The sequence below is a fragment of the Gallintestinimicrobium sp. genome, assembly GCF_046968865.1.
Taxonomy (GTDB): domain Bacteria; phylum Bacillota; class Clostridia; order Lachnospirales; family Lachnospiraceae; genus Gallintestinimicrobium; species Gallintestinimicrobium propionicum.
Genome location: NZ_JBKVPW010000012.1, coordinates 57,672 through 115,342, shown reverse-complemented (window position 1 = coordinate 115,342; position 57,671 = coordinate 57,672). Strand labels below are relative to the sequence as shown.

General features: G+C 47.9%; 46 protein-coding genes and 1 tRNA gene (2 of these 47 cut by a window edge). 37 read left to right on the top strand and 10 right to left on the bottom strand.

The features are described 5' to 3' along the window. From ACLTOQ_RS11540 to ACLTOQ_RS11485, 12 genes are all read left to right on the top strand, one after another. Positions 1-1,698, top strand: the 3' portion of a protein-coding gene (locus tag ACLTOQ_RS11540) for a glycoside hydrolase family 13 protein (protein WP_021914016.1). It extends 66 nt beyond the left edge of the window; 1,698 of the gene's 1,764 nt are visible here — the last part of the coding sequence; its start codon lies beyond the left edge, outside the window; it ends in the stop codon at positions 1,696-1,698. Between the two features lie 119 nt (positions 1,699-1,817). After that, entirely contained in the window at positions 1,818-2,177 is a 360-nt protein-coding gene (locus ACLTOQ_RS11535) for a hypothetical protein (RefSeq protein WP_147342717.1), read from the top strand. A gap of 32 nt (positions 2,178-2,209) precedes the next feature. Then, positions 2,210-3,508 (top strand): alpha-amylase family glycosyl hydrolase, encoded by a 1,299-nt coding sequence (locus tag ACLTOQ_RS11530; protein WP_021914014.1) that lies wholly within the window; start codon positions 2,210-2,212, stop codon positions 3,506-3,508. A gap of 113 nt (positions 3,509-3,621) precedes the next feature. After that, a complete protein-coding gene (locus ACLTOQ_RS11525; RefSeq protein WP_412319477.1) occupies positions 3,622-6,231 on the top strand; it encodes a glycoside hydrolase family 3 C-terminal domain-containing protein in 2,610 nt (869 codons plus the stop codon). A gap of 272 nt (positions 6,232-6,503) precedes the next feature. Next, complete coding sequence (locus ACLTOQ_RS11520) at positions 6,504-6,941, top strand: MarR family winged helix-turn-helix transcriptional regulator (protein ID WP_412319475.1); 438 nt, start codon at positions 6,504-6,506, stop codon at positions 6,939-6,941. Between the two features lies 1 nt (position 6,942). Then, the gene (locus ACLTOQ_RS11515) at positions 6,943-7,719 is read left to right on the top strand and encodes a sulfite exporter TauE/SafE family protein (protein WP_118496362.1); all 777 of its coding nucleotides are present in this window, start codon (positions 6,943-6,945) and stop codon (positions 7,717-7,719) included. 147 nt (positions 7,720-7,866) lie between these two features. After that, positions 7,867-8,478, top strand: coding sequence for a hypothetical protein (locus ACLTOQ_RS11510; RefSeq protein ID WP_337425944.1), 612 nt, complete (start codon positions 7,867-7,869; stop codon positions 8,476-8,478). Positions 8,479-8,522: 44 nt separating this feature from the next. Beyond that, positions 8,523-9,065: a phosphodiesterase gene (yfcE, locus tag ACLTOQ_RS11505; RefSeq protein WP_337425945.1), complete on the top strand. Its 543-nt coding sequence runs from the start codon at positions 8,523-8,525 to the stop codon at positions 9,063-9,065. Between the two features lie 314 nt (positions 9,066-9,379). Continuing rightward, positions 9,380-10,468 carry a hypothetical protein gene (locus tag ACLTOQ_RS11500; RefSeq protein WP_021914007.1) on the top strand — a complete coding sequence of 363 codons (1,089 nt, stop codon included), beginning with the start codon at positions 9,380-9,382 and terminating at the stop codon, positions 10,466-10,468. Positions 10,469-10,642: 174 nt separating this feature from the next. Continuing rightward, complete coding sequence (locus ACLTOQ_RS11495; protein WP_308728314.1) at positions 10,643-11,137, top strand: GNAT family N-acetyltransferase; 495 nt, start codon at positions 10,643-10,645, stop codon at positions 11,135-11,137. Between the two features lie 106 nt (positions 11,138-11,243). Further along, positions 11,244-11,909, top strand: a complete 666-nt coding sequence (locus ACLTOQ_RS11490) for a GTP pyrophosphokinase family protein (protein ID WP_021914145.1) — start codon at positions 11,244-11,246, stop codon at positions 11,907-11,909. Between the two features lie 17 nt (positions 11,910-11,926). Further along, complete coding sequence (locus ACLTOQ_RS11485; protein WP_412319474.1) at positions 11,927-13,066, top strand: aldo/keto reductase; 1,140 nt, start codon at positions 11,927-11,929, stop codon at positions 13,064-13,066. Positions 13,067-13,233: 167 nt separating this feature from the next. On the opposite strand, the gene ACLTOQ_RS11480 is transcribed toward ACLTOQ_RS11485, so the two are convergent. Beyond that, on the bottom strand, positions 13,234-13,587 hold the full coding sequence (locus tag ACLTOQ_RS11480; protein WP_412319472.1) for a hypothetical protein: 354 nt from the start codon (positions 13,585-13,587) through the stop codon (positions 13,234-13,236). A 147-nt stretch (positions 13,588-13,734) separates the two neighbouring features. Here ACLTOQ_RS11480 and ACLTOQ_RS11475 point away from each other — a divergent pair, with 147 nt between their 5' ends. From ACLTOQ_RS11475 to ACLTOQ_RS11460, 4 genes are all read left to right on the top strand, one after another. Then, the gene (locus ACLTOQ_RS11475) at positions 13,735-15,576 is read left to right on the top strand and encodes a beta-L-arabinofuranosidase domain-containing protein (RefSeq protein WP_337425949.1); all 1,842 of its coding nucleotides are present in this window, start codon (positions 13,735-13,737) and stop codon (positions 15,574-15,576) included. A gap of 101 nt (positions 15,577-15,677) precedes the next feature. Beyond that, complete coding sequence (locus ACLTOQ_RS11470) at positions 15,678-15,890, top strand: nucleotidyltransferase domain-containing protein (RefSeq protein WP_337425951.1); 213 nt, start codon at positions 15,678-15,680, stop codon at positions 15,888-15,890. Positions 15,891-16,015: 125 nt separating this feature from the next. Then, positions 16,016-16,453 carry a DUF4869 domain-containing protein gene (locus tag ACLTOQ_RS11465; RefSeq protein WP_117962033.1) on the top strand — a complete coding sequence of 146 codons (438 nt, stop codon included), beginning with the start codon at positions 16,016-16,018 and terminating at the stop codon, positions 16,451-16,453. Positions 16,454-16,467: 14 nt separating this feature from the next. After that, positions 16,468-17,442 (top strand): translation initiation factor 2, encoded by a 975-nt coding sequence (locus tag ACLTOQ_RS11460; protein WP_337562208.1) that lies wholly within the window; start codon positions 16,468-16,470, stop codon positions 17,440-17,442. Positions 17,443-17,599: 157 nt separating this feature from the next. On the opposite strand, the gene ACLTOQ_RS11455 is transcribed toward ACLTOQ_RS11460, so the two are convergent. Beyond that, on the bottom strand, positions 17,600-19,384 hold the full coding sequence (locus ACLTOQ_RS11455) for an ABC transporter ATP-binding protein (RefSeq protein WP_337672951.1): 1,785 nt from the start codon (positions 19,382-19,384) through the stop codon (positions 17,600-17,602). Between the two features lie 6 nt (positions 19,385-19,390). Next, entirely contained in the window at positions 19,391-21,166 is a 1,776-nt protein-coding gene (locus tag ACLTOQ_RS11450; RefSeq protein WP_021915289.1) for an ABC transporter ATP-binding protein, read from the bottom strand. Positions 21,167-21,396: 230 nt separating this feature from the next. Between ACLTOQ_RS11450 and ACLTOQ_RS11445 the strand changes: the two genes are divergently transcribed. The 5 genes from ACLTOQ_RS11445 to ACLTOQ_RS11425 all read left to right on the top strand — a co-directional run bounded on the left by ACLTOQ_RS11445 (position 21,397) and on the right by ACLTOQ_RS11425 (position 28,677). Then, a complete protein-coding gene (locus ACLTOQ_RS11445) occupies positions 21,397-22,251 on the top strand; it encodes an AraC family transcriptional regulator (RefSeq protein WP_337597811.1) in 855 nt (284 codons plus the stop codon). A gap of 115 nt (positions 22,252-22,366) precedes the next feature. Next, a complete protein-coding gene (locus tag ACLTOQ_RS11440) occupies positions 22,367-23,062 on the top strand; it encodes a trimeric intracellular cation channel family protein (protein ID WP_021915287.1) in 696 nt (231 codons plus the stop codon). A gap of 103 nt (positions 23,063-23,165) precedes the next feature. Then, complete coding sequence (locus ACLTOQ_RS11435; RefSeq protein ID WP_262587392.1) at positions 23,166-26,957, top strand: phosphoribosylformylglycinamidine synthase; 3,792 nt, start codon at positions 23,166-23,168, stop codon at positions 26,955-26,957. 151 nt (positions 26,958-27,108) lie between these two features. Continuing rightward, a complete protein-coding gene (locus ACLTOQ_RS11430) occupies positions 27,109-27,987 on the top strand; it encodes a transposase (protein ID WP_412319470.1) in 879 nt (292 codons plus the stop codon). 36 nt (positions 27,988-28,023) lie between these two features. Further along, positions 28,024-28,677: an epoxyqueuosine reductase QueH gene (locus ACLTOQ_RS11425; RefSeq protein WP_412319469.1), complete on the top strand. Its 654-nt coding sequence runs from the start codon at positions 28,024-28,026 to the stop codon at positions 28,675-28,677. Between the two features lie 75 nt (positions 28,678-28,752). Here ACLTOQ_RS11425 and ACLTOQ_RS11420 read toward each other — a convergent pair whose 3' ends face one another. Next, on the bottom strand, positions 28,753-29,766 hold the full coding sequence (locus tag ACLTOQ_RS11420; RefSeq protein ID WP_337562216.1) for a hypothetical protein: 1,014 nt from the start codon (positions 29,764-29,766) through the stop codon (positions 28,753-28,755). 38 nt (positions 29,767-29,804) lie between these two features. Here ACLTOQ_RS11420 and mscL point away from each other — a divergent pair, with 38 nt between their 5' ends. After that, entirely contained in the window at positions 29,805-30,242 is a 438-nt protein-coding gene (mscL, locus tag ACLTOQ_RS11415; protein WP_337562218.1) for a large conductance mechanosensitive channel protein MscL, read from the top strand. A gap of 31 nt (positions 30,243-30,273) precedes the next feature. Here mscL and ACLTOQ_RS11410 read toward each other — a convergent pair whose 3' ends face one another. After that, entirely contained in the window at positions 30,274-31,113 is an 840-nt protein-coding gene (locus tag ACLTOQ_RS11410) for a polysaccharide deacetylase family protein (protein ID WP_337755268.1), read from the bottom strand. Between the two features lie 162 nt (positions 31,114-31,275). On the opposite strand from ACLTOQ_RS11410, the gene ACLTOQ_RS11405 reads away from it, so the two are divergent. Continuing rightward, complete coding sequence (locus ACLTOQ_RS11405) at positions 31,276-32,904, top strand: HAD hydrolase-like protein (protein WP_412319468.1); 1,629 nt, start codon at positions 31,276-31,278, stop codon at positions 32,902-32,904. 269 nt (positions 32,905-33,173) lie between these two features. On the opposite strand, the gene asnA is transcribed toward ACLTOQ_RS11405, so the two are convergent. The 3 genes from asnA to ACLTOQ_RS11390 all read right to left on the bottom strand — a co-directional run bounded on the left by asnA (position 33,174) and on the right by ACLTOQ_RS11390 (position 38,712). Continuing rightward, complete coding sequence (gene asnA / locus ACLTOQ_RS11400) at positions 33,174-34,184, bottom strand: aspartate--ammonia ligase (RefSeq protein WP_021915280.1); 1,011 nt, start codon at positions 34,182-34,184, stop codon at positions 33,174-33,176. 204 nt (positions 34,185-34,388) lie between these two features. Then, positions 34,389-36,890 (bottom strand): YfhO family protein, encoded by a 2,502-nt coding sequence (locus ACLTOQ_RS11395; RefSeq protein WP_412319467.1) that lies wholly within the window; start codon positions 36,888-36,890, stop codon positions 34,389-34,391. 22 nt (positions 36,891-36,912) lie between these two features. Next, on the bottom strand, positions 36,913-38,712 hold the full coding sequence (locus ACLTOQ_RS11390) for an LTA synthase family protein (protein WP_412319466.1): 1,800 nt from the start codon (positions 38,710-38,712) through the stop codon (positions 36,913-36,915). A 187-nt stretch (positions 38,713-38,899) separates the two neighbouring features. Here ACLTOQ_RS11390 and ACLTOQ_RS11385 point away from each other — a divergent pair, with 187 nt between their 5' ends. From ACLTOQ_RS11385 to ACLTOQ_RS11360, 6 genes are all read left to right on the top strand, one after another. Then, positions 38,900-39,949 (top strand): hypothetical protein, encoded by a 1,050-nt coding sequence (locus ACLTOQ_RS11385; protein ID WP_412319465.1) that lies wholly within the window; start codon positions 38,900-38,902, stop codon positions 39,947-39,949. 299 nt (positions 39,950-40,248) lie between these two features. Beyond that, a tRNA-Leu gene (locus tag ACLTOQ_RS11380) sits at positions 40,249-40,328 on the top strand. Between the two features lie 342 nt (positions 40,329-40,670). Beyond that, positions 40,671-41,537: a PRD domain-containing protein gene (locus ACLTOQ_RS11375; protein ID WP_337597817.1), complete on the top strand. Its 867-nt coding sequence runs from the start codon at positions 40,671-40,673 to the stop codon at positions 41,535-41,537. Positions 41,538-41,754: 217 nt separating this feature from the next. Further along, complete coding sequence (locus tag ACLTOQ_RS11370) at positions 41,755-42,573, top strand: ChbG/HpnK family deacetylase (RefSeq protein WP_277098474.1); 819 nt, start codon at positions 41,755-41,757, stop codon at positions 42,571-42,573. Between the two features lie 55 nt (positions 42,574-42,628). After that, on the top strand, positions 42,629-44,140 hold the full coding sequence (locus ACLTOQ_RS11365) for a PTS transporter subunit EIIC (RefSeq protein ID WP_412319464.1): 1,512 nt from the start codon (positions 42,629-42,631) through the stop codon (positions 44,138-44,140). Further along, positions 44,140-45,465 (top strand): 6-phospho-alpha-glucosidase, encoded by a 1,326-nt coding sequence (locus tag ACLTOQ_RS11360; protein ID WP_412287756.1) that lies wholly within the window; start codon positions 44,140-44,142, stop codon positions 45,463-45,465. The genes ACLTOQ_RS11365 and ACLTOQ_RS11360 overlap by 1 nt, the downstream gene beginning before the upstream one ends. A 223-nt stretch (positions 45,466-45,688) precedes the next feature. Here ACLTOQ_RS11360 and ACLTOQ_RS11355 read toward each other — a convergent pair whose 3' ends face one another. After that, positions 45,689-45,919, bottom strand: coding sequence for a PBECR4 domain-containing protein (locus ACLTOQ_RS11355; protein WP_412287758.1), 231 nt, complete (start codon positions 45,917-45,919; stop codon positions 45,689-45,691). 747 nt (positions 45,920-46,666) lie between these two features. Here ACLTOQ_RS11355 and ACLTOQ_RS11350 point away from each other — a divergent pair. Then, complete coding sequence (locus ACLTOQ_RS11350; protein WP_412319463.1) at positions 46,667-48,193, top strand: flotillin family protein; 1,527 nt, start codon at positions 46,667-46,669, stop codon at positions 48,191-48,193. Between the two features lie 278 nt (positions 48,194-48,471). Further along, positions 48,472-49,083, top strand: a complete 612-nt coding sequence (locus ACLTOQ_RS11345) for a GNAT family acetyltransferase (protein WP_412319462.1) — start codon at positions 48,472-48,474, stop codon at positions 49,081-49,083. Between the two features lie 104 nt (positions 49,084-49,187). Here ACLTOQ_RS11345 and ACLTOQ_RS11340 read toward each other — a convergent pair whose 3' ends face one another. After that, complete coding sequence (locus ACLTOQ_RS11340) at positions 49,188-50,582, bottom strand: MATE family efflux transporter (protein ID WP_412319461.1); 1,395 nt, start codon at positions 50,580-50,582, stop codon at positions 49,188-49,190. Between the two features lie 135 nt (positions 50,583-50,717). Here ACLTOQ_RS11340 and ACLTOQ_RS11335 point away from each other — a divergent pair, with 135 nt between their 5' ends. From ACLTOQ_RS11335 to ACLTOQ_RS11310, 6 genes are all read left to right on the top strand, one after another. After that, positions 50,718-52,853 carry a hybrid sensor histidine kinase/response regulator gene (locus ACLTOQ_RS11335; protein ID WP_412319460.1) on the top strand — a complete coding sequence of 712 codons (2,136 nt, stop codon included), beginning with the start codon at positions 50,718-50,720 and terminating at the stop codon, positions 52,851-52,853. 118 nt (positions 52,854-52,971) lie between these two features. Continuing rightward, complete coding sequence (locus tag ACLTOQ_RS11330; protein WP_412319459.1) at positions 52,972-54,006, top strand: helix-hairpin-helix domain-containing protein; 1,035 nt, start codon at positions 52,972-52,974, stop codon at positions 54,004-54,006. A 66-nt stretch (positions 54,007-54,072) separates the two neighbouring features. Beyond that, positions 54,073-54,762: a response regulator transcription factor gene (locus ACLTOQ_RS11325; protein ID WP_412319458.1), complete on the top strand. Its 690-nt coding sequence runs from the start codon at positions 54,073-54,075 to the stop codon at positions 54,760-54,762. Positions 54,763-54,924: 162 nt separating this feature from the next. Beyond that, the gene (locus ACLTOQ_RS11320) at positions 54,925-56,403 is read left to right on the top strand and encodes a sensor histidine kinase (RefSeq protein WP_412319457.1); all 1,479 of its coding nucleotides are present in this window, start codon (positions 54,925-54,927) and stop codon (positions 56,401-56,403) included. 23 nt (positions 56,404-56,426) lie between these two features. Continuing rightward, a complete protein-coding gene (locus tag ACLTOQ_RS11315) occupies positions 56,427-57,383 on the top strand; it encodes a GerMN domain-containing protein (protein WP_412319456.1) in 957 nt (318 codons plus the stop codon). A gap of 80 nt (positions 57,384-57,463) precedes the next feature. Next, on the top strand, positions 57,464-57,671 hold the 5' portion of the coding sequence (locus tag ACLTOQ_RS11310) for a ComEC/Rec2 family competence protein (protein WP_412319455.1). Its footprint extends 2,318 nt past the window's final position; the window shows 208 of its 2,526 coding nt (coding positions 1-208); the start codon lies at positions 57,464-57,466; its stop codon lies off the right edge, out of view.

The window sequence follows — 57,671 nt, the reverse complement described above, 5'->3', positions numbered from 1 at the left end:
CTGATTGTGAATCTAAAAACAGGATATGATGTGAAACGTGTCTTTATCTATTATGGCGATCCCTTTGAAGCGGGAATCCTGGGCGGAAAAGAGCAGTGGGCAGGAAAAAAAGAAGAGATTTGTTTCAAGAAGCATCTGAGGCATCATCTGTGGTGGACTACCACATTGACACCCAGGTTCAAGCGGTGCAAGTATTATTTTGAGCTTCATACGGAGGAGGAGACATGGTATTATTTCGAGAACGGATTCCTTAGCGAAGAGCAGATTGGAATGGAGGGCAGGATGCTGCAATGCTTCGTCATGCCCTGGATGAACCCTGCCGATGTGAACAGTACGCCTGACTGGGTAAACGATACGGTATGGTACCAGATCTTCCCGGACCGGTTCTGCAACGGGACACCTGAGAAAAACGGCGCGGATATCGAAAAATGGCGCACGGGGCCTGTCTCCAACGCAGAGAGGTTCGGCGGAAACCTGGAAGGGATCCGAAAGAAGCTTCCCTATTTACATGACCTGGGGATATCGGGTATTTACCTGAACCCTATTATGGAAGCGGAGTCCACCCACAAATACGATACAAGGGATTACACGAAGATCGACCCGCAGTTTGGCACCAATGAGGAGTTTGCCCGGCTGGTAAAGGAAGCCCATGCCCATGGAATCCGCATCATGGTGGATGCCGTCTTCAACCACTGCGGCAGGAGCTTTGGCCCATGGGCGGACGTGGTGGAGAAAAAGAGCGGATCCCCCTATGCCGACTGGTTCATGATACAGGACTGGGATGCCTTTGAGAGGCATGGGGATACCAGGGACGGGAGATTCTATTCCTTTGCCTTTACGGACAGGATGCCGAAGCTGAATACCAACAATCCGGAAGTAATCCGATATTTCTGCCAGGTCTGTAAGAGATGGATCAGGGAATTCGACATCGACGGCATCCGGTTCGACGTGGGAAATGAGGTGTCCCACCGTTTCCTGAAGGAGCTCAGGAGACAATTGAAGAGCGTGAAGCCGGATCTCTATCTGCTGGGCGAAATCTGGCATGATGCCAGTCAGTGGCTGGGGGGAGATGAATACGATTCGGTGATGAACTATCCGCTGACCAGCGGGATCCAGGATTTTTTCCTGGATCAGGCAGCAGAGAAGGATGAATTTGAGTATATGGTGAACCGCTGCTATACCATGTACATGCAGCAGAATAATAATGTGATTTTCAACTTGTTGGATTCCCACGATACGGAAAGGCTTATGAACCGATGCCAGGATTTGGATATCTTTTACCAACAACTTGCAATTTTGTTCACCATGCCGGGCAGTCCTTGTATTTATTATGGGACGGAAATTGCCTTAGAGGGCGCCCATGATCCGGACTGCCGCAGATGCATGCCCTGGGACGAGATTGATTCTGCCGAAAATCAGAAAAAAATCGAATTAATGAAATCGCTAATCCGTATGCGTATACAGGAAGATGCCTGCAGAAGCCTGTACTTTGACTTTCCGCATAAGTATTCCCAGAAGCGATGTGTGGAATACAGAAAGCTGAATCTGGATGGAAAATGGATAGAAGTGTTGCTGAACTGTGGCAGCGAGCCGATTGAGATACAGGGCCAGGGGGAAATCCTTTTTGCCAGAAGATGCGAAGGGAACAGTCTGGATGTGCGGGGGACGTTGATCCGGCGGCTGCCATCTACGGTGTGATGAAGACAGTGCTTTTCATCCCCATCATCATCGGCTTGCCGGTGGCGATGGGGATGTTGTGTTCCAGTCCTCTCCAGACCGGGGCGACGTAGGACTGTCGTTTGGTGGATGTTGCCACGTTGGCTGGGATGGTGTTGAGCCGGACACTAGTGCGCTCTGTCCCCCATCAGATACCGCAGATAGCAGATGGCCGCGTTCGTCCAGAGCATATTGGCTACAATGCAGCCATAACCGCCTTGCTCACTATTGACTGGAAAGAGCCGCCGCAGGTCTCAGAGACGGACTACAGGCAGGAGATATTTGACTTCCTGAAAGAGGTGCAGATTTCCTTTACACAGAAGGAACAGATTTACAGGCTGGTAGAAAAGTATGGGAAAAATCCATTGATCATACAGGAACTGTCAGCGCTGGATTTAGGCCGGGAAGTTTATGAAGTTGTCAGCGTATTACTTTGGGCGTATGGAGCAAATGGGATGTAAGTATGGCAGATTAAGAAAGGAAGGGAAATACTGTGGCGTATTGTACGAAAACAGACTTAAGGAATCAGGTTATTTATTCCATATATGTGAGAAATTACAGTGAGGAAGGTACTTTCCTGGAAGTAGAAAAGGATTTGGACAGGATAAAGGGATTGGGGGTAGATATCATCTGGTTTCTGCCAATCTACCCCATAGGGCAGGAAAAGCGGAAAGGCATCCTTGGCTCACCCTATGCCATTGCCGATTACAGGAAAGTGAATCCGGAACTGGGTACAATGGATGACTTTAAGCATCTGGTGGAGGGAATCCGTACAAGGGGAATGAGGGTGATGCTGGATATTGTGTACAATCACACATCACCGGATTCGTGGCTCGCCAAAAACCATCCCGAATACTTTTACAAGACACCGGAAGGGGAGATGGGAAACCGGGTGGGGGACTGGGGAGATATTGTCGACCTGGATTATGGGAATAAGGAATTATGGGACTACCAGATTGATACGCTGAAAATGTGGGCCGGCATCGTAGACGGCTTCCGCTGTGATGTTGCGCCGCTTGTTTCCCTTGCGTTCTGGCTGAAAGCCCGGGAAGAAGTGGCAAGGGTCAATCCGGAATGTATCTGGCTCAGCGAATCTGTAGAACCGGAATTTATTGTGGACATGCGGGCAAAGGGAATGACGAACCTGTCCGATTCGGAGATATTTCAAGCCTTCGATATGTGTTATGATTATGATATTTTTAAATATTTCAGGCAGTACCTGAATGGGGAAGGTACGCTGGGAAGGTATGTGGAAGCAGTCAATATGCAGGAATACATTTACCCTGCCAATTATGTAAAGATGAGATACCTGGAAAATCATGATCAGGACAGGGCCAAAGAAATCATCCCGAAGGAATCGGCGCTCCGTAACTGGACGGCATTTCTTTATTTTCAGAAAGGGGCTACGCTTCTTTACGCCGGGCAGGAGAACCAAAATGAAACCAGGCCGGATCTGTTCAACAAGGACGTTATAAATTTGGATGGAAGCCGTGACATTTCAGATATGTTGAGGCAGCTCTATCAGATAAAAAAGCTTCCGGTTGTTGCGAAGAGCAGTTACCGTTTATCGGCTGATGAAGGTTTGGGCGCAGCCATCGGCGAGCATAAGGAGATACAGGGAAAGGGCAGGCTTTTGGGAATATTCAGCTTTGAAGGGAAATGCGGACAGGTAGAGGCAGGGATACAGGACGGAACTTACACAAATATGGTGAATGGAAAGGAGATTCGGATAGAAGACGGAAAAATTGATTTGAAAATGTGCCCGGTCATCATAAAAGAAAACGGAGAATGAGCCTATGAAAAGAGCATGTGGAACAAAAGGCCTTTGAAAATGTTCTTAGGATAAGAACGCCTTCAAAGGCTCTTTTTGTTGTATAACGGACTGCAGTCTGGAGGAAGATGCAGATGAAAAGCAAAGAAGCGATAGAGAGACATATCAAAGAGCTATTGTCAGAGATGACAGTGGAAGAAAAGCTGGATGAGCTGGATCCGAATATTATGGGGATCGATTGGGAAAAAATCGAAGAACCGATGCGCAGGGAATGCCTGGAAAAACTGGAAAAACGGCGGGCAGATGCAAGAGTTTATAATGCACTGCAGAAATATGCAAAAGAACAAACACGTCTGGGAATTCCGTTTTTGTTCCATGAGGAGGCCCTGCATGGGCTGCATCGCCGTGACGCAACGATCTTTCCACAGCAGCTGACTCTTGCCGGTGCTTTTGAACCGGCACTGTGTGAGGATATGGGGCGGATGGTTGCGGCAGAGACCCGCGCGAAAAATATACATGAGGTGCTGGCTCCGGTGCTGGATCTTGCCCGCGACCCAAGATGGGGGCGGACGGAGGAAACCTACGGAGAAGATACCTATCTTTCCTCGAAGCTTGGTGCCGCGGTTGTGCGGGGATTGCAGGGAGAGGATCTTGCAACCGACCATACAGTAGCGTCAGAACTGAAGCATTATACCGGCTACGGAAATCCGATCGGCGGATTAAACTGCGCACCGACTACAATGGGACGGCATGATGTATTTTCCTATTGCATGCCGGTCTTTGAGGAAGCATTTGTAAAGGCGGGTGCAACGGATACGATGTGCTCGTACAATTCGATCGATGGTTTTCCGGTTGTATCGGATCATGAAATTCTGACAGACGTGCTGCGGGGAACCTATAAAATGCCAGGCTTTGTACGCTCTGATATGACGGCGATCATCATGCAGCATACGGCGCATCACAGTGCAGCAACGCCGAAGGAGGCACTGCAAAAGGCGGTCAAAGCCGGCGTTGACGTGCAGTTTGCGGATTATTCTCACGAAGAATATCGGAGACTGATGAAAGAAATGCTTGCAGATGGCAGCATTACGATGGAGGAGCTGGATACCTCGACTGCCCGGGTGCTGCGTGTGAAGGACATGCTCGGACTGTTTGAAAATCCTTATGTGGATGAGACGCTGGAATCTAAGGTGGTACACTGCAAGGAGCATCAGGACAAGGCATTGGAAATCGCACAGAAAACAGTTGTCCTGTTAAAAAATGAAAATAATATGCTGCCGCTGTCCAGGAGCATTCGGAAAATAGCGGTGCTTGGACCCAACGCAAATCTTCCGGTTATGGGCGATTATTGTATGGAGCCGGATTACCATGCAGTAACACTGCTGGAGGGGATCCGGGAGGTGCTGGGCGTTCCGGCGGAGAATGTAGAGACAGCTGCCAATGCCTCACATCCGGAAATTGTCTACGACAAAGGCTGCAATATTCTGGGTGCAGAGATCAAGCCGCTGGAGCGATGGTGGTTCAATGCAAAGCCGCGTCCGGCGGTGGGTATCACGGAGATCGATTACGGTTTTACAGCGGAGTATTTCAACGGTGCAGATTTTTCGGGAGAACCGGTTCTGACGAGACTCGATCCGCAGATCAACTTCAACTGGATCTACCATGCTCCGGATGATAAAGTAGATTCCAGACAGTTCTGCGTCCGCTGGACGGCAACGATGTGCAGCCCGAAGAGCTTTGAAGGAAGGATCGGGTTATCCAGTCCGGACAGTATGCGGCTGTATATTGACGGAGAACTTGTTATTGATGGCTGGGGAGAAGATAGGGAAGCAAGCCAGATGGTTCCGTTTTCCTTTGAGAGCGGCAGAAAATATGATGTGCGTGTGGAATTTAGAAATGATGCGAGAGGCGTGCGGGTGATTTTCGGCTACGACCACGGAGAAGAAACCATCGACCGTGCGATCCGGTTTGCAAAAGAAAGCGATCTGGCGATCGTGGCACTTGGGGATTCGACAGAAACCTCCGGAGAAAATTTTGACCGGACGACGCTTAACCTGCCCGGAAAGCAGCTGGATTTTCTGAAAGCAGTGTATGAAACGGGTACCCCTGTGGTGCTGGTCATGAATACGGGACGTCCGGTTTCCTGTACCTGGGAGCAGGAGCATATCCCTGCGATTCTACAGGCAGGCTTTAATGGGGAAAAGGGCGGACTGGCAACGGCACAGGTTCTGTTCGGGGATGTGAATCCATCCGGACATCTGACAATGAGCTATCCGCGCAGTGCAGGCCAGATCCCGTGCCACTATTCCCGTAAACCTGCAGGCGGGCGAAAATACGTTGAGATGGACTGGAACCCGCTGTATCCCTTCGGCTATGGGCTGTCCTACACGACATTTTCCTTTGAGAATCTGAGGCTGTCCGCTTCCGAAATTCATGGGGACGAATCGCTGGAGGTACTGTTAGACGTAACGAACACAGGCAGCCGTGCCGGAGCAACGGTGGCGCAGATTTATGTCGATGATCATTATACATCCGTGGTGCGCCCGATTATGGAGCTGAAAGGATTTCAGCGCGTGGAGCTGGAAGCAGGAGAGACAAAGACGCTGCACTTTACGCTCGGATTTGATGAGCTGCGCCTGTTGGACGCTTCCTATCACTGGGTGGTGGAACCGGGCGACTTCACAGTGCTTGCCGGGGCGAATGCCGGGGATCTGCCGCTGAGGGCGGATTTCAGAGTAGTGTGAGGACAGGACAAGTGCCGCGTGTGACAGTTTGGCAGAGGAAAGTTAAGGCGTACCGCATGGCAAACGGAGGAAAGCAGAGTGCGTGTCTTGTCAGTGCATTGCTTCAGGTGAAAACTTCATAAGAAAAACGGGAACTGCCGGGAAACGATTTCCGGCAGTTCTTTTTTCCGCCTTTCTTCCAAAACCCTCTTGACGCTTCTGGAAAAAGAAGTATAATTACTTCAAAAGTGAATAATTCAAAAATGAAATAATTAAGGGAGGAGAGTCGACGGATGAATCTGAAAATCGAGTTTGCCAGAAAAATGTCCCTTGCCTATACGGCGGTATGCAGACCGCTGTGCCAGGAAATGAAGCTGCCGCAGACCGCCTTTGATATCCTGATGTTTTTGTACAATAATCCGGAGTATAAAACGGCACGCGATATTGTGGAAATCCGTAACATCAAGGCGAACCTGGTTTCGGTAAATGTGGAAAAGCTGGTGCAGGACGGCTATATTGAGCGGCAGGCGGTGGAAAAGGACCGCCGCAAAACGGAGCTGATCTGTACGCAAAAGGCGCTGCCGATTCAGAAACGGGGCAAAGAGCTGCAGCAGGAGTTTGCAGAGCGGCTGATGATGGGCTTGAGTGACGAAGACCAGAAAAAGCTGGCGATATATTTTTCACAGATGGAAAAAAATCTGGATCAGATTATAAAAGGAGACGAAAGATAAGATGCAGTTACTGATCACAATATTGGTTACATTTTTTGCGGGAATGGGCGCAGGTCTTGGTACCGGCTTTGCAGGGATGAGCGCAGCGGCGGTCATCAGCCCGGTTCTGATTACGTTTCTTGGGATGGATCCGTATATGGCGGTCGGCATCGCGCTGGCGTCGGACGTGCTTGCGAGCGCGGTTTCCGCTTATACCTATGGAAAAAATAAAAATTTGGATATCCGAAACGGACTGATTATGATGGTAAGCGTGCTGGCATTTACCGTGGTTGGCAGCTATGTTTCCAGCCTGGTTCCTTCCCGGACGATGGGCAGCTTTTCTGTGTTTATGACGCTTTTGCTCGGCATTAAATTCATTGTACGCCCGGTTATGACAACCAAGGAGGCAATGCAGGGCGTTTCTGCGAAAAAACGTGCGGTACAGTCGATTGTCTGCGGGCTGCTGATCGGCTTTATCTGCGGTTTTGTCGGCGCTGGCGGCGGCATGATGATGCTGTTGATTCTGACCTCTGTGCTGGGTTATGAATTAAAAACTGCAGTCGGAACGAGCGTATTTATCATGGCGTTTACGGCATTTACCGGATCGGTTTCGCATTTCGCCATCGGCGGTGCGCCTGACTGGACGGTGCTGATCCTGTGTATGGTATTTACGCTGCTGTGGGCACGGATTGCGGCTGTTTTTGCCAACAAAGCAACGCCGAAGACTTTAAACCGTGCGACCGGTGTGATTTTAGTCGTTTTGGGGATTGTGGTCCTCGGGTTTCAATTTTTTGCATAATAAAGAACGGTGGGGCACGATTGCAGCAGGTACGGCGTGATTAAGATCGCGATTCAGATTGCGTGAGAGATTCTGTTTGTGATACAATCAAAAGGGAAACGTAATTTCAATTGTGATTTCAACGATGACCCGGAAACGAGGAGACCTATGGAAACCAGAACAACTACCCCTATAACGACGGTAATGGTGCTGCTGGAAGAAAAACTGCGGCAGCAGGTGAGGCAGGACAAGCCGCTGCTTATGGCGATCGACGGACGCTGTGCTTCCGGAAAAAGCACACTGGCAAAAGATCTGCAAAAGCAGCTGGACTGCAACGTGATCCACATGGATGATTTTTATCTTCAGCCCCATCAGCGCACGACCAAGCGCCTGCGGGAGCCTGGTGGAAATGTGGACTATGAGCGGTTTGAAACAGAGGTGCTGCAGCCAATGCTCACAGGAGAGGCATTCTCCTATCGCCCCTATGACGCGCACGCAGTCTGTTTTTTGCCCGAGGTAATAGTTTCTCCGAAAAAAGTGACGATCATCGAGGGTTCCTATGCCTGTCATCCGAGACTGCGCAGAAGCTATGACCTGCGCATTTTTCTGACGGTTGACCGACAGGAACAGCTGGAACGGATTCGGAAAAGAAACGGAGAAGAGCGGGAGGAAATGTTTGAACGGATCTGGATTCCGTTGGAAGAGCGCTATTTCTGGAAAGCCGGCGTGGAAAAGACCTGCGATATCAGTCTGGATACGACCGGGCTGTTCGAGGGCTGAGCGCGGCTCGCATTTGGATTTTTACGAAATGAGGAATCTGAAAGATGAAATGGATGGTTGCATCAGATATACACGGCTCTGCAAAGTATTGCAGGGAGCTGCTTGGCGCATATGAACGGGAAAAGGCGGATCGGCTGCTTTTGCTGGGAGATCTTTTGTATCATGGTCCGCGCAACGATCTGCCGGAGGAATATGCCCCGAAGGTGGTGATCACCATGCTCAATGCGAAAAAGAAGAACATTTTGTGCGTCCGCGGAAACTGCGATGCGGAAGTGGATCAGATGGTATTGGAATTCCCGATTCTGGCGGATTACTGTATGCTCGATCTTGGAACGAAACTGGTGTATGCCACACATGGGCATCTGACATCGGCAGAGCAATTGCCACCGCTTCGAGAGGGCGATCTGTTTTTGCAAGGGCACACTCATGTGCCGATGAATGAGGTAAAAAACGGGATTCGCTGCATGAATCCGGGATCGGTGTCGTTGCCAAAGCAGGACAGCTGGCGCGGATATATGATTCTGGAAACAAATCAGGCGGTCTGGAAAGAATTGGATGGAACGATTCGGGAAATGGTTGAAATTTAGTTTTTTTGCAACCTTAAGAATTTCATCATCCGGATTTTATTTTTCCTTTATAAATTTTAGGACATTTTTAGGAACTGGACATAACGAGGACACATTTATTCGGTATTCTATTTTACGGATAGATGAATGACTCACTATCTCCCCCCTCATATAAACACAAAACGGCAGCCCTCCTATCCTGGCTGCCGTTTTGTGTTGTCGTTTTTCAAAAGAATCCGCCTAATTGCCTTGACGGTATATGGGAATCCCGTTAATATATTCAAAGAAAGAAATGTCCGTGACTGTTTCAAATACATGTAGAAGAGGAAGAACCGATGAAAAATTGGGAAGACGTAAAAATTGCACCGGAATTTAATGAACAGGGCGTAGCCTGTTATCGGCTGACCGGAGCTGATTTTTTGAATGAATACTATATTATTTCGGAGGCGGAGACGAGAAAGCTGCTCAACACGCCGGAAATCGTAGGCTATGAGGTCTATAACTGCCTGATTTCTTCTACCTCTCAGATGCTGTATTATCTGAAGGAGCAGAAAAAAGTGACGACGGCAAATATCCTCTCCATTCTTAGGGGTGCGTTGAACTATCCGCTGGAAGAAAGCTGCTACCGGGAGCATATCCGTGTGCATGACATCAGCTTTTTATCCAGTGAGCGCGTGTTTGAAAACGAAGAAATCGCCGGGTTGGAAATCAAATACAGCAAGCTGACGATGGTGCCGGACAGTACGCTGATGATCGGTGATATCATCGCAAGCGGCGAGACACTGATCCACTGCCTGCGCTATGTGACAGATTTTTACCGCGAGCACGGCGCAAAGCTGCGCAACATCATCATTTTTACGATTGGCGGTACAAAGGGAATCGATATTTTAGAAGACCTGACCCGCGATATCCGCGAGTTCTGGCCGGAATTTGAAGGTTTTATTACGGTATATTATGAAGGAATTTTTGCAACCTACCAGGACAAGGGCGTTTCCGGCATCAATCTGCCGGATGTGGACTTTTACTGGAAGGGCGGCATCGTTGCACCGGAGTTTCGACGGGAGACGCTGTCCATGTGCAGCCCGCTGTTTGAAAAGTGCATCATTTATGACGGTGGCGCAAGACGCTATGAGATCCACGAGCACGTGGAAGAGGTGCTGGAATTCTGGGAGGGTATCCGGGAACGCGCAGACCAGATCAATTTTCCGAAGCTTCTGGAAGAAAAGCTCGGCTATGAGCTGCCGATCGACTATGAGGACTGGATTGCGGCAAACCACTACGGCTTAATCCGCCCGGAGGACGCCAGATGGCTGTATCGTCAGGAGCAGGGCTATGTCGAAAGCATGAAAAATGTGACGGTAAAGGAGCTGGCGGAGCAGAGAATCGCAGAGTTCACCGGTGCGTTGAGAAAATACATTCTGTAAGGAAACCGTGGGCGCTTATTTTTCACACAGCTATTCATGACAATAGAATGCTCGCAGAGCGTGCATTCTATTGTTTGTGCCGCAGGCGTCACAAAGTAGCTATGATCGCAGAGCCGAACTGGACTTCGCCTCGCGATTCCTTCGGCGCAAAGCGCCTGCGGAATGGAGATTTTTATGGAAACAAATCAGAAAATCAGGACAGCGACGTCATCTGATCTGGACTGTGTTGCGGCGGTGGAGGCGGAATGCTTCCCGGCGGCGGAGGCGGCTTCGAAGGAAGAATTTGCAGAGCGGATCGCAGCATATGGCAATCATTTCTGGCTGCTGTTTAAAAACGGAAAGCTGGTGTCCTTTATGGACGGTATGGTGACGGATACGCCGGATCTGGCGGATGAAATGTATGAAAATGCAGCACTGCACGACGAAAACGGTGCGTGGCAGATGATTTTTGGCGTCAATACGATTCCCGAATGCCGCAAAAAAGGCTACGCGGGACAGTTGATTCGCTGCGCTATTGAGCAGGCAAAAAAAGAAGGGCGCAAAGGGCTTGTCCTGACCTGTAAGGACAAACTGCTCCATTATTATGAGAACTTTGGCTTTGTCAACGAGGGCGTTTCGAAATCGGTACACGGAAATGTCGTTTGGTATCAGATGCGCCTGACGTTATAAAAAATTAACAAATTCTTTCCCAAAACTCATGATTTTTTGACAAAATTGTTGTATACTGGTGATTGTGGAACGCAGAAAAACAGATCACTCAGAAATGAGGAGTTTTATGAACGACGAAGAATACTACAATTTTGTGAGGCCTTATGCGGATGCGATGCAGATGCTCCTGACCCGGCTGGATGTGCTTAACCACAACCTTTACGGTAAGTCAGACAGCCGCCCGATTCATTACATCCAGAACCGGATCAAGAAGAAAAAGAGCCTGGAAGAAAAGTTGATCCGGCGCGGAAAAGAACCGACCGTAGACAACGCTAAGGACTATCTGCAGGATATCGCCGGTGTCCGTATTATTTGTTACTTTGTGGACGATATTTATAACCTTGCCAAAAGCTTAAAGCGGCAGGCTGACCTGATCGTGATCCGCGAACAGGACTACATCAAAGCGCCGAAACCAAATGGATATCGCAGCTATCATCTGATTGTCGGCGTTCCGGTCTATTGCATGGATGGGATGGAATATTTTCCGGTAGAAGTACAGCTGCGGACATTATCGATGGATTTCTGGGCAAGTATGGAACACCGCATTTCTTATAAAAAAGAACGGGCGGATAAGGAGGAGCTGACAACAGAGCTGTTAGGCTACGCAAACCAGCTGCAGGAGATCGAAAAGAGCTTCGAGAGTCATAATGAGATCGGTAAATTAAAAGAACCGGAGAAGATGGAAAAAGATATGGCAAAGCCGGAGAATACGGACAGTCCAATCATTTCATAACGAAAAGGAGAACAGACATGGAAAAGAGAAAATTTGAAAAGCTTGGAATCGAAACATCACTGCTTGGCTTTGGCTGTATGCGTTTTCCGGCCACACCGGACGGTAAAATTGATGAGCCGAGAGCAGAGAAGCTTTTGGATCGTGCCATCGCGGCAGGCGTTAATTACATCGACACCGCGTATCCGTACCATAATGGTGACAGTGAACCGTTTGTTGGTAAAGTGCTGCAGAAATATGACCGCAATTCCTTTTATCTGGCAACAAAGCTGCCTGTCTGGGCAATTGAGAGTGTAGACGATGCAAAACGCATTTTTGCAGAACAGCTGGAGCGCCTGCGCACAGATCATATCGATTTTTATCTGATGCACGCAATGAGCAAAGAGAGATGGGATAAAGTGAAAGAACTCGGAATTGTGGAGTTCTGCGAGCAGTTAAAGGCAGAGGGCAAAATCCGTTATCTGGGCTTTTCCTTCCACGATACCTACGAGGCATTTGAAGAAGTGCTGCGCGGCCGTGACTGGGATTTCTGCCAGATTCAGTATAACTACATGGACACCGAGGAGCAGGCAGGGGATAAAGGCTACGCTTTGGCAGAAGAGCTTGGAATTCCTCTGGTGATCATGGAGCCTGTAAAGGGCGGCAGCCTTGCAAACTTCTCTGATGATATCAATGCAAAGTTCAAAGCGATGGATAAAGATGCCAGCATCGCATCCTGGGCATTTCGCTGGGTTGGCAGCCATTCCAATGCAAAGGTGATCCTGAGCGGTATGTCGAGTGAAGAGCAGGTTGAGGATAACCTGAAGACCTTCTCGAACTTTAAGCCGCTGGATGAAGCAGAAGAAAAGATGATTTCTGAAATCGTATCAGATCTGCAGGGCAGAGTACAGAATGGCTGTACCGGCTGTCGGTATTGTATGCCGTGCCCGGCTGGCGTAAATATTCCGCAGAACTTCGCACTGTGGAACAAATACCACATTTACGGAACCTACGACCATGTAAAAAATGCATGGGAAAAGGATTTGAAGGACGAAGAAAAGGCGAAATGCTGCGTGAAGTGCGGCAAGTGTGAAAAAGTCTGTCCTCAGCATCTCTCCATCCGCAGGGATCTGGAGCTTGCACAGAAGGATCTGGACAGCGCGGCAGCGGCACAGGAGTAAGCGGGCTGCAGTAGCTGCGGCACAGAAATGGGCGGACAGAGTTACGAATAAAGAGCGGTATCGTTTTTTATAGACAAAATGGAAAGCAGGCGAATTGCACAGCTATAGAAATGTAGCGATGCAGTCCGTCTGTTTTTGTTTTTCGGAACACTATTGTTGTGCATGTTTCAATTTTGCAATGTATAAGGCTGATTTTGAACTTTGGAAATGAAGAGGAATCCTATATAATAAAAGCATAAATCCTGCAGCTGCATTTTAATTGCGGAAGCGATGTTCTTTCCGGTACTGGGACGATCCGCACCCTGCAGCAGATTTTTACGTTGAATATACCACTCGCCTTCCTGGACACTGACTGAAACGTCGTCTTCGATAAAATGCAGACTGCCCCGGAGCATAAAAATCAGAACGAAAAAGTCCACGATCCGGGAGATGTGATATTCGTTCGGTTCAAATTTTTTATAGTCGCAGTCAGTCAGATAAGGCATGGGAGCAGGATTTAGAAAAATGTAATCCGTATTCATCAAGGAAATCCTCCGAAGCGAAAGATTGCGCAGGCAGCCTGCCAATTCAAAAATGCAAAAACGGCGCATGCTAGTTAGGGGTAGAATTCTACTGACAGTATAGCATAACGGAGGAAAAAGAAAAGAATACAAAGGGAGGAAAAGAAAATGAGAGGTGCAAAATATCGTGCGCTTACTGCGCAGCAGATCAAACCGGAGGGCTGGCTTTTGCGGCAGCTGGAAATTCAGGCGGAGGGGCTGAGCGGACATCTGGATCTGGTATGGCCGGATATACGGGAGAGTAAATGGATCGGCGGAGACAAGGAAGGCTGGGAGCGCGTACCGTACTGGCTGGACGGTTTTATCCCGCTGGCATATCTGCTGGACGATGAAGATCTGAAAAAGCGTGCAAAAAGATATATCGATGCGATTCTGGCAGCCCAGAAGGAAGACGGTTGGATCTGCCCCTGTGAGCCGGAAGAGCGCGATCGCTACGACCTCTGGGCGGCATTTTTGATCTGTAAGGTTCTGGTGCTGTATCAGGATTGCAGCGGGGATGAAAGGATTGAGGAAGCGGTATACCGCGCGTTAAAGCAGCTTCTTCCTCATATTGCAAGAAATACGCTGTTTAACTGGTCGGCAGCACGCTGGTATGAATGTCTGATCCCGATACTGTGGATGTATGAGCGCAGACCGGAGCCCTGGCTTTTGCAGCTGATGGAGCTGCTGGATGCAGATGGTATCGATTACGAAAAGCTTTATACCTATTTTGATTTCCAAAAGCCTGCTTCGAAGAAATACTGGACGCAGACAAATCATGTGGTAAATACCGCCATGGCATTTAAGTGCCGTGCACTGATGTCTTGTCTGACAGAGGAAGATCCGGATGAGTTCGCTCTTTCCATGTATCAAAAGGTGATGAAATACAACAGTATGGCGACCGGACATTTTACCGGTGACGAGTGCCTGTCCGGTGATGCGCCGATCCAGGGCAGCGAGTGCTGCAGCGTTGCAGAGATGATGTATTCCTGTGAAACCCTGCTTTCCATTGGAGGAAATCCCTTCTGGGGGGATTTACTGGAGCGAGAGGCATTCAATTCCATGCCTGCAACGACGACGCCGGATATGTGGGCGCATCAGTACCTTCAGATGACAAACCAGATCTCGGCAGCGCGAATCCCGGATGCAGAGAATCCGTATAATTCCAATAATAACGAAGCGAACATGTTCGGGCTGGAGCCTCACTTTGGCTGCTGTACCGCAAACTTCAATCAGGCATGGTCGAAATTTGCAATTTCCGCAGTGATGAAAAATGAACGCGGTCCGGTTGTACAGAGCCTTGTGCCCTGCTGTGCACAGGTGGAAACACCCAACGGAACTGTTCAGGTACATATTGTTTCTAAGTACCCGTTCCGTGACAATGCAGTGATTGAACTGAGCTCGGACAAGCCTGCCGAAACCTGTCTGCAGATCCGTATTCCCGGCTTTGCAAAGAAAGCGACAGTCAACGGAAAAGAAGCCTGCCCCGGCACATATTTCGAGCAGAACATTTTGGTTGACGGCGTAACATGCGTTACGGTGGAGCTGACCTTTGAAGCTATTTTACAGGACCGCCCTTACGATGCAAAGGTGCTGGTTCGGGGACCGCTCCTGTTCTCCCTGCCGGTAAAGGCAAAGGTGAACCGTATCGAATATGTGCGGGACGGCGTAGAGCGCAGGTTCCCGTACTGTGATTATGAGATGCTCCCGGATTCTGAGTGGAATTATGGCTTTTACAGTGAAGAGTTTGAAGTGAGGTTCGAGCCTGTCACAGACACTCCGTTTTCTATTGAGAACCCACCTATCAGGATCAAAGCGAAGATGGTTCCGGTTCCGTGGGAAGAAAAAGGCGGCATCTGTGCTATTTCCCCGATAGAAAGAAAAGCGCTTGGGGAGGCAAAAGACGTGCTGCTGCAGCCCTACGGATGCACGAACCTGCGTATGACGGAAATGCCGTATATCAAACAATAGAATGCACGCTCTGCGAGCATTCTATTGTCATGAATAAAAAGAAACAGAACAGACCGCCCCTTCTGCAGTAATGGGAAAATTGCTGCGGGAGGGGCGAGTTCATGTCGAGTGATCTTATGAAAGAAGATTTGATCAAAGGGCTGCTGGATATTTTTTCTGGAGATATTGAGGCAATTATGCTTTATGATTCAGTTGCCAGAAATGAAAGTACATCGGAGAGTGATATTGATATTGCGGTTATTATAAAACGAGAAATGGATGATGAAAAAAACGGGAACGTTTTATCGATCTGCTTCGGATTAATAGAAACATGAGATGTATTGAAATCCTCCAGTATTTTGAGGTATCATATTTAAATAAAAAGCAATATTTTAAAATTTTACATCAAAGGCTCTACGGGATATCAAAAATCTAGTATGGTAAAAAGAGAGGACAAGAAATGCTGAACATTTTTTATGGAGATATGAAAGAAGCTGTTTACAATACGGCAGGTTATTTTAAATATGATTATGAAGATGAATGGATTGTAGATCCTTTTGTAAAGAAAATGATTCTAGACGTGGACAAATCGACCGTAATGGACAGCGGGGTAATAGACAGTCCCGTTTCTGGAAAGATACCGCCGGTTGGATTATCGGGTGGGGTAAAGACTTTGATTCTTGTTAAATTCGAAAAAGATAAGGTGTTCAATGCGTCTACCTGCGGCGACAACTGCGCAAAGTGGCTGTTAGAAATAGCAAAAGAGGAGGATCGAACGATTAATCTGCGTCATTTGATGAATTTTGGAAAGAAACCATTTAAGATTCGCATTTTAAATACAGATCAGATCGTTCATTCGATGGAAGAGCTGGTACCGATAGCAGGAGAATTTGTATAACGGAGAGTTAGGGTATGAAGGGAAAGCATAGGATTGTCGTTTCAACGAAGCGACAGAAATATGAATTTGAATTACGGCGTAATTTGACGATACTTCGTGGAGACAGTGCGACTGGGAAAACGACATTGATTGAGATGATACAGGATCATGAAAATGATCCGTTAGGAAGCCCGGTAGAGTTGATCAGTGATAAAAAGTGTTATGTGCTGGAGGGCGCTTTATGGAAAGAACAATTGGCTGGAATCACTGACAGTATTGTTTTTATCGATGAAGGAAATACCTTTGTAAAAGCAGAAGAATTTGCAGGTGTCATTCAAAATACGGATAATTATTATGTTATTGTGTCGAGAGAGTCTCTTCCGGCGTTGCCCTATAGTGTGGAAGAAATTTATGGAATCCGGACTTCTGGAAAATATGGAACACTGAAGCAGATCTATCACGAGTTTTACAGAATATATAACTTAGATGAAACGAAAGGTGAGATAGAGCCGGAGGCTGTTGTTACAGAAGACAGTAATTCGGGATATCAGTTTTTTGACGCAGTGTGCAGAGAAAACGGTTTGACGTGTGAAACCCTGAATGGGAAATCCAATATTTTCCGTTATTTGAAAGTGCATAAGAATGAAAAGATTCTTGTCATTGCAGATGGTGCTGCGTTTGGTTCTGAAATGGATCGGGTTATGCGATTGATGGAGAGCAGAAAAAATATCGTATTATACTTGCCGGAATCATTCGAATGGTTGATTTTATCAGCAGGAGTATTAAAAAATGCTGCGATGGAGAAGATTTTGAAGAATCCATCTGAATATGTGGAAAGCAGGAACTATTTTAGCTGGGAGCGTTTTTTTACAGCGCTTTTGATAGAAGAAACAAAAGGAACTTATTTGGCTTATTTCAAACGAAACCTGAACCCGGTATATTTAAATGAGAGCATAAAAACAGCAATTTTATCCCAAATGAAAAAGATAAAGATAGAAAGAAAAAAATAATGTTTCCTCAAAAAACATCCCCCAGCGTTACCGCGATTATCATATAAACCGCGACGCGCTGGGGGATATTTTTCCAATAACAGGTATTCAAGCATTTAGCCGTCTTGCGCAGGCACAGACACCTGCAATGTCGAGTTTAGCGACCAGCACTCTTCACTCACATCAGCGATGCATACTGGGACATATAGAGCTTGTAATATTCCCCTTTTTGGGCCATCAGCTCATCATGTGTGCCTTTTTCCAGAATCGTTCCCTTATCCACATACATGATGCAGGAAGCATTTTTAATCGTGGAAAGACGATGTGCGATGATGAAAGAAGTACGTCCCTTCAGCAGTTCATTTAAGCCCTTCTGCAGGATGATCTCTGTTTCGGTATCGATACTGGAGGTTGCCTCATCCAGGATCAGGATCTTCGGGTCAGCCAGGAGTGCGCGGGCAAAGGAGATCAGCTGGCGTTGTCCGGCGGACAGACGGCTTCCACGTTCATTTACCTGTGTCTGATAACCGTTTTCCATTTCCATGATGAAGTCATGGGCGCAGACCGTTTTTGCAGCCCGGATGACCTCTTCATCTGTAGCGCTGAAGTTGCCGTAGCGGATGTTGTCCATGATTGTGCCGGAGAAAATGAAACTGTCCTGCATCATGACACCCATCTGTTTGCGGAGAGAACGGATGGTAACGCCTGCGATATCGACGCCATCGATTAAAATCCGCCCGGAATCTACGTTATAGAAGCGGCTCAACAGATTCACCAGGGTTGTTTTGCCGGCACCGGTGGGGCCTACCACTGCAAACGACTGCCCCTGGTTTGCGTGGAAGGAAACATCCTTTAAGATCGGAACGCCAGGCTCATAGCTGAAGGTAACGTGGTCGAAGGCAACATCTCCGTGGATCGGAGGCATTTCAACTGCATCCTCCCGGTCTTTGACCACAACCGGCTCGTCGATAGTTTCAAAAATACGCTCCAGATAGGAGATCGCGGTCAGCAGAGAGTTGTAAAAGCCAGCCAGCGTGTTGATCGGTGCCCAGAAACGTCCGATATAAGCAGTAAAAGCGACCAGCACACCGACGGTAATACCGGTTTCGCCGTTGATCATCCAGCTGACACCGAGCACATAGATCGCTGCAGTTGTAATTATTGAAATGATATCGATGCTGGGACCCATCGTAAAGTTGAACATAACGGCGCGCATCCAGGATTTCCGGTAGCTGCCGCTTAAGTTGTTGAAAATACCGCTGTTCACGTCTTCCCGGACGAAGGATTGGGTAACACGGATCCCGTTGATACTTTCAGCAATGTACGCGTTTAAGTTGGACTGCTTATTGCTTTGAACCTGCCATGCGGTACGCTGTTTTTTCTTGATGACAACGATAACGATCGCGAGGATCGGAAGACCGCAGAGACATACAAGCGTCAGCCGGACATTTAAGATCAGCATGAAAACGATGATAAACACCAGGTTGCACAGGTCGGTGATGGTATTTAAGATACCGTTGGAAAGCAGGTCGCTGATGCTGTTGACATAGTTTACAACACGCACCTGAATTTTACCGTGGGGGCGGTCATCATAGTAGGAGAACGGAAGCTCCTGCAGATGCTCAAAGATGTCATAGCGCATGTCGTGAATGATCTGCTGTCCGATCTGGTTGGTGTATTTGATCTTGTAGCGAAGGCTGAAGGCACTGTAAAATGCGGCAAGCAGTGTCAAAAAGCTGTAAAATGCGATTCCCTTCATGTCCTTGTTCGGGATGCAGACGTCCATGACCTTCTGAAAAAATTGCGGAATCAGCATGGTAAAAGCGGAAGCGGAGAGCATCATGAAGCCGACACTGACAAACCGTTTCCGGTAAGGAATCAGATAAGCGAGCAGACGTTTTAACTGATTGAGGTCAAATTTATCTTCCAGGACTTCGTCCACATCATATTTATTTCGTGCCATGAGTTCTCACTTCCTTTCGTTGGCTGTAACCTGACGGTATTCTTCCTGTTCTTCTCTGGAAGGAAGCTCACCGTATTGATGATGGAACGCGCTTGCATAGTAGCCGTCATTTGCAAGCAGCTCCTGATGCGTTCCGTGTTCGATAATCCGGCCGTTATCCATAACCAGGATCTGATCAGCGTCTTTAATGGAAGAAATACGGTAGGCGATGACGAAGATCGTGCACTGGCCGTTTAACTTGCCGAGCTGCTGCTGGATATAGCTTTCTGTTTCCATATCAACTGCGGAAGTAGTATCGTCCAGAATCAGGATGGACGGTTTCTTTAACAGGGCGCGCGCAAGGGAAATACGCTGCTTCTGACCGCCGGAGAGTCCGACACCGCGCTCGCCGACGATGGTATCATAGCCTTCGGGCATAGCCTTGATGAAATGGTTGGCATCTGCCATGACAGCAGCTTCGTGAATTTCCTCAAATGTACAGTTCGGACGACCGTATGCAATATTCCCTTCAATTGTATCAGAAAAAAGAAAGATATCCTGCATTGCCATGCCGATGTTGTCACGCAGATCGTAAAGGTTCCAGTCCTTGACGTTTACGCCATCTACCAGAACCTCGCCGGAGGTCGCGTCGACAAAACGGCACAGCAGGTTCATGATGGTGGATTTGCCGGCACCGGTGGAACCGAGAATGCCGACTGTCTGTCCTTTTTTCACAGAAAAGCTGATATCCTTTACGATATCCTCATCATCTGCCGTATAGGAAACATCTTTAAATTCAACATTTCCTTCCATATGTTTGCGGGAAACCGGCACAGGAGGCATTTTTACAAGAGGCTCTTCCACATAGGTTGTGTAAATTTTTTCTACGGAGGTGATAAAACGGTGGGTATCATTGACCCACCAGCCTGCCATACGCAGCGGAGCGTTTAACATCCACAGATAGCCGTTGACGGTTACGAGGTTACCGATTGTCATTTCTCCGGTAATTACCATCCAGCCGCCGTAGAGCATCAGGACAACGTTTAAGACATATGCCAGAACTTCGAAGATCGGAAGGTATTTCATCCAGACCTTTGAGGAGTTCAACTGTGCGTCCATGTAGGCATCGTTTTCCTTATTAAATTTTTCAATTTCAAAGTCTTCCTTGGCAAAGGCTTTTACGACACGGTTGCCGCTGACATTTTCCTGAACGAAGGCATTCAGGGAAGAAAAGCAGTCGCGGATGCGCTGGAATGTCGGTCGAACCTCTTTGGACTGTTTTGCTGTGGTGATGGCTGTAAAGGGCAGAACGATCAGCATGCAGAGCGCCAGCTTCACATTTACCGTAAAGATCATGAAGAGCGCAAAGCAGAACAGCAGGATATTTTCGTAAACCTGATAGATAATGTAAGCAACGAAGTGGCGGATTGCTTCCATGTCGCCGGTCTGACGGCTCATCAGGTCGCCTGTTTTTTTCTTGCTGTAAAAGGCGAAGTCCTCTGTCAGAAGGCGGCGGTAAACAACGTCCCGCATGTCGTAGAGCACGCCCTGCGAGCATACCTCGAAAATAACCTGATAAAAGAAACGCAGGGCACCGCGGACCAGCGTAACTAAAAGCAGGATGAGAACAAGCTTCCAAAGCAGGTCATACTGACCGCCCTGAATGACATCATCTACGATCATGCCGGAAACGTAAGGGTTTACGATGGCGAGAACGGAAATGAAAGTCGTCAGGATCAGGCCGCCCAGAAGCTTGAAGCGGTACTTTCTGAGAAATCCCCAGAACCATTTCATTGGTGTCATATTTCCTTTTTTCCTCCCTTAAAAAAGTATCCATGGGCTTTGATAGATCATGGATAAAAAAAGTGTATCGCAAAATATTTTATTTGGAATGTACAATCTTGCAGGTTTCATGTAAAATGTTGTTAAATGGTAACTGCGAGGAAACTGAACAGTTACGTTAAATGTTTTTGTGGGATGTTGCAGGAAAATAAAAGATAAATTTCAGGCATCCGGGAAGGAAGCTGGTGGATATGGAACGGGAAAACACGGTATTTCAGGAGGAGTTAAATCCGACCTTCTTGTTTATGTGGAAGGGAACACGTGTGGAGGATGAGCCGAACTATCACTGCCATGAGCATCTGGAGCTGTGTTATATCCAATCCGGGACAGGAAAGCACAGAATCGGCGATACTATATATGAAGTAAAAGAGGGTGACCTGCTGGTCATCAATGAAGGAGTCTATCATCAAAGCCTGGCGGGAGAGCATAAAACGCCGGTTGCGGAATTTTACGTGGGGCTGACAGATTTAAATCTGGCGGGGCTTGGGCGCAACCACTTTCCACTACCGGGGAATTGCCCGGTATTTCGTACGGAGGGAGAGCTGCAGCGTAAGCTTTCCAAGCTCTGTATGGCAATGGAGGCAGAGCAGGAGCTTTGCCGGATCGGGCGCTATTATATGATGAAGACGTATGCCATGCAAATGCTTCTTTTGCTGCTGCGGGAAGAAGAAGAGACCGGTAAGCCGCAGAAGGCAGGTGGATGCTCCTTTGAATCCGCGAACCGGAAATATCTCGTGGAGAAGATCACGGATTACTTTGAGGATCATTATGCAGAGAAAATCTCTCTTGACCGGATCGCCGGCAATATGTATCTGAGCACCTTTTATGTGTCCAGGATTTTCAAGGCGGAAACCGGAAACACACCGATTCATTATCTGATTGATATTCGTCTGACCAAGGCCTATAACCTGCTGACACAGAATCTGGAAATGAGCATTCAGGAAATCGCGGCGCAGGTCGGCTATGAGGATGCCTATCATTTCAGCAAGCTGTTCAAGAAAAAATATGGGGTGGCTCCGTCTGCAGTGCGGCGCAGGATACTATAAAGCAGCAGAATACGCCCATTCGGCTGAATACGGCCTGCCATAATTCATGACAATAGAATCTCGCAGAGCGTGCATTCTATTGTATTAACAAAAAAGGAACTGGGGACAGGAGAACATGGAAAATCCGATTATTTTTACGGCGGAGATCATCGGGACGATCGCTTTTGCATCGTCCGGGGCAATGCTGGGTATCCGCAAAAATCTGGATCTGTTCGGGGTACTGGTGCTGGGACTGTGTGTTGCAGTCGGAGGCGGCATTGTCCGGGATATTATCCTGGGGCGGACGCCGCCGGGAGCATTCCGGGATCCGGTTTATGCGCTGGTGGCGCTGGGAACCTCCGCTCTTTTATTTTTACTTGTCTATGGAAAGCAGGAGATCATGACGAGCCGTTATCTGACGATTTATGAGCAGGTTATGAATTACTGTGATGCGGTTGGACTTGGGATTTTTACTGTTCTCGGCGTATATACCGCACACGGCGAGGGCTATGACGGGATCTTCTTTTTAGTATTTTTGGGCATGATGACAGGTATCGGAGGCGGTCTGATCCGGGATATTTTAGCGGATACGATGCCGTTTATCCTGTATAAGCATATCTATGCAATGGCGGCTTTTGCGGGCGCACTGGTGTGTGTGCTTTTGATCCATATCCATCTGTATCTGGCGCTGGCAGCAGGAACTGCGGTGGTGATTGTGATCCGGGTGCTCGCGACACATTACTGTTGGGATCTGCCGCGGCCGCTGCATGAAAAAGATGCACACACGAAAACAAAAAATCTGTCCGAAAATAGTAATGCCGACGATACTTGAGCAGAATCGACACTTTTGCTACCATGAAAAGAAATTTTGTGATAGAATTGGTAAGACTGAGCTGGAAACGTAAAATGCCGCCTGTGCGGCAAAAGGAGGACAAATGGAAAACGTAAGACGGATCTATGTGGAAAAGAAGACCGGTTACGCGGTTAAGGCACAGGAACTGAAGGAGGATCTGATCGGTTATCTGAATATGTCAGGGATCGAAGATGTCCGGATGTTCATTCGTTATGATGTGGAAAATATCAGTGATGAGGTTTTTGAACAGGCATGCCGTACTGTTTTTTCCGAGCCGCCTGTGGATATTCTGTATCGCGAGACGATCGAAATCCCTGCAAACGGACGCGTATTCAGCGTTGAATATCTGCCGGGACAGTTTGACCAGCGTGCAGATTCTGCCGTACAGTGCGTTCAGTTTTTAAAAGCGGAGGAGCAGCCGATTATCCGTACCGCAGTTACTTATTTGATTACAGGAGATCTGACAGACGAAGAATTTGACAAGATCAAGGCTTACTGCATTAACCCGGTGGATTCCAGAGAGACCGGTATGGAAAAGCCAAAGACGCTCGTAACCGAGTTTGCAGAGCCTGCAGATGTCAGGATTTTAGACGGCTTTACTACGCTGGATGCAGACGGATTAAAGCAGCTGTACGATTCTCTTGGTCTTGCGATGACCCTGCAGGATTTCAAGCATATCCAGAAGTATTTTGCAGGCGAGGAAAAGAGAGATCCTTCCATGACGGAGATTCGTGTGCTGGATACCTACTGGTCTGACCACTGCCGTCATACGACGTTTTCCACTGAACTGAAAAATGTCGCATTCGGAGATGGTTTTTACCGGGAACCGATGGAAAAAACCTACCAGAGCTATCTGGATGCGCGTGCAGAGATCTTTAAAGACCGTCCGGATAAGTTTGTCTGCCTGATGGATCTTGCACTGATGGCAATGCGTAAGCTCAAAAAAGAAGGCAAGCTGGAGGATATGGAGCAGTCCGATGAAATCAACGCCTGTTCCGTTATTGTTCCCGTTGAAATGGACTACGGCGATGGTCCTGTCACCGAGGAATGGCTCGTATTTTTCAAAAATGAAACCCACAACCACCCGACCGAAATCGAACCCTTCGGCGGTGCGGCAACCTGTCTGGGCGGCGCAATCCGCGACCCGCTTTCCGGCAGAGGTTATGTATATCAGGCAATGCGCGTGACCGGTGCAGCGGATCCCACCGTTCCGGTTGCGGACACCTTAAAGGGAAAGCTTTCCCAGAAAAAGCTGGTGCGCGGCGCAGCATCCGGTTACTCTTCCTACGGCAACCAGATCGGCCTTGCGACCGGTTATGTAAAAGAAATTTATCATCCCGATTATGTTGCAAAGCGTATGGAGATCGGCGCGGTTATGGGCGCGGCTCCGAGACGCAACGTCATCCGTGAAAACTCCGATCCGGACGATATCATTATCCTGCTGGGCGGACGTACCGGACGCGATGGCTGCGGCGGCGCAACCGGTTCCTCCAAGGTGCATACGGAAAAGAGTATCGAAACCTGCGGTGCTGAGGTGCAGAAGGGTAACGCTCCGACCGAAAGAAAGATTCAGAGACTGTTCCGCAGAGAAGAAGTTTCCCGTCTGATTAAAAAGTGTAACGACTTCGGCGCAGGCGGCGTTTCTGTTGCCATCGGCGAGCTGGCAGATGGTCTGACCGTTGATTTGGATAAGGTTCCCAAGAAATATGCCGGTCTGGATGGTACAGAGCTTGCAATCTCCGAATCTCAGGAGAGAATGGCGGTCGTTGTTTCTCCGAAAGACGTTGATACCTTCTTAGGCTATGCGGCAGAAGAGAACCTGGAGGCAGTTCCGGTTGCGGTTGTAACCAAAGAACCCCGTCTGGTTTTAAACTGGCGCGGCAAGAGCATTGTAAACCTGTCCAGAGCATTTCTGGATACCAACGGAGCACACCAGGAAACCGATGTTTTTGTAGATGTTCCGTCGAAAGAAGATAACTATTTTGAGCAGTATGCAGTTCCTGCTGTAAAGGAAGCCGTAAAAGCCGGCGATCTGAAAAAGGCATGGAAAGCGCTGCTGTCGGATTTAAATGTCTGCTCCCAGAAGGGTCTTGTGGAAATGTTCGACTCCTCCATCGGCGCAGGCAGCGTGCTGATGCCTTACGGCGGTAAGTATCAGCTGACCGAGACCCAGGCGATGGTTGCCAAGCTTCCGGTCCTGAAAGGAAAGACCGATACGGTAACAATGATGGCATACGGCTTTGATCCGTATCTGTCCTCCTGGAGCCCTTACCACGGCGCAATTTACGCGGTTGTGGAATCCATGGCAAGAATCGTAGCGGCAGGCGGCGATTTCTCCGGAATCCGCTTTACCTTCCAGGAATATTTCCGCCGCATGACCCAGGATCCCGAACGTTGGAGCCAGCCTTTTGCGGCGCTGCTGGGTGCTTATGACGCGCAGATGGGATTCGGACTTCCGTCCATCGGCGGTAAGGATTCCATGTCCGGAACCTTTAACGATATCGACGTACCTCCGACGCTGGTTTCTTTCGCTGTGGATGTTGCAAAGGAAAAAGATGTTATCAGCCCGGAATTAAAACAGGCTGGAAACCGTCTGGTTCGTTTCTCCATTCAGAAGGATGCTTACGATCTGCCGGATTATGAGCAGGTAATGGCACTGTATGCAAAGATTACCGAGCTGATGGGCAAGGGCGTGATCGTTTCCGCATATGCACTGGACAGCTATGGTGTGGCAGCAGCCCTGTCCCGCATGGCATTCGGTAACGGACTTGGCGTTGCAATTGAGGAAACGGTTTCTGCAGAGGAGCTGTTTACAAACGGCCTTGGCGATCTGGTGGCAGAAGTTCCGGCAGACCGTCTGGCGGATATGGATGTTGCTTATACGCTGCTCGGCACGGTAACGGCAGAGCCGGTATTTACCTATGGAAACATGACCCTTTCCGAAAAAGAGGCGCTGGATGCGTGGAAGAAGCCTCTGGAAAAGGTATTCCCTACAAAGGCAGTCAAGGACACGGACGCAGTAGAAACCGGCCTGTATGAGACGAATCACATTTATGTATGCAAGAATAAAGTAGCGAAGCCTACCGTATTCATCCCGGTATTCCCCGGCACGAACTGTGAATACGACAGCACAAAAGCATTTGAACGCGCAGGTGCACAGGTTGTAACCCATGTATTCAGAAACCTGAGCGCAGAGGACATCCGTTCTTCCGTCGATGCGTTTGCAAAAGAGATCAGCCAGGCTCAGATCATCATGTTCCCCGGCGGATTCTCCGCAGGCGACGAGCCGGATGGCTCCGCAAAGTTCTTCGCAACTGCATTCCAGAACGAGAAGATCAAAGAAGAGGTTATGAAGCTTCTGAAGGAAAGAGATGGCTTATGTCTTGGTATCTGTAATGGATTCCAGGCGTTAATTAAGCTCGGTCTGGTTCCTTATGGCGAAATCGTCGGACAGAAGGACGATTCTCCGACCCTGACCTTTAATACGATCAACCGTCACATTTCCAAGATGGTATACACCAAGGTGGTTTCCAACAAGTCTCCCTGGCTGCAGGGCGCTGAGCTTGGAAAAGTATATGTCAATCCGGCATCCCACGGTGAGGGACGTTTCGTAGCTCCGAAGGAGTGGATTGACAAGCTGTTTGCAAACGGACAGGTAGCAACCCAGTATTCTGATCCGGAAGGAAGAATTTCCATGGATGAAGAATGGAATATCAATGGCTCCTACAGCGCGATCGAAGGCATCACCTCTCCGGATGGACGTATCCTGGGCAAGATGGCGCACTCCGAGCGCCGCGACAGAAGCGTTGCACAGAATATCTACGGCGAACAGGATCTGAAGATCTTCGAGTCCGGTGTGGCATACTTTAAGTAAAAGGCTGTAAACAACAATAGAATGCACGCTCTGCGAGCATTCTATTGTCATGAATAATTTCGAAGACCTCACAGAAGGGAGAAATCTCTTCTGTGGGGTCTTCGTGGTTATGGGGTAGTACCTTTTAAGGTAGTACGAAGATAGGATTATTATGGAACAATGCGATTTGGATACGGAAGAATCCTCCGTTTTGGAGCATAAAGAATATGCGGAAAGCATCGGAGCGTCGAGAGATACGGTCAAAATTCGAAAAAAGTCTACCGTATATGGCGTGGAATTTGTTATACTGGGAATGGAAGGACAGGAGCATATTCATTATGCGATGCCCATGCGGGTAATGGGGTATGATTATGCAGCTTATCAGAAGCAATATGTGGACAATGCGGCAAAGTATAAAACAGCAAAGAGCTTGACAGAAGAGGAATATCTGTCAAAAATGAAAAAGGATGATCGGCTGGTTCCTGTTATAACAGTTGTTGTTTATTATGGGGAAAAGCCGTGGGACGGTGCGGTGTCTCTGCATGGGATGCTGCATATTTCAGAGGAAATGAAGCCATTTGTCAATGATTACCGGATGCACCTCGTGGAAGCGAGAAAAAATGATCTGAAGCTGCATAATATCAACAACCGGGATCTGTTTAATCTGCTCGGTATTCTGTTGGATCGGAATGGAAAGCTTCAGGAAACAAGAGATCGGGCGATAAACTACGCCAGAGAGCATCGAGTGGAAAAGACAGTGATTATGACTGCTGCGGGCGCGGCAAACTGTAAAATAGATTATAATAAAATTGCCAGGAAAGGAGGTGCTGATATGTGCACCGTGTTTGAAGAGACGAGGCGTGAGGGGATAGCAGAAGGAGAAGCAAAAGGAATTATTGAGACTGGATATGAATTTGGGATTTCAGAAGAAGAGATTCTTGCAAGATTACAGAAAAAGCTGAACATTTCTCTGGCAGAAGCGCAGGAGTATGTAAAAAAGTTCGGCAGGAAAAGTAAATCAGAAGATTCCGATGCAGAAGAAAATGGTTAAAATATAAAATTTTTCTGCATGTGAATAAGAGGAGAAATGAACAAAATTAACTATCAAAAAGAACTGGAATACCTAATCGATAAGCTTCCGGATCATCACCGGCGGCTGTTTTTGCACAGCTGCTGTGCGCCGTGCTCTAGCTACTGTCTGGAATATTTGCGGCAGTATTTCGACGTGACGGTATTTTATTACAATCCAAACATCAGCTTTTTGGAGGAATACCGGCATCGGGTGGAGGAATTAAAACGTCTGGTGAGCACGCTGAATGAAGAGGCGAAAGGGTCTGAAATGCTGAACCAGATCGCACTTTTGGAGGGCACTTACGAGTCGGAAAAATTTTTCGAGGCGACGAAAGGGCTGGAGGACTGTCCGGAGGGCGGAGAGCGCTGCTTTATCTGCTACGAGCTGCGGCTGCGGGAAGCGGCGAGGCTGGCGGCAGAGGGCGGCTATGATTTTTTTACAACAACGCTGACGATCAGCCCACTGAAAAATGCGCAGAAGCTTAACGAAATCGGCAGCCAACTGGCGGAGGAATATCATGTGGCGTGCCTGCCGTCGGATTTTAAGAAAAAGGGCGGCTATTTAAGGTCCATCGAGTTAAGTCGCCAGTACGACCTGTACCGTCAGGATTATTGCGGCTGCGTTTTTTCAAAGCGGGAACGCGATAAAAGGATTGTACAGGAAAGCTGAAACAGATATACTAAAAAGCAAAGTACGAAACATGGGCTTTCGAAACGCAAGACGATCAGAAACGGTCGATGAGTCCTAAAACAGGGCGCGGATGTCTGTCAGTGCGTTGTCGATGACATCGAACTGCCAGACGCTGTGTCCGGGAATCCTGTGCTCCGTCAGATAATAATGTCCGTCAAAGGAAGAGATATAATAAGGCGTTCCGCCTCCGGCAAAGTTGTCATAAATATCCTCCCAGCTGCCGGAAGAAAGATCGTTTAAATCCTGCACGCGCAGGATCGTCGCATAATCCTGATTGCCGGTAAGGTCGGTGGAAACGGTGATGTAAAACCAGTCCTGAATGTGTGTCAGCTGGATCATGCCGGAGATTTCGGCAGGAACCGGGAACCGTTCCAGGATCTTCAGGTCTTTTTTGCGGGTGCGCAGAATCGACTGATTGCCGGAAACAAAGTACAGGTCGTCGCCGTCGATTGTAAAGGAGCGGACATAAATCTGATCCAGCTCTGGCACAGAGAGGATTTTTTCGAGAGCAACAGAGGGACTGTCCGGGTCGGGACGGTAAAAGACGTACAATTGTCCGGTCATGGAGCTGAGTACATAAAAACGTTTTTCCGTTTCATCATAGACGACGTAATGCGGGCGAGTGCCGATTTCGTTGAAAAGCTGGGTAAGATAAAACTGTCCGTCCTGTTTTTCAAAGATGAGGACGCGGTTGTTTTCGGTGTCATCTGCAAGATAAACGGTGCCGTCTCCTGCAATAGTGTGCCCGCGGTTGATCTGATCGGTCATTACATACCAGTCGGTAAGTAGAGCATCCGGTGTTTTCGAGGTCAGAATCTGATTGTGATAGCAGTCCACCAGAAAATAATCGTCACCGATTTTGGTAATCTGCGTGGGGACACTTAAGGATGGCTGCACATTTTTGACAGGTTCTGAGGAAACGGCTTCAACAGCTTCCGACCAGGAGAGCACCTGAGTGGAAGCGTTTTTTATGGTTTTCAGGATCAGGGCTGCCGCTGCAAAAATCAGGACAGCGAGCAGGATCAAAAAGATTGTAAGTTTTAAATGGGATAAATTTCTTCGTTTCATGTCCCAAAGTATAACATAACAAAAGAAAGGATACCACTATGAAAAAACTGTTGCAGGAATTTAAGGAATTTGCGCTGAGAGGAAATGTCATGGATCTGGCAGTCGGCGTTATCATTGGTGCTGCGTTTCAGGCGATCATCAATTCGCTGGTAAACGATGTGATTTCACCGCTGATCGGCCTGTTTGCCAATACAGATCTGACGTATTTGTCTGTGATGGTCGGGGATGTGGAAATCCGCTATGGTGCATTTTTGACCGCAGTGATCAATTTCATCATAATGGCAGTGATTATTTTCCTGATGGTAAAAGGGATGAATGCGCTGGCTGGTCTTGGCAAAAAGAAGGAGCCGGAAAAACCTGCTGTGAAAATGTGCCCTTATTGCAGAAGCAAGGTTGCGGCAGAGGCAACCCGCTGTCCGTACTGTACGTCTATGCTGGAAGTGAAAAAAGAAGATAAAAAAGAAGAAAAGAAATAATAGAATGCACGCTCTGCGTGCATTCTATTGTTTACGGTTCCGTCTTCGGAATCTGTACGCCGTCTGCATCCATATAATAGGAGTGCTTCCAGATCAGCTCGGAGATGGGAACTGGCTGATAGCCCTGATCCTCCAGATTGTCGATCAGGTCAGGAAGCGCCTGTGCGGTATAAACAGTTCCGGCATGGAACAGGAGGATAGAGCCGTTTTGGAGTTGGCGACTGTTTAAAATCCGATGGAGGATGTCCTGTGCCCCGTAGTCTTTCCAGTCCATGGAATTGATGTTCCACTGCACCGGATAACCGCCGGCTTCCTGGATGAGCCGGATAGCAGAGTTGTCATAGTTTCCGTCTTCAAAACGAAACAACGTCGTTTCAGAATCGGTAAGGCGATCAATTCGCTGCGTGAGATTTTCCAGTGTGAGCGTCTGTTCCCGGATGGAAAGAGATGCCTGCGTTGTCCACAGACCGCCGATATCGTGTCCGGCGTTGTGAATCGTACAGAGCAGCTCCGGATAGTTTTTTGCCCAGGTGTCGGAAACGAAAAAGGTGGCGTGCACATTTTTTTCTTTCAGAATTTCCAAAAGCTGCTGCATGTCTTGTGCACTGTAGGTGCAGTTGAAGGTCAGCGCGACTTTTTTCTGGTCGGTTTCGACACGGCAAATAGGCATAAATGTGCCGTTTACAGAGGCAGACGCCAGTGTTGTTACAGACGGAGGGGCGAGAAAAATGCACGCGCGGGCAAAGGCGAGGACGCCGAGCAAAAACAGGGCAGTTTGGAATGCAGACGAGCGGGAGAGGCTGTGCAGAGAGGGAAAAACGGCATAGTGGCGCAGTTTATTTTGAATCAGATGAACGAAATCTCGGATCATGAAGGCTCCTGCCGGATTTTTGTTACAACTTATGAACGCAGGAAACGGAAAATCTCTATTTCACAAAAATTTCATAACCTTTTCGTGTGCTTTCTGGTACACTATAAAGACAGGCTGCAGGCGTTTGGCTGCAGAACAGAAGAGAAATGAAAGGAGACTGTTATGTTTTCCTGTATTTTATTTGACCTGGACGGAACAATCAGCGATCCGAAACAGGGAATTTGCGGCTGTGTGCAGTATGCGCTTAGAAGCTTTGGGATTGAAGAACCGGAGCTGGATCGGCTGGAGCCGTTTATCGGACCGCCGCTTGCAGAGAGCTTTATGAAATATTATAACTTTACGGCGGAGCAGGCGCAGGAGGCAGTTGAGAAGTACCGGGAGCGGTTTTCTGTAACCGGCAAATACGAAAATGTGCTGTATCCCGGAATGGGAGCGCTTTTGCATGATCTGAAGGCATCCGGGGCGACGCTGGCGATTGCATCGAGCAAACCGACCGTTTATGTGGAGGATATTCTGGTGCATTTCGGAATCCGGGAATATTTTGACATCGTGGTCGGAAGCGAGCTGGACGGAAGAAGAGTGCACAAAGAAGAAGTGGTTGCAGAGGTGCTGTCCCAGCTTGCAGCGCGGGGCGAAAGCGATCCGGATAAGATGGTGATGATCGGCGACCGCAGCTTCGATGTGGAGGGTGCGAAAGCGATCGGTGCACACTGTATCGCGGTGTCATATGGGTATGCACAGCCGGGAGAGCTGGAAAATGCCGGTGCGGAGATCATTGTCCGGGATGTGGAAGGACTGCGAAGCGTACTGCTGGGCGGCACACAGGCAGGAAGCGGCACACAGGCAGGAAGTGGCACGCAGGCAGGAAGAGACACGCAGACAGGAAACAGAGCGCAGGCAGGAAGAGACACGCAGGCAGGAAACAGCACGGCGACTGGCTCGAATACCCTTTCAGAGCGCTATCGCGGCAGCGCTGCCAAAACGAAGACCAAATCCGGGCAGTTCTGGAGTGCAGTTGGAACCAGCGCACTGGCGATGTTTGCTTATTATGTAATCAGTCTCCTAATCAGCAGCGTAATTTTGACGGCGGTATCGATTGTGTATGCCATCGGGCTGCAGGAGCTGGAGGGCTCTTCCTACAATTTCTGGCTGAATGTGGCTAGCGCACTCTCGACGTTCGGTGCATTTATAATCTGTTACGGAATCTGGCACAAAAAGATCCGGTTCCATTCGACAAAAGAAATCGATAAACTGTCCATCGTTCCGATGGTGATTTTGGCGGCGGCAATTGCAATCGGCATGAACGGTGTTCTGACATTGACAGAATTGTATCGGTTCTCTCCGACCTTTCAGAGGGTTTCGGAAATGCAGTTCGATACGCCGGTGTGGCTGGGAATCATTTCCTACGGCATTCTTGCGCCGCTGGGCGAAGAGATCGTTTTCCGCGGCGTGGTCTATGGACAGCTGCGCAAGGTGTTGAAAGTGCCGTATGCGGTGGTGCTTTCCGGACTGGCGTTCGGTCTGTTCCATGGAAATCTTGTTCAGGCGGTCTATGCGACCGTAATCGGCTGCCTGCTGGCGCTGGTGTATGAATGGTATGGAACGATTGCAGCGCCGATGCTGTTCCACAGCGTTGCGAACCTGTTTGTGTATGTGATGTTAGAGCTGTTGCCCTTTGGCGGCGTATTTTTAAGCGTTCCGTCCTGTGTGCTGTTTTTGGTGCTGTCAGCAGGAAGCCTGTTTTTATTGTGGATGCTGCAGGGAAAGGCGGCATTGCGGCAAAAAGGATGAGCAGAGAAGAAGTTAAGATTAGCTGGTGACAGCGCCTGCATTGCGATGAGAAAAAGATCCTTTGTGAGATGCGCTGCCAAAAAAGAGCGAGGAAGTTGTACGATACAGCTTCCTCGCTCTTTTATGACAATGGAAGGTTCACGGAGCGTGCATTCTATAACAGGACAACGCGCAGACGCTTATCCTTATTCATGACAATAGAATGCTCGCAAAGCGTACATTCTATTGTTCATGACAATAGAATGCTCGCAAAGCGTGCATTCTATTGTTTACAGCAGCTGGATTCCGTGGGCTTCCGCTTCTTTGCGGATTTCCTCTGGCCAGATGGAGCACTGTACTTCTCCGATGTGCGCCTTGCGCAGGAAGAACATACAGATACGGGACTGACCGATACCGCCGCCGATGGTGTAAGGCAGCTCTTCGTTGAGGACTGCTTTCTGGAACGGAAGTTCTGCGCGCTCGGGACAGCCGGCTTTTTCCAGCTGGGACAGCAGAGCCTCTTTGTCCACGCGGATACCCATAGAGGACAGCTCCAGGGCGATGTCCAGAACAGGATAGTAAACGAGGATGTCGGCGTTTAATGCCCAGTCATCGTAGTCGGGTGCACGGCCGTCGTGGGGCTCGCCGTTTTCGAGCTTATCGCCGATCTGCATGATGCAGACAGCGCCCTTTGCTTTGGTGATGAAATATTCACGCTCCTTGGGCGTGTTGTCCGGGAACATGTCTGCAAGCTCCTGGGTGGTGATGAAGAAAATCTCACGGGGCAGAATCTCTTCGATGTAATCATACTGGATCGCCATGTACATTTCCGTTTTGCGCAGCGCCTTGTAAACGTCGCGGACGGTTGCTTTTAAGGTTTCCAGGTTGCGGTCCTTTTTGTCGATGACCTTTTCCCAGTCCCACTGATCGACGAAAATGGAATGGATGTTGTCAGTCGTTTCGTCGCGGCGGATGGCGTTCATATCCGTGTAAAGACCTTCGCCGAGAGAAAATCCGTATTCCTTGAGCGCGTAGCGTTTCCATTTTGCAAGGGACTGTACAACCTCTGCGCGGTAATCGTTCTGCTCGAGAATGCCGAAGGAAACCGGGCGCTCATAACCGTTTAAGTTATCGTTCATGCCGGAAGCGGGATCGACGAATAACGGAGCAGAGACACGCAGAAGGTTTAAATGACGGACCAGAAGACTCTGGAAAAAGTCTTTCACCGTCTTAATACCGATCTGGGTATCGTGCAGGTTCAGGGCGGAGGAATAATTCTCCGGGATGATTAAGTGTTCCATATTACCTCTTTTCTGCCGCAGGGCGGCATATTTCAATAATCTTAGGAAGCTGTAAAAAAGTGCAGCGGACGTTGGCTTCTGACAGAAACTCAGGGAATCAGGAATCAAACGTCTTATCGTGCAGGTACGGACAGCTGTAGCTGTTCGTACCTCCGGTTCCAACGCTGCACCAGTTAAAAATTATAGCATAAAATCAGCCGGGTGTCAGGATTTTTTTCCCAAACGCTTCTGAGCAACTCCGATTCCAATAAACATAAGCAGGCAGATCAGGCTGACGATCAGACCGGTGGTCAGACCTGCAGGGCGGTAGGAAAGCTCGATCGTGTGGCTGCCCTCCGTCAGCGGAACGGATAGAAATACACCATCATACACGTCGTAGTCTGCGGCTTCTCCGTCCACCTTCATTGTCCAGCCGGGTTCGTCCGCGATGGATAAAATCAGCCGACCGGCTTTGGTGACGTCGACATGTCCGGTCACATGGCTGGAATCATAAGAATCTACCGTAAAGGGCTGCTCAGAGAGCGTCTGCAGTGTGCGGGACAAAACTGCTTCATCCAGGCGCACAACAACGGCATTCAGCACGCTATCTTCGTCGTTGGTCAGTGTTACATGGTCGCCGGTTTCGTGACGACCGAGATCGAGGATATAGTCATATTTGACTTTTTTATACGTTTTGTTGACGCTGGCGGAAGAGATCGAAACGGTATCGATCTTGGAGCTTTTACAGTAAGCGTAGTAATGCCCCTCCGTGTATACATCAAAGAAAACCTGATTGCCGGATTCCTCTGATTCGATGGAAACAAAGAGCGGATCAGAGGTCGAAACAGAAGCCGCCATCCGATTTTGTACCTCGAACGGGTCGGAGGTCTCTTCAGAAAACTCAGAGGAAGAAAGATTCTGTCCATCCTGCAGGATAAATCCGGCGGGCAGCGTCTTGTTGTTTTTGTACAGGTAAACGCCGTCCTGCTCGTCGATCAGCGTGTAGAGGCTGGAATCCTCTGCATCGGAGCGGGAAAACAGGTAGCGGACATTTAAAAGCGCTGCGGAAAGCGGCGTCTGACCGTCAAAGCAGTAAAATACCTTGCTTTCACTCATGCCCATGCGGTCGTACCAGTCCTGAACCGCCGCGTTGGAGGTGGAAGAAAACAGCGACGCCGTCGGATAGCCTGCCAGCGCACCGTCATTTTTGGTGACGCGGCTGAGCTTTTCGTAGCGGTAAAAATCGGAATCTTTTTCTTCATTACGAGCAACTAACTCCCGGTAGGCGGGAATGCTTTCCAGATAGCTGCTGCGGCTGGTGGTGGAAACGCTCGTCAGCGCCATGTTGTAGGTTGATTCAAAAGCGACCAGCGCCAGCACGGCGATTGCAATCGCGCGCTGATACGGGAGGCTGTCTGCAGGCTGTTTTTCTTTCCCTTTTTTCCAGGCATAGAGCAGCAGCGCGTAGGCAGCAAGCAGGCAGGCGCTCAGCACAAAGGTGCCCTGGGTAAAGGCGTCGTCCTCCACGAGCTTTCCTGCCAGCAAAAGATAACCGAGCCCGCAGGCGAGGGAGACAAACAGCTCGCGCATGGTAAAGCCGTCGAGCTTTGAAAACGCCTCATAGCACATCAGCAGCACGAGCAGGATGTACAAAAAGGACTGACGTGCCGGAAGCGAATCCGGGTAGTTGAAACCGTGCCAGATGAAATTCAGGGTATTGACCGAGAAGCTGACGATGAAAAAGGCGCATAATACCAGTCTGCCGAGCTTTTCCTTCAGAGGGATTTTTCGGTTGACGATATAGAGCGGAATCAGGAAAAAGACTGCGCTGGAGCAGAAAATATTCGGCCAGTGATCCAGACCGGTTTCCCGGGATACACCGGTCGCATGCCGCGCGATTACGTCGAAGAAGGAAAAGTACCAGTTGATCTTTTCCGGAAAGTTGAATTCGGAAAATTCAGTCGCATGCAGGGCAGCGATTTCCGGGATCAGCAGCACAGCGGCGAGACCGCCAGCCAACAGGGAAAAGAAAGCAAAACGTCCGATTGCGCCAAGCAGCCTTGCGCGGAACGCTTTCCAGCCATCAGAGCCAAACAGGTTCGGCACGAGCACGAGAAAGTACAGGCACAGGAAGATGCAGACCATGATGGAAAGGTAATAGTTCGATAAAATGCACAGCCCGAGGGTGATGCAGTAGAGGCTGTATTTTTTTTCGAAGACCAGCTTTTCCAGACCGAGAACGATCAACGGAGCGAGGACGAGGGTATCCATCCACATGACGTTCCAGTTATATGCGGCAACGAAGCCGGACATCGCATAAAATGTGGAAAAGAACAGGACAGAAAGGTCGTTTGTGTGGAATTTTTCTGTCAAAAGCCAGGAAAAGGTGAAGCCGCACAGACCGATTTTGAAAACGACCATGTAGCTCATAAATTCGATTAAATATTTTTCGGGCAAAAGGAGCATCAGCCAGTTGAACGGGCTTGCGCTGTAGTAGCCGTAAAGAGACAGGTAATTGGAGCCCATACCGATGCGCCAGGAGTAGTAGAGCGGTTCGCTGTCGCGCACTTTCCGGACAAATTCTTCCAGAAAGGGGACGTACTGATGGTACATGTCGGAGTGCATGAAGCTCTGATCTCCGAAGGGATAAATGCCGTTGCCGATAAAAATCGCCATCATGGAAAGAAACGGCAGCAGGAAGGAAAAGAAACAGATCTTTTTTTTCATAAAAAAGGAAATCCTCCGCGGTTTAGTCAAAAAGCAGGTAATACTGCAGGGTCTGATAATCATAAAGCAGATCTTTTTGCTTGGATGCAGTGGTAAAGGTTCCGTCGGACAGCGTTACATGGTTGGCTGAAATGACGGGTACTTCCGTGCGCAGCTGCGACAGGAAGTCATCGTAAGCGGATTTTGGAAGCCCGGCGGCGTCCAGCGTCTTTGCCGCAAGATAGTTTGCGCTGATTTCCAGATCTTTTTCCGCTTCGATATCGAAGTTTGCCCAGATAAAGAACGGAACCTTGTAGCGCAGCGCCTCTTCCTCGTCGGTTAAGTCCGCGTCATCTTTGCCGTTTAGCTTCCAGACCGGACGTACGACGGAATCGGCAGGCTGATGATCTCCGAAAAAGACGATCATGGTAGGTTCCTCCTGTGCTTCAAAATAGGAAACCAGGTTCTGGATGGCGCTGTCAGACAGCCTGATCAAGGACAGGTACGCCGGAAGCAGCTTGGAATCCGAGCCTTCTACCGTGATATCGGGGGAAAAGTTGTCGTAATCCGCCCAGTCACTGTAGGAGGAATGGTTCTGCATCGTCACGTTGAATAAAAACAGCGGCGTGTCCGCATCTTTTTCCTCGTAGAGCTTTATGATCTTTTCATAGTTGCCCTCGTCACTGACATATTTGCGCACGAGGGGGGAATCTGTGAAAAACTCCTGAAAGTGCATCTCATCGAAGCCGAGTTTGGGATAAACGAGATTTCTGTCCCAGCCGGCGGCGCGGTAGGGATGCATCGCAATCGTGTAATAGCCGAGGGAGGAAAGATAGGAGGCCATCGAAGGCGTCTCTTTTTTCACATACTGCTGATACGGAATGCTTCCATAAGGAAGGAACGCCATTGAAGCGCCGGTCAGGTATTCAAATTCTGTGTTGGCAGTGTTGCCGCCCTTGACGGAGACATTTAAGTGACCGGAAATCGTGTTATCCGCGCCGTCGAGCAGGCTGTGCACGAAGGGCATATAATCCTCGTTCGTTGTAAAATCGCCGAGCACGGACGGATCGGAAAACGCCTCGTTCATGATGACGATAATGTTCGGCTTTTGTGCATTGTCCGAAGGTGTTCCATCGAATTCCTGAGAGCCGGTATCATAGGATGCCAGCAGCTCCTTGGCGTTTTCTGCGCTGTAACCGGAGGGCTTATCGACAGAAATGTACTGAAGCTCCATTAAAAACGCAGTTACAGTACCATTTTTAAATTGAATCGTCGTCGGAGTGAAAAGCTTGTTGTAAAGGTGAAGCTTCTGCTCGACGATGTCCTCGCTGTGCAGCATTTTCGTGTAGCCAAAGCATAAAAGACCGCAGGAAAGCGCGAGGCAGACGCGGGCAATCCGGGCTTTTTTATTTTTTTTCGGAAAGCCTTTTTTCAGGAAAAATTCCAGAACCAGAAGCAGGACAAAACAGATCAGCACGATTACTGCGGTGCGGTTCAATTTGTATTCGTAGTTGTCCGCGACGCTGGCAGCGGTCGAGATCGAAAGAATGTCCCACGGCTGGATGGGCGCGCCGCGAAATTCCAGGACGAAATAGTTTGCAAGACCGTAAACGGCGCAGAAGGCGGTTTCGATGCCGAGTGCGCGGCTGATCCTGCCGGTCAGTGCAAATAAAAACAGTGCTGCAAATTCAAACAGTGCCAGATTCATCCCCTGTATATACGGTTTCATGGTCTGGAACGGATTATGCGTGTACCATTCCAGCAGATAAAAATTCAGAACAGGGCCGATCAGCAGAAAAATCCAGGGACTGCTTTTTTTCAGCCAGACAATCCATTTTTTCATAAAACTCCTCTTTTCGTGTAAGGTAAATTCGTTTTCTGTTCCATAATAGTCAGGACTTTGAGGGATGTCAAGGGAGGAAAACGCATATATATAAGAAACAGAAAAAGCTTTCGTTTTTCTTAATAAAGTTTAAATAGGAAAAAAAGAAAGCCTATGTTACAATAAACCAACTGGAGGAAATGCGGACATGGACGATAAAAAAAGGGATCTGATCCCGGTGGCGGCGATTGCTCTTTTTCTGGTAATTATCATCGCGCTGTGCGCAGTACGGCTGCATCAGCGCAGGGAGACACGGGCAGAGATCGCAGAAACGGAAAGCACGCAGATATGGTACAGCGAGGAACAGGCAGAGTCTGCAGAATCAGAGACGAAGAACGCAGCGGATCAGACGGAAGAAACAACAGCGGGGAAAAAGCAGACGGCGGAAAGGGGACAGCAGGAGGATGAGACGCTGACAGAGCATCCGGACAGCAAACTTCCCGCAGGCAAAGGGAAGGAAAGTCAGGGTGCCAAGCAGGAGGGCAACCTCCGGACGGTGAGTGGAAACGATCCGTTATCCGGCGCGGAGAGTGCGAACAAGACAAACGAAGAGATGCTTCTGGAGATGTCCGGTTACTGGGAACAGGATAATATGGACGCGGTGGAGGATCTGGCGATGCTTCCCTGGTATATGAGGATGTCGTCGGATATTTCGGATGCAAACAGCTTTTATTATTATGGCGAGCGCAGCAGCGCAGGACAGCCGGACGGAACCGGAATCGCCTGCTATGCGGATAACGCCTATTACTACGGCGAGTGGTCGAATGGCAAACGCGAAGGCAACGGCAAGTGGGTGCGCTTTTACGTTTATTATGACGATGACACCACGTCGGACCGCGCCTACCGCGAGCATATGTATGCCGGAGAATGGAAAAACGACCTGCCGGACGGTGAAGGACAGGAGCATTACGAGCTGGATATGAGCAAGGCTGCCAAAAAGGAGCGTTACATCCAGAATGTGATCGGAACGTTCCGCAGCGGCTTCTACAGCGGAGAAATGTACCTGACGACGTTAAATTGGGACGGCAATCAGGAAGAGTGGAACGGCTTTGCGGACGCGGGAATCTGGAGCCCCTACGGAGCCGGTTCGAACCGCAAGGAGGTACCGGTCTGCCAGGATGTGGACGATGATAACAATTACCTTTGGCTGTCCGTGCGGGACAACAAGGACCGTGGAATCTATGAGCTGATGCCGTAGTTCACTCGTACCTTTCTGGGAGCAGATTTCGTGCTTGCAGGAAAATCTGCTCCCGGGAAGGTACGAAGGGAGCGCCGTTTCATGAGCAAAAATGAGCTGCGAAGCAGCGGAAAGCATCGAAGATGCGATTTTGCGAATGGCGCGGGTGAACTTTCACAGTGCACGGGTGAATGGTACGAAAACGGCGCCATAGAATGCCGTAAAACCCTTGACAGAAGTTTCAAAAGCTCGGTATAATAATTGAGTTATACGAAAGAGAAATCTTCGGCAGCCGAAACAACCGGCTGCCGGAGCGGTGAGCGGTCATGGCGGAATTGGCAGACGCGTTGGTTTTAGGTGCCAATGGGCAACCGTGTGGGTTCGAGTCCCACTGACCGCATGCAAATGGAAGAGAAGAAAAGGGATGCCGGATCGGCAAACAGGGCTTTGAGGCTGCTGTTTTGCCGGTCGGCGTCCCTTTTCGCTGTCAGGCGCTACAGGAGAAAAAATCCGGTTGACAACTGTTTTAAATAGTGATATCATTTATATGTAACAAGGGATTGTAACTCTTTGAGGCATCACCTAAGGGGATGGGTGCGCAAAGAGTTTTTTTTATTTTATAAACATTTATTGCTTGGTTTTTCAAAGCAACTTACAGGACGCTGTTGAAAACAGCTTGATACGCAGGAAGAAATCGTAGTGATAAAAGGGAGTACTAATGAAAGGGTAAGAAGGTATTGCTATGATGATTGTCAAAAAAATCAATAATAATGTAGCCATTGGTGTTGACGGAAACGGGCACGAGGTAGTCTTGTTTGGCAAGGGTATCGGCTTTGGAGAACTCCCTTATAGTATTAATGATATGTCAAAAATAGAGCGTTCATTTTATGATATAGATTACCGATATTACAATTTGTTGTCGGAGATTCCGGAGAACATGTTCCTTTTTACAAGCCGTATCGTTGATGCCATAGAGAGTAAAATTGACGGTAATCTGAATCCTAATCTGGTGTTTATCCTTGCAGATCATATCAATTTTGCAGTTACCAGATATCATAAGGGAATGCAAATATCGCTACCTTATTCTTATGAAATTGAGTTTGAATATCCCCACTTGACAAAGCTGGCAAAATGGATCGTCAAAAATATTAATGCAAAATATCAGGTATGCCTGGATAAAGGGGAGGTTACAAGTATAACCATGCATTTGCTGAATGCACTGGAAGGAAAAACGAATCAGGATGATCAGCAGCACCAGAGTCAAATTACCCGAATCATTAAAAACGTAACAAAAATTATAGAGGATTATTTTGGCATTGTTCTTGATAAAAATGACTTCAATTATTTCAGGTTTAAAATTCACTTGAAATATTATGTCCTAAGAAAAGAAAATAATGAAGAATTTATGGACGGTAATATTGATGAACTGTATGATAATATGAAAAATACTTATCCCGATATCTATAACTGCGTATATAATATTGATCAATATTTATATAAAGAATTTAAGAAAAGCTGTACAAGTAACGAATTGCTGTATCTTATGATACATGTTACTCGGTTATGTACACGAGAGGATTGTAACCGCAAGGGCATTACCTCAGCATGAGAGTGCTGGGGTTTTATTTTTGCAGGAACCGTACATTAGCTGTATCGCACTGTAATCCTTATGCGTCATCAGTGTACTGAGAAATACTGACATGTCAATATTTTTCTGCCGTTCGGTTTGCTAAGTGCTCCTTGAAAATTGAATACAGGCAATTTGAGCTTTCATTTAAAAGGCTGTTTTACGAAAACGATGTATCTGCAATAAAGGAGGAAGAAAAATGAAGCTTTTGGTTAAAGGTGATGATTATGGAATTACAAAAAGTGTTACGTATGGAATCATCGAAGCATTTGATCATGGGATTTTAACAAGCTCGGGCATGTTTACGAATATGGAGATCGCCCCATGGGCGGCACAATTTGTAAAAGAAAGGGAAACCTGCTGTTTTGGAATAGACTTTAATCTGGTTTGCGGTCCCTGCGTATCAGATTACAGGGAAATTCCACATTTGGTTGATGAAAATGGCCGTTTTATCAGCTCAAAAATCAGAGTGAATGATCCAAAATGGGCTACGAAAGAAGGGCAGAATGAGTTATTACCGTTTCATGAAGTATATAAAGAAATAGCGGCACAGTATCAGCGTTTCGTTGATTTATGCGGGAGAGCGCCTGCCTATCTGTGTGGGCATTCCATTCAAACCGGCTCTATGGAGGAAGCGTACCGGACGTTATCAGCTGAGACAGGAGTTCCGTTTTGTGATGATCTGTACAAAAAATATAATATCATAGACTTTCGTGACGCGCCGATAAAAAATGACGAATTAATGAATCTGTCAACCAGAGGAAAAGAGTTTCATGCAATGGAACAGTTGAACCGCGATCCGATGAAATTATTTTTTGACAACCTGGAATATCTAAAGGGATTTGAGTATGTGGCGCTTGTCTGCCACCCGGGCTTTGTTGATGCTGATCTGTTAAAATTATCGTCCTGCAGCTTGGAGAGAATGAGAGATCTTGAATTCTACCTTTCAACAGAAATGAAGGACTTTATTTTAGAAAACGGGATTGAGTTAATTTCATTTTCTGATTTGACTGCATAGAGCTTAAAGGAACCTGTATTCCATTTATACCGGGTGGGGTGGTTGCATATCCTCAATGATTGTAAAAAAAATGAGAGGAGGAATCAGGAAAGGGGTGTCTTTCCTGCAAAATTCAATGAATCAAAACTATCATAAGTTAGCTGTTACTTTACTGGAAAAGGTAGGCGGCAAGGATAATGTTATTAATGTATATCATTGTGTTACCCGTTTGCGCTTTCAATTAAAGGATTCAAGTATTCCAAATACGGAAGAAATTGAAAAGATCCAGGGTGTTTTAGGGGTTGTCACGTCAGGGGGACAATATCAAATCATTATCGGGCAGGCTGTTCCTGAGCTTTATAAAAAGGTGGTAGAAATCGGGGGATTTGGAACTCAGGAGGAAATTGCCGAGAATCTGGACGGGGGATTTGGAACTCAGGAGGAAATTGCCGAGAATCTGGACGCTCCAAAAGAAAAAAAAGGGATAAAACAGTTTTTTGCCCAGTTATTTGAATTTATGTCCGCTGTCATGTCACCGATGATTCCGGCGTATTGTGCCGCAGGTTTATTTAAAACGGTTGCCGTAGTATGCGGTCCGGATGTGTTAGCGATATGGGAAACGACAAGTGATTTGTATATAACGTTTAACTTTGCGTATAATGCATGTTTTTATTTCCTACCGATTTATTTGGGCTACACCGCCGCGAAAAAACTCGGGCTTAACGTTATTTTAGGAATGTATCTTGGCGGAATGATGCTTGTTCCGGAATTTGTTGAAATTGCAACTACAAGCGAAGCGTTTACAATACTGGGAATACCATGTAAGCTCGGAACCTATGGAACGACAATTTTTCCGATCCTGTTAAGTGTTTTTGCCTTAAAATATGTAGATATGCTGATCAGTAAGGTTATTCCGCAGATATTGTCTACATCAATTAAGCCGTTTATTGAAATGTTTATCATGTTACCGCTGGAATTATGTTTATTCTGCCCGTTGGGAACTTTAATCGGTGAGGGGATTGCCCAGGTTATTTTAATGCTTGACAGCGCCCCGTTATTGGTGGGAATCATAGGCGGCTTGTGGCCGTTCCTGATCGTGACCGGTATGCATATGCCGATCTTATATGCGGTTATCCTTCCTAATTTATATTCCTTAGGTTATGACACGACTATTCTTCCGGCGACGCTTACAAACCAGGCGTTGTTGGGGTTGGAGCTGGCTGCTTTACTGAAAATCAAAAATAAAAAAGAACGAATGAATGTATTCCAGTTATTTATCACCCACAATGTGGGAGGTGTCAGTGAGCCGGTGCTTTACGGAATCGGTATGAAATATAAAAAGACATTAATCGCATTGGCGGTCGGAGGAATTTGCGGCGGGTTATTTGCGGCTTTTACCGATGTAGTTTACTATCTGGGACCCAGCTTTCCCCTTATAGGAAACGCGCTTTCCTTCTTCCAGGGCGGGACTAAGAATTTTATCCTGTTCTTTATCAGCGCTCTTATTGCGTGTGTAGTAACGTTTTTGCTTACTTATTTTTATGGCTTTGATAAAAATGATCCTATGTTAAAAAAGGAGGAGGGATAATGAAAAAATTTTCAATTCTGATTGCCGGGGGCGGAAGTACGTTTACTCCGGAAATTCTGCTCTTATTGTTAGAAAAAAGAGAGCAGTTTCCCATCAGAAAAATAAAGTTCTATGACAACGATGAGGAGAGGCAGAAAATAATTGGCGAAGCATGTGGCGTGCTTATTGAGCATAAGGCTCCTGAAATTGAATTTTCATATACAACTGATCCGGAAACCGCATTTACTGATGTCGATTTTGTAATGGCACATATCCGCGTTGGTAAGTATGAGATGCGCGGAAAGGATGAAAAAATACCGCTGAAATATGGTGTGGTAGGGCAGGAAACCTGCGGACCGGGAGGTCTGGCATATGGAATGCGTTCCATCGGACCTGTAATCGAGTTAATCGATTATATGGAAACGTACTCTCCGCATGCGTGGATGCTGAATTATTCGAATCCAGCGGCAATCGTTGCGGAAGCAACAAACCGGCTCAGGCCGGACGCAAGAATCATCAATATCTGTGATATGCCCGTTGGAATAGAGGCAAGAATGGCTGTCATCTGCGGGCTGAAATCCCGAAAGGAGATGATTACCAGGTATTTTGGGCTGAATCACTTTGGCTGGTGGAGTGACATAAGGGATAAAAACGGAAAGGATTTAATGCCGGTAATTAAGGCCTACGTGAAAGAGAACGGGTTTAATACTTCCCAAATAGATGGGCATACAGATGATAAAAGCTGGACGGATACTTATAATAAGGCGAAAGACGTCTATGCGGTTGACCCGAATTTCATTCCAAATACGTATTTAAAGTATTATTTATACCCGGACTATGTGGTGAAGCACTCAGATTTAAATTACACAAGAACAGATGAAGTAAGGGAGGGGAGAGAAAAACGGGTGTTTGAAGAGGCTCGAAGGCTTATTCAGACAAAGAATGTGGAAAATTGCGGCTTCGAAGTGGGAAATCATGCGGAGTATATTGTTGATCTGGCAAGAGCGCTGGCATATAACACACAGGAAAGAATGTTGCTAATCGTGCCCAATCATGGCGCGATTGAAAATTTTTCCTATGACGCAATGATTGAGATTCCCTGTATTGTAGGGAAGAATGGATATGAACCATTAAAGGTCGGGAAAATACCGGTATTCGAAAAAGGGCTTATGGAGCAGCAGATAGCGGCGGAAAAGCTGGTTGTTGACGCCTGGGTTGAGAAAAGCTATCAAAAAATGTGGCAGGCGATTACCATGTCTAAAACAGTTCCAAGCGCGGCGGTTGCTAAGTTAATACTGGACGATTTGATAGAAGCAAATGTAAAGTACTGGCCGGAGCTTAGATGAACGTGCAGCTCCTGTGCGCCGGAGATTCCTTTTTATTTTCATGTTCCGGCAAAGCAATAGCATAAACGGGAAGAAGCATAAAAAAGTTGCATAAAATGTCTTGCCTGTATAAGCAGGGTTGTTTCACGAAGAATAATTGAATAGCCAAAAATGTTTGAATTTATCGCTTCATGAAACAACCCTGACAGCGGGAGACAGAGTGTTGACAAAATATAAAAAAGTGCTACAATCCTGTCTTTGACAGTTGAAAAACAAAAAAATCGCTGTATCCCTTCAGTTCCAATCCGGTCAGGTGTTGGTAATTTCTCTCATGAAATATGACCTCTATAAACCGAATGGAATTATCCTGTCTTTCTCTGAAAATGATAAGCAACTTCTTATGCAAAAGGTTTTGTTGATATTGCTTCGCACAATTCAGAACTCTTTTACGTGCGTCTTCTTTTGTAAACTTCATAAATAGTTCGGAAATCCTCCATAAAGAATAACGGTTAGACTACATATACATAGATTTTCCTGAAAGATCATAAATAATAGATATGGAAAGAGAGAGCAATAGCACCATTGTACTATATACTCCCTCTTTGTGGCTAATTTTAATGTTGTCTGCCAACGACCGGTAAAATACCGGTAAAAATATCGGATTTTAGTGTTGTCCGCCAACGGTCAATCACAGGATTGACAAGCATATCAGATTTTAGTGTTAGCCCACTGGAAAAGCACGCTTTTCCTACTACTATTATTATAGGCAGAGCAGATTTTTATGTCAATAGAAATCATAAATCATTCCCAGATATTCTCCAAATGCGGTGCCTCAAAATATGTATTCGGTCTGACGCAAACATTTCTTTGACAAAACGATATATCGACAGGGTGTTGACAAAATATAAAAAAGTGCTATAATTTATTTCAACAATAAAAGGGAGTAGCCAGCACCGAGAGGTGGTTTGAAACCGTCACCCCGACAAGCAGCCAGATGATAATCGATTTGCTGCAGATGTCCGTATTAAATGAAACGCGCGAGACTTTTATTGCAGCTGTCAGGCTGTAATAGAGGCCTCGTTTTTTTGTTTCATTGGAAAGGGTGTCCATAGGAAACAAAACCCTCCGGGGGAAAAGCACTTTTCCGGAAAAGTCGCCTGACAGCGACCGAAGCTATTTACTTTACGAGTCCACCAGACCGGTGGAGAAAAGGAGAATGAGTATGTTTACAGGAATTAGTTTAGGAGTTGTTGTTGCCATAATCGCAGTGATCGCGCTGCTTGGAATTATCGCTTCCGGGTATGTGAAAGCACCTCCGGACACGGCGTATATCATTTCCGGCCTGCGCAAAAAGATCATTATCGGGAAATCGAGTATCAAGATCCCATTTCTGGAACGTCTTGACAAGCTGAGCTTAAAGCTGATCCCGATCGATGTGAAGACAGAAGCAGCGGTGCCGACGGCGGATTACATCAACATTCAGGTGGACGCAGCAGTTAACGTCAAGGTTTCCAGCGAGCCCGAAAAATTAAAGCAGGCAGCAGAAAACTTCCTGAATCAGAACACCCAGTACATTGCGCAGGTAGCGAGAGAGGTTCTGGAAGGCAATATGCGTGAGATCGTAGGCCGCATGCGTCTGGAGGAAATGGTCAGCGACCGTCAGAAATTCGCGGACCTGGTAAAGGAAAATGCCGAGCCTGACCTGGCTGCCATGGGTCTGGACGTTGTCAGCTTCAATGTGCAGAACTTTACGGATTCCAACGGTGTCATTGATGACCTTGGTATCGACAACATTTCCCAGATCAAGAAAAAGGCAGCGATTGCAAAGGCTGAGGCAGAAAAAGAAATCGCGGTAGCAAAGGCGGAAGCGGATCGTCAGTCCAACGACGCGCGGATCAATTCCGAAAGAGAGATCGCCATCAAGAACAACGAGCTGGATATGCAGAAGGCAGAGCTTCAGAAAAACGCGGACAGCAAGCGGGCGGAAGCGGATGCGGCATATGAGATCCAGAAAGAGGAACAGCGAAAGACCATCGAAGTAACTGCGGCAAATGCCAACATTGCAAAAGAGGAACGTCTGGTGCTCTTAAAACAGCGTGAAGCAGAGACGATGGAAAAATCGCTGGATGCACAGGTTAAGAAAAAAGCGGAAGCGGAGAAATTCGAACGTCAGCAGAAAGCGGAAGCAGAGCTGTTTGAACGTCAGAAAGAAGCGGAAGCAAAGAAATTCGAAACAGAAAAGGCTGCAGAGGCACAGCGTGCAAAGGCGGAAGCGGATCTGTTCTCTAAAGAACAGGAAGCCAAAGGTATCCGCATGGTCGGAGAAGCCGAAGCAGAAGCGATTCGCGCCAAAGGTGTTGCGGAGGCGGAAGCGATGGAAAAACGTGCGCAGGCTTATCAGAAATACAACAACGCGGCAATGGCGGAAATGCTCATCAAGGTGCTGCCCGATATCGCAGGCAAGATCGCAGAGCCTCTGACCCAGATCGACAAGATCACGATCATCGGCGGTTCGGACGGATCAAACGGCGTGGACCAGGTAGCAGGAAACGTACCGGCAGTGATGACAAAGCTGTTTGAAACCATGAAAGAAACTGTGGGCATCGACCTTGCGGAGGTTGTAAAAGCAGGAACCTATGATGCAAAAGTGAACCGCAATATCACGATCAACGCAGACGGAGCAAAGCAGGCAGCGGAGGTATTGAAGCAGGAAACTGCTGCAGAAGCATCGGCGGAAATCGCAGAGTAAACAGCTTGGATTGTATTGAAAAAATGTTTTAAACGCATATAATAGAGATATGATAATTGGATGCGTCATACTATAAGGGGAGGTGTTAAATATAGCAACTTCGAGTATTAAAAAGAACTTTTTGGTTTCTGGAGAAAAACAGGCAGAATTGTTTGCGGATGCGATTGAAAGTTCCTATATGGAATCTCTCTGCAGAAAGACGGAAAATGAGTTGAGAATTACCCATCTGCGCGGAGCAGAAGACATCAGAAAGTTTATGGCGAAGAGAAAAGAGGTAAATGCTTAACGAGGTTACAGTGTTAAACATTCGTGAGTATTTGGCTGCAACAGAAAATGGAAGATTTGGAGAGGAGGAATTGAAAGAACTTCTCTCCGAATTTTCCTGCAGTAAAAACGCCGATGTTGAACGATTTTTAAAGGAACAGGCGATAGAATTTACAAAGAAGAATCAGTCAGTAACGTATTTGGTATTCCACAGTCAGGATGCTTCGCTGGTAGGCTACTTTACGCTGGCGATTAAACCGATTTGCGTCAGTGCGGAAAAGTTCAGTAACACGACGAAACGTAAAATAGCCAGAGTCAGTGAGCAACGGGAAAATGAACTTACATATACACTTTCTGCGTATCTGATTGCTCAGCTGGGAAAAAATTTTAGAAATGGGGCAAATCGGAAAATTACAGGAAAGCAGTTGCTTCAGGCAGCTGTTGATACCATTCTGAAATTACAGTATATGACCGGAGGTATGGTATTTTTTCTGGAGGCAGAAAATGAAGAGCATCTGATGCAGTTTTATGAAGTGGAAAATGGATTTAAAAGATTTGCAGTAAAAGAAACGAATCATAGAGCGAAGAAATCGCAAAAATTGATTCAATTGCTAAAAGTTCTATAACAGAAACTCCCGGCAAAACCCCTAAAAAAGGCTCTGCCGGGAGTTTTTTACGTCCGATCCCAGGCGACAAAAGTGCCACGACATATTCTTTTTTACAGAAGTGCTTATGCGTCTTTTCCCTGCCCCTGCGGTGCATTGCGCAGGGTATCCTTCTGCATCCATTTTCCACGCTTATAATAGAGGATAAACAAGATCGATGTAATAGTCCAGGTCAGTGGATAGGAAAATGCCACTGTTGCGACCTCATGTCTGAGGGGAACGGCAATCGTGATCCAGAGGATTCTCAGGACACAGACCCCAAAGCAGGTCAGCAGCATCGGGAAAAAGGAATCCCCGCAGCCGCGGCAGGTACCGGAAAGGATTTCGATGCAGATGTAAGTAATGTAGGCGGGAGAAACGACACGCATCATGCCGATGCAGATGTTGATGACATTGGTATCGCGTGTGAATAAAAGCAGGATCGTTCCGCCGAAATTCAAAACGATAAAGCTGAGGAAAAGGCTGGTCACGGCAGCAAGACCGAGACAGATGCGGACACTTTTTTTGATACGGTCGTATTTTCCGGCGCCGAAATTCTGCCCGGCGAAGGTGGTGATGGAAACGCCGTAAGCACCCATAATCATCCAGAAAATACTGTCCACTTTTCCATAAGCGGTCCAGGCTGCGATTGTATCGGTTCCGAAGGAGTTGATGGAAGACTGGATCAACAGGTTGGAAATCGAATACATTGCGGACTGCAGACCGGCAGGCAGACCGATTTTGATGATGTCAAATAAAAGATCGCGGTGAAACCGGATTTTGGAAACGATCAGGCGATAGGAATCCTGGGTGCGCAGCAGGGCGATCAGGGTCAGGATCGCGGAGAAAAACTGGGACGCAATCGTCGCAATCGCAGCTCCGGCAACGCCCATGTCGAGCACGGCGACAAATAAAAGGTCGAGCACAATGTTGACCAGACAGGAAGCGATCAGGAAATAGAGCGGCCGTTTGGAATCGCCGACAGCGCGCAGAATACCGGAGCCCATGTTGTAGATCATGGACGGAATCGTGCCGAGATAATAAATTTTCATATAAGTCAGGGAAAGGGAAAGGATGTCGTCCGGCGTTCCCATCGCGGTCAGGGCAAAGCGTGCGGAAACAAGACCGATCAGCATAATTACAACGCCGCCTGCAATCGCCAGTGCAATAGCGGTATGAACGGAATCACTGACCCTGCGCCGGTTGTCTGCGCCGTAATACTGGGAAATGATAACAGTTGCACCGGAAGAAAGCCCGACGAAAAAGCCGACGAGCAGGTTGATAATCGTGGAAGCAGAGCCCCCGACAGAGGCAAGCGCTTCCTTACCGACAAAGTTGCCGACGATGATCGCATCCGCAGTGTTATAGAGCTGCTGAAAAAAAGTTCCAAATAAAATAGGGAAAAAGAAAATCAGAAGCTGCTTCCAGATGACTCCTTCAGTGATCTGATTTGTTGTGTTTTGTGCTGCCTGCTTACTCATAAAGTAAAATAACCCTCCGTTTTTAATACTACACAAGGTCAGTATAGACTTGTCTGCAAAGAAACACAAGACACTATGTAAAACATCGAAAAAATGCTATACTTAGTGTACAGTTCAAGAAGGGAGCGCCGCTTTATGAGCAAAAATAGAAATCGAACCAGACGGATTTATGGAATCATTCTGACATCGTTTATTATCATATGGATAGGAAGCGTTTCTCTTCAGATGCTGAGCAATCGGCATAATGCTTGGATCGCCAGCGAGATGATCCTGCAGCAGCTGGAGGATGTGATCGAAGAAAATAAAGAAAGCTATCAGACGCTTCTGGAAACCCTGAAGGAAGAGTATACGCTGCGGGCAGAGACAGTGGCAAATCTCCTTGAAATGGAAGGAAGACTATATCAGACCACAGAGGAGTACCGCAAGATCGCAAAACAGCTGCGTGTGGACGAAATTCACATTATCAATACGGGCGGATGTATCGTGGCAGGAACAAATCCGGAGTATTTTGGCTACAGCTTTTCTTCCGGCGAACAAATGGGATATTTTAAGCCCATGCTGACAGATAAAACGCTTTCCATGTGTCAGGATATGGTGCCGAATACTGCAGAAGGCAAAATGATGATGTATGCCATCGTCTGGAATTCTTCCGGCACGGCCATGATCCAGATTGGCATTACCCCCAGCCGACTGCTTGCAAAAATGAACAGTGCCAGCGTGGAAAATCTGGTTCGGCAGATGCCGATTACCTCCGGAATGAATATTTTTCTGCTAAATGCCACCACAGGAAAAATGCTTGCAACCACGCGGCAGGATGTATTGCTCTATGAGCTGCAGGATTCCGACCGGCTGGAAGAAGGAAACCTGCAGGAAGGAAAGCGGTATCGGACCAGTGTGAAAATCAGTGACAGACAGCAGTATCTGGTCTATGAAAAATATGGGGAATATAATCTTGCAGTTTCCTACGGCATTTTAGAGGCGAACCAAAATCTGATCTATGTTGCAGCAACCATGTTTCTGGTACTGGTGCTTTCTTTTTTGATCATTTTTTATATCACGGAGCGCTCGATCGCTGCGATTGATAAAAATGAAGAGGAGTTAAAGCAGGCGAAGGAGGCGGCAGAGCGTGCAAATGCAGCAAAAACCGGATTTTTGTCCCGAATGTCACATGATATCCGGACACCGTTAAACGGCATTATCGGAATGATCGAAATCAGCGACCGCCACAGGGAGGACAGAGCGCTGGTGGATGCAAACCGTGCGAAGGAAAAGGTTGCGGCAAAGCATCTGCTGGAGTTGATTAACGATGTACTGGAATTTAACAAGCTGGATGAAGAAAACCTTCAGCTTACGAAAGAGCCGTTTTGCTTAAAAGAGCTCTGGCAGGAAATTATCACGATCGTGGAACCCCGGGCAGCAGATAAGGGAGTTCTTTTAAAATATGAAGAACAGACAGAAGGTACAGCAGTCGGCTGTGTGCTTGGAAGCTCTCTGCATGTCAGACAGATCTTTATCAATATTTTGGGAAATGCGATCAAATATACGGATGCCGGAGGATATGTCCTGTGTCAGGTGACTATAAAGGCTATCGGGGAAAACCTGATATCCTGTCAGACAGTGATTTCGGATAACGGGATCGGCATGAGCACAGCATTTCTTCCCCATCTGTTTGAACCCTTTTCCCGGGAAAATACCGATAAAAAAAGTGTAACCCAGGGAACCGGACTGGGAATGTCCATCGTCAAGCATCTGATCGACAAGATGGACGGAACCGTTACGGTGGAGAGCAAAAAAGGAGTTGGAACCATATTTACGGTCACGCTCCTGTTTGAAGGACCCAAAGAACAGGAATGTAAGAAGATCGAAGAAGGGGATCAGAGTGCGGATATTACCGGAATGCGTGTGCTTCTTGCAGAGGACAATGAGCTGAATATGGAGATCGCGGAAACCTTTCTGACAGATGCAGGTGTACAGATCACAAAGGCATATAATGGAAAAGAAGAGGTGGAGCGCTATCTGGAGCAGCCGGCAGGTACCTTTGATGCGATCCTGACCGATCTGATGATGCCGGTAATGGACGGCTACGAAGCGGCGCGGGCGATCCGCAGCAGCGGCCGTGCAGATGCCGAAAGTATCCCCATCATTGCTTTGACGGCCAACGCCTTTTTGGAGGATGCAGAACGGGTGAAGCGGGAAGGAATGAATGAGCATCTGCCCAAACCGCTGGACGTTGGGAAAATGCTTTCCGTATTGGCAAAATACAGGAAATAGGGGCTGTGACGGAAGCATTTTTGGAAAGCTTTCCGGCTTGTCAAATACCCGGTTCTGACATACAATACTGATATGCGGCAGGAAATGGGGCCTTTTCGAATATGGAAAAGGAGATGGTGTGAAAAATAAGCGTGATCGCTTATTTTTCACACAGCTCTTTGTGCCGCAGGCGTCACAAAGTAGCCAGGATCGCAGCGCAGAACTGGAAGTTCTGCTCGCGGTTCCTTCGGCGCAAAGCGCCTGCGGAATGGAGGATAAAATGCCGATATTTCAAACAGTTGCTGCGGCATGCCGCGCCGCAGGAGAAAAATTGAGATCCTGGAAACAGAAAAAAAGAACAGACCGGCTTTGGAGAGTGGTTTTATGGGGAATTCTGTGGGCAACGCTATGCCCGACGCTAGGGGCCTGTGGGGCACAGCGGGAAGAGCTCTTTTTGTCGGAAAAGGAAAGCATAGCCTATGGGGATGGAAACCGCAAAGTAGAATCAAAGGTCGAAGACACGGACCAAAACCGCGAGGCTGAACCAAATGCCGGGAATACAGACCAAAACCGCGAGGCTGAGTCAAATGCCGGGGACACGGATCAAAACCGCAAGGCTGAGCCAAGTGCCGGAAGCACAGATCGGACAGAGCTCTCCGATGCTTCCTTAGAGGAAGCAAAAACCCTTGTGGTGCATATCTGTGGAGCAGTATCCGCTCCGGGGGTATATGAGCTTCCGGCAGGCAGCAGAATTATAGACGCCGTGGAGGCAGGAGGCGGTTTTTTGCCGGAAGCGGATGAAGCATGCTGCAACCTGGCGGAAGAAATCGTGGACGGTTGTCAGATTTATATCATGACAAAATCGGAAAGCTGCGCTGACGGACAGACAGAAAAGAAAGCCGGGATCCAGACTTCGCCGGACAGCGATATGCAAACGACAGACAGAAATGTGCGAAGCAACAGCGCTCCGGCCTTGGAGAACGGTCTGGTCAACCTCAACACAGCGGACGTTGCTGCACTCATGACGCTGCCTGGAATCGGGGAAAGCCGGGCAAAGGCGATCATAAGCTATCGGGAGCAGCATGGAGCGTTTGCGCAGATTGAGGATATCATGAAAATCAGCGGAATCAAGCAGGCTGCATTTTCAAAAATCAAAGACAAAATTACAGTTTAATCATAGACAGAAAGAATCCGGACAAACAGCGAGAAACGGATTGTCCGGTCGGGAAAAGGGAGAAACATGGCAAAGAAAGTTTTGGTTGTGGACGATGAAAAGCTGATTGTAAAAGGAATCCGGTTCAGTCTGGAGCAGGACGGAATGGAAGTGACCTGCGCATATGACGGAGAAGAGGCACTGCTGTGTGCGAAAGAGCAGAAATTTGATATGATTCTGCTCGACATTATGCTGCCAAAACTGAGCGGAACCGAAGTATGCCAGCAGATTCGGGAGTTTTCGGATGTTCCGATCGTAATGCTCACAGCCAAAAACGACGACATGGACAAAATCATGGGACTGGAATACGGCGCAGACGACTATATCACAAAGCCCTTTAACATCCTCGAGGTAAAGGCGCGCATCAAGGCGATCATGCGCCGCACCTCCGCGAGAGGACAGATTGCAAAGCCGGAAAGCATTCTGGAAAGCGGAGATATGCGCGTGGACTGCGAAAGCCGTCGCGTCAGCATTTCCGGCAGAGAGGTCAATCTCACTGCAAAAGAATTCGACCTGCTGGAGCTTTTGATCCGTAATTCGAATAAAGTCTACAGCCGCGAAAAGCTTCTGAACCTCGTCTGGGGCGCAGACTATCCCGGGGATGTCCGCACCGTAGACGTCCACATCCGCCGTCTCCGCGAAAAAATTGAAACCAACCCCAGCGAACCCCGCTACGTCCACACCAAATGGGGAGTTGGGTACTTCTTCCGCGTATAAGCAGAACCGGACCAGACGATGAAAAGCGGCAAAATCTCTGCTTGCAGAAGATTTTGCCGGTTGTCAGCGGATGACCCGGTGAGCAACGCGAACCGGGCTTTTGCGTTAGCAAAAGGTCCGGTTTCCCGTCGGCAGCCCAATCCTTTTCCCCCGGAGGAACCCATGAACACAAGCAGCAAAACCCCCGGATTATTCCGGCGGCTCACTTATAAAATTCCGATCTTCCGCAGCCTGAAGGCCTACATTTTCCTCCTGATGCTGATCATCGGAATCGTGCCCAGCGACATCATGCGGCTGGGCATTCTGAATAATTACGAAGAACGTGCGGTGAATCTGCGCGGCTCGGACGTCGCGTCCCAGTACCGGATTATCGCAAACCACCTGGTCAATTACAACTACCTGCAAAATCCAACCTCCGATGTCGTCAATGCCGAGCTGGAGCAGATGTCCAACCTGTATGACGGCCGTGTGCTGATTATCAACAGTAATTTCCGCATTGTGAAAGACACCTACGCCATGAGCGAGGGGAAAACGATGATTTCCGAGGAGGTGATCAAGTGCTTCCGCGGGGAAAGTACGACCCGCTACGACAAGACGAACGGCTATATCGAGATGACGGTTCCGATTACGGAGACGGTAGACGGGGAAAAAGGGCAGACGAGCATCGTACGCGGCGTGATTCTGGCCAGTGCATCGACAGACAGCATTGCGACGACGCTGGACATCCTGAGCCGGAAAGCCCTGATTCTGGAAATCGTGATGGGAATTATCATTATTGGCATCGTCTTTTTCTTCTCGCACATCCTGATTATGCCCTTTAAGCGCGTAACCCAGGCGATCAGTGAGGTCAAGGACGGTTTCACGGACGAGCCGATTTCCGTACCGGATTATCTGGAAACCGAGCATATCGTGGATGCCTTCAACCAGCTGCTGGGCAGAATGAAGGTCATCAACGATTCCAGGCAGGAATTCGTATCGAATGTCTCTCACGAGCTGAAAACGCCCATGACCTCGATCAAGGTGCTGGCGGATTCCCTGAATCAGCAGCCGGACGTGCCGGTGGAGCTGTATCAGGAGTTTATGCAGGACATTACGGAGGAAATCGAGCGGGAAAATAAAATCATCAACGACCTGCTTTCCCTTGTAAAAATGGACAAAACCGAAGGCTCAATGGACATTTCCGCAGTGGATATCAACGAGCTGTTGGAAACGACGCTAAAGCGCCTGCGTCCCATCGCCCGCAAACGGGACATCGAGGTGGTTCTGGAAAGCCTGCGCCCGGTTACGGCAGAGGTGGACGAGGTCAAAATATCTCAGATTTTCACGAACCTTGTGGAAAATGCGATTAAATACAATAAAGAACACGGCTGGGTCAAGGTGCTTCTGGATGCGGATCATCAATTTTTTACAGTAGAGGTTTCCGACTCTGGCATCGGTATCCCGGAGCAGGATTACGAGCATATTTATGAACGTTTTTACAGAGTAGATAAATCGCATTCCCGTGAAATCGGAGGCACCGGCCTTGGACTTGCCATCACCAGAAATGCGATTCTGCTGCACCGCGGTTCGATCAAAGTGAGCAGCGTGGAAGGACAGGGCACGACCTTTACGGTGAAAATCCCCTTGTCCTACATCAAGTGATTTCAGAAAATTTGGAGAAGATTATGTCAGAGATCAGAAAAATGCGGGCGGTTGCGCTGCTTTTGGGCTGTCTGCTGTTGACCGGAATATTTGCCGGGTGCGGGAAGAAAGAAGAGACGCCTGCAAATACGGTCAGCGTTTATTATATTAATAAAGAAGAAACGAAAATCACGGCAGTGGAAAAAGAACCGGAGGGCGACACCCTTTCCGAACAGGCGGAATGGGGTATTTCTCAACTGAAGGAAAATCCGGTAGAATTGTCTTTGCGCTCACCGATCAGCGGTTTTACGATCAATAGCTGGAATGTCAAAGACGATCAGCTGGTGCTGGACATGAGTGTGGAATATAAAAAGCTGTCTCCGTCCTCAGAAGTGCTGGTTCGGGCTGCAATTGTGCGCACGATGACGCAGCTGGAGGGAATTTCCTATGTCTCGGTGACGGTCGGTGGAGAAGCACTGACGGACAGCCTCGGCAATGTGGTCGGCCCTATGACGGCAGATTTGTTTATCGATAACGCCGGAAATGAAATCAATGCATACGAAAAAACGCGCCTGCTTCTTTACTTTACCAATGAAAGCGGCGAGCGCCTGATCGGCGTCCAGACAAAACCGGTTGTATACAGCAGCAACATTTCCATGGAAAAGCTGGTGGTAGAGCGGCTGATTGCCGGACCGGATGCAGAAAACGAAGAGCTTTATCCGGTCATCAACCCTGCGACAAAGGTGCTGGGCGTGACGGTAAAGGATGGAACATGTTATGTAAACCTGGATAACGGTTTCCTGACACAGACCTACAATGTTTCCGCAGAGGTTCAGATCTATTCCATTGTTAACTCTCTGGTAGAATTGTCGAACATCAACAAGGTGCAGATTGCGGTAAACGGAAATACGGATATGATTTTCCGGGAAAAAATTTCACTGTCTAACGTGTTTGACCGGAACCTTGATCTGGTTTACGAAACGGAGGAATTACAATCATAAAAAATTGCAGAAGACCGCTGTGCGCGGCAATCCTGATTTTCCTGACCCTCTATCTGGCAGCGCGTCTGCTGCCGGAGTGGGTGGGAACGGACGCTGGCACAGACACGTCAGAGAAAGCACCAATTGGCGGGTGCACCTCGCTTACACAGCTTGACACCTGGCTGGAAGCCATGGATGGCGAAACCCTGTGCCTGACGGGCAAAGTCACAGACTGCTGGCAGCCTGTAGATGGAACCCGGGAAAACGCCAGCTTTTATTTAAAAGACCTTTCTATCGAGGCAGATGCCT

Bases quoted from the DNA above. Each gene is read 5' to 3' on its own strand.
- ACLTOQ_RS11490 (WP_021914145.1), top strand. From the start codon at position 11,244: ATGAACGACGAAGAATACTACAATTTTGTGAGGCCTTATGCGGATGCG.
- ACLTOQ_RS11500 (WP_021914007.1), top strand. From the start codon at position 9,380: ATGAAAAATTGGGAAGACGTAAAAATTGCACCGGAATTTAATGAACAG.
- ACLTOQ_RS11480 (WP_412319472.1), bottom strand. From the start codon at position 13,587: ATGAATACGGATTACATTTTTCTAAATCCTGCTCCCATGCCTTATCTG.
- ACLTOQ_RS11360 (WP_412287756.1), top strand. From the start codon at position 44,140: ATGAAAAAATTTTCAATTCTGATTGCCGGGGGCGGAAGTACGTTTACT.
- ACLTOQ_RS11425 (WP_412319469.1), top strand. From the start codon at position 28,024: ATGAACAAAATTAACTATCAAAAAGAACTGGAATACCTAATCGATAAG.
- ACLTOQ_RS11340 (WP_412319461.1), bottom strand. From the start codon at position 50,582: ATGAGTAAGCAGGCAGCACAAAACACAACAAATCAGATCACTGAAGGA.
- ACLTOQ_RS11405 (WP_412319468.1), top strand. From the start codon at position 31,276: ATGTTTTCCTGTATTTTATTTGACCTGGACGGAACAATCAGCGATCCG.
- ACLTOQ_RS11410 (WP_337755268.1), bottom strand. From the start codon at position 31,113: ATGATCCGAGATTTCGTTCATCTGATTCAAAATAAACTGCGCCACTAT.
- ACLTOQ_RS11325 (WP_412319458.1), top strand. From the start codon at position 54,073: ATGGCAAAGAAAGTTTTGGTTGTGGACGATGAAAAGCTGATTGTAAAA.
- ACLTOQ_RS11470 (WP_337425951.1), top strand. From the start codon at position 15,678: ATGTCGAGTGATCTTATGAAAGAAGATTTGATCAAAGGGCTGCTGGAT.
- ACLTOQ_RS11475 (WP_337425949.1), top strand. From the start codon at position 13,735: ATGAGAGGTGCAAAATATCGTGCGCTTACTGCGCAGCAGATCAAACCG.
- ACLTOQ_RS11320 (WP_412319457.1), top strand. From the start codon at position 54,925: ATGAACACAAGCAGCAAAACCCCCGGATTATTCCGGCGGCTCACTTAT.
- ACLTOQ_RS11335 (WP_412319460.1), top strand. From the start codon at position 50,718: ATGAGCAAAAATAGAAATCGAACCAGACGGATTTATGGAATCATTCTG.
- ACLTOQ_RS11440 (WP_021915287.1), top strand. From the start codon at position 22,367: ATGGAAAATCCGATTATTTTTACGGCGGAGATCATCGGGACGATCGCT.
- ACLTOQ_RS11510 (WP_337425944.1), top strand. From the start codon at position 7,867: ATGGAAACCAGAACAACTACCCCTATAACGACGGTAATGGTGCTGCTG.
- asnA (WP_021915280.1), bottom strand. From the start codon at position 34,184: ATGGAACACTTAATCATCCCGGAGAATTATTCCTCCGCCCTGAACCTG.
- ACLTOQ_RS11450 (WP_021915289.1), bottom strand. From the start codon at position 21,166: ATGACACCAATGAAATGGTTCTGGGGATTTCTCAGAAAGTACCGCTTC.
- ACLTOQ_RS11375 (WP_337597817.1), top strand. From the start codon at position 40,671: ATGATGATTGTCAAAAAAATCAATAATAATGTAGCCATTGGTGTTGAC.
- ACLTOQ_RS11515 (WP_118496362.1), top strand. From the start codon at position 6,943: ATGCAGTTACTGATCACAATATTGGTTACATTTTTTGCGGGAATGGGC.
- ACLTOQ_RS11485 (WP_412319474.1), top strand. From the start codon at position 11,927: ATGGAAAAGAGAAAATTTGAAAAGCTTGGAATCGAAACATCACTGCTT.
- ACLTOQ_RS11520 (WP_412319475.1), top strand. From the start codon at position 6,504: ATGAATCTGAAAATCGAGTTTGCCAGAAAAATGTCCCTTGCCTATACG.
- ACLTOQ_RS11455 (WP_337672951.1), bottom strand. From the start codon at position 19,384: ATGGCACGAAATAAATATGATGTGGACGAAGTCCTGGAAGATAAATTT.
- ACLTOQ_RS11390 (WP_412319466.1), bottom strand. From the start codon at position 38,712: ATGAAAAAATGGATTGTCTGGCTGAAAAAAAGCAGTCCCTGGATTTTT.
- yfcE (WP_337425945.1), top strand. From the start codon at position 8,523: ATGAAATGGATGGTTGCATCAGATATACACGGCTCTGCAAAGTATTGC.
- ACLTOQ_RS11495 (WP_308728314.1), top strand. From the start codon at position 10,643: ATGGAAACAAATCAGAAAATCAGGACAGCGACGTCATCTGATCTGGAC.
- ACLTOQ_RS11445 (WP_337597811.1), top strand. From the start codon at position 21,397: ATGGAACGGGAAAACACGGTATTTCAGGAGGAGTTAAATCCGACCTTC.
- ACLTOQ_RS11350 (WP_412319463.1), top strand. From the start codon at position 46,667: ATGTTTACAGGAATTAGTTTAGGAGTTGTTGTTGCCATAATCGCAGTG.
- ACLTOQ_RS11385 (WP_412319465.1), top strand. From the start codon at position 38,900: ATGGACGATAAAAAAAGGGATCTGATCCCGGTGGCGGCGATTGCTCTT.
- ACLTOQ_RS11370 (WP_277098474.1), top strand. From the start codon at position 41,755: ATGAAGCTTTTGGTTAAAGGTGATGATTATGGAATTACAAAAAGTGTT.
- ACLTOQ_RS11435 (WP_262587392.1), top strand. From the start codon at position 23,166: ATGGAAAACGTAAGACGGATCTATGTGGAAAAGAAGACCGGTTACGCG.
- ACLTOQ_RS11525 (WP_412319477.1), top strand. From the start codon at position 3,622: ATGAAAAGCAAAGAAGCGATAGAGAGACATATCAAAGAGCTATTGTCA.
- mscL (WP_337562218.1), top strand. From the start codon at position 29,805: ATGAAAAAACTGTTGCAGGAATTTAAGGAATTTGCGCTGAGAGGAAAT.
- ACLTOQ_RS11345 (WP_412319462.1), top strand. From the start codon at position 48,472: ATGCTTAACGAGGTTACAGTGTTAAACATTCGTGAGTATTTGGCTGCA.
- ACLTOQ_RS11365 (WP_412319464.1), top strand. From the start codon at position 42,629: ATGATTGTAAAAAAAATGAGAGGAGGAATCAGGAAAGGGGTGTCTTTC.
- ACLTOQ_RS11355 (WP_412287758.1), bottom strand. From the start codon at position 45,919: ATGAAGTTTACAAAAGAAGACGCACGTAAAAGAGTTCTGAATTGTGCG.
- ACLTOQ_RS11420 (WP_337562216.1), bottom strand. From the start codon at position 29,766: ATGAAACGAAGAAATTTATCCCATTTAAAACTTACAATCTTTTTGATC.
- ACLTOQ_RS11395 (WP_412319467.1), bottom strand. From the start codon at position 36,890: ATGAAAAAAAAGATCTGTTTCTTTTCCTTCCTGCTGCCGTTTCTTTCC.
- ACLTOQ_RS11465 (WP_117962033.1), top strand. From the start codon at position 16,016: ATGCTGAACATTTTTTATGGAGATATGAAAGAAGCTGTTTACAATACG.
- ACLTOQ_RS11315 (WP_412319456.1), top strand. From the start codon at position 56,427: ATGTCAGAGATCAGAAAAATGCGGGCGGTTGCGCTGCTTTTGGGCTGT.
- ACLTOQ_RS11430 (WP_412319470.1), top strand. From the start codon at position 27,109: ATGGAACAATGCGATTTGGATACGGAAGAATCCTCCGTTTTGGAGCAT.
- ACLTOQ_RS11460 (WP_337562208.1), top strand. From the start codon at position 16,468: ATGAAGGGAAAGCATAGGATTGTCGTTTCAACGAAGCGACAGAAATAT.